This window comes from Streptomyces sp. NPDC002138 (assembly GCF_040296485.1).
Lineage (GTDB): Bacteria > Actinomycetota > Actinomycetes > Streptomycetales > Streptomycetaceae > Streptomyces.
In genome coordinates this window covers 55,888-111,311 of record NZ_JBEOXE010000023.1, presented here as the reverse complement: position 1 = coordinate 111,311, position 55,424 = coordinate 55,888, and the positions used below count along the sequence as shown (strand labels likewise).

54 protein-coding genes, 1 tRNA gene and 1 pseudogene (2 of these 56 only partly in view) are annotated in these 55,424 nt (G+C 72.1%); 28 read left to right on the top strand and 28 right to left on the bottom strand.

Annotated features, from left to right (window positions below; all coding sequences use genetic code 11):
• A protein-coding gene (locus ABT084_RS17530) for a bifunctional glycosyltransferase 87/phosphatase PAP2 family protein (RefSeq protein WP_502968957.1) crosses the window boundary here: on the bottom strand, positions 1-969 show its beginning. It extends 1,137 nt beyond the left edge of the window; the window shows 969 of its 2,106 coding nt (coding positions 1-969); it begins with the start codon at positions 967-969; its stop codon lies beyond the left edge, outside the window.
• Between the two features lie 109 nt (positions 970-1,078).
• On the opposite strand from ABT084_RS17530, the gene ABT084_RS17525 reads away from it, so the two are divergent.
• Positions 1,079-1,420, top strand: coding sequence for an antibiotic biosynthesis monooxygenase family protein (locus tag ABT084_RS17525; RefSeq protein ID WP_351044211.1), 342 nt, complete (start codon positions 1,079-1,081; stop codon positions 1,418-1,420).
• Positions 1,421-1,573: 153 nt separating this feature from the next.
• Here the strand turns inward: ABT084_RS17525 and ABT084_RS17520 are convergent, their stop codons facing one another.
• Entirely contained in the window at positions 1,574-1,969 is a 396-nt protein-coding gene (locus ABT084_RS17520) for a nuclear transport factor 2 family protein (RefSeq protein ID WP_351044208.1), read from the bottom strand.
• A 116-nt stretch (positions 1,970-2,085) separates the two neighbouring features.
• Between ABT084_RS17520 and ABT084_RS17515 the strand changes: the two genes are divergently transcribed.
• Entirely contained in the window at positions 2,086-2,664 is a 579-nt protein-coding gene (locus tag ABT084_RS17515) for a GNAT family N-acetyltransferase (protein ID WP_351044205.1), read from the top strand.
• A gap of 78 nt (positions 2,665-2,742) precedes the next feature.
• Here ABT084_RS17515 and ABT084_RS17510 read toward each other — a convergent pair whose 3' ends face one another.
• Positions 2,743-4,794 carry an MDR family MFS transporter gene (locus tag ABT084_RS17510; RefSeq protein WP_502968962.1) on the bottom strand — a complete coding sequence of 684 codons (2,052 nt, stop codon included), beginning with the start codon at positions 4,792-4,794 and terminating at the stop codon, positions 2,743-2,745.
• 216 nt (positions 4,795-5,010) lie between these two features.
• Here ABT084_RS17510 and ABT084_RS17505 point away from each other — a divergent pair, with 216 nt between their 5' ends.
• Positions 5,011-5,730 carry an HAD-IA family hydrolase gene (locus tag ABT084_RS17505; protein WP_351044199.1) on the top strand — a complete coding sequence of 240 codons (720 nt, stop codon included), beginning with the start codon at positions 5,011-5,013 and terminating at the stop codon, positions 5,728-5,730.
• A gap of 21 nt (positions 5,731-5,751) precedes the next feature.
• On the opposite strand, the gene ABT084_RS17500 is transcribed toward ABT084_RS17505, so the two are convergent.
• Positions 5,752-6,210 carry a MarR family winged helix-turn-helix transcriptional regulator gene (locus tag ABT084_RS17500; protein WP_351044196.1) on the bottom strand — a complete coding sequence of 153 codons (459 nt, stop codon included), beginning with the start codon at positions 6,208-6,210 and terminating at the stop codon, positions 5,752-5,754.
• Between the two features lie 573 nt (positions 6,211-6,783).
• A complete protein-coding gene (locus ABT084_RS17495) occupies positions 6,784-7,365 on the bottom strand; it encodes a TMEM165/GDT1 family protein (RefSeq protein WP_351044194.1) in 582 nt (193 codons plus the stop codon).
• Between the two features lie 613 nt (positions 7,366-7,978).
• Between ABT084_RS17495 and ABT084_RS17490 the strand changes: the two genes are divergently transcribed.
• The 5 genes from ABT084_RS17490 (at position 7,979) to ABT084_RS17470 (ending at position 13,163) form a co-directional block, all read left to right on the top strand.
• On the top strand, positions 7,979-8,632 hold the full coding sequence (locus ABT084_RS17490) for an HNH endonuclease family protein (RefSeq protein ID WP_351044191.1): 654 nt from the start codon (positions 7,979-7,981) through the stop codon (positions 8,630-8,632).
• Positions 8,633-8,756: 124 nt separating this feature from the next.
• A complete protein-coding gene (locus tag ABT084_RS17485) occupies positions 8,757-10,427 on the top strand; it encodes an alkaline phosphatase D family protein (RefSeq protein ID WP_351044188.1) in 1,671 nt (556 codons plus the stop codon).
• 254 nt (positions 10,428-10,681) lie between these two features.
• A complete protein-coding gene (locus tag ABT084_RS17480; RefSeq protein ID WP_351044185.1) occupies positions 10,682-11,308 on the top strand; it encodes a DedA family protein in 627 nt (208 codons plus the stop codon).
• A 305-nt stretch (positions 11,309-11,613) separates the two neighbouring features.
• Positions 11,614-12,144, top strand: a complete 531-nt coding sequence (locus tag ABT084_RS17475) for a hypothetical protein (protein ID WP_351044182.1) — start codon at positions 11,614-11,616, stop codon at positions 12,142-12,144.
• 122 nt (positions 12,145-12,266) lie between these two features.
• A complete protein-coding gene (locus ABT084_RS17470) occupies positions 12,267-13,163 on the top strand; it encodes a universal stress protein (protein ID WP_351044179.1) in 897 nt (298 codons plus the stop codon).
• Here the strand turns inward: ABT084_RS17470 and ABT084_RS17465 are convergent.
• The 3 genes from ABT084_RS17465 to ABT084_RS17455 all read right to left on the bottom strand — a co-directional run bounded on the left by ABT084_RS17465 (position 13,153) and on the right by ABT084_RS17455 (position 14,358).
• The gene (locus ABT084_RS17465; protein ID WP_351044176.1) at positions 13,153-13,407 is read right to left on the bottom strand and encodes a DUF2277 domain-containing protein; all 255 of its coding nucleotides are present in this window, start codon (positions 13,405-13,407) and stop codon (positions 13,153-13,155) included. The genes ABT084_RS17470 and ABT084_RS17465 overlap by 11 nt on opposite strands.
• 20 nt (positions 13,408-13,427) lie before the next feature.
• Entirely contained in the window at positions 13,428-14,126 is a 699-nt protein-coding gene (locus tag ABT084_RS17460; protein WP_351044174.1) for a TRADD-N-associated membrane domain-containing protein, read from the bottom strand.
• Between the two features lie 157 nt (positions 14,127-14,283).
• Positions 14,284-14,358, bottom strand: a tRNA-Val gene (locus ABT084_RS17455).
• A 112-nt stretch (positions 14,359-14,470) separates the two neighbouring features.
• Here ABT084_RS17455 and ABT084_RS17450 point away from each other — a divergent pair.
• From ABT084_RS17450 to ABT084_RS17440, 3 genes are all read left to right on the top strand, one after another.
• On the top strand, positions 14,471-15,715 hold the full coding sequence (locus tag ABT084_RS17450) for a coiled-coil domain-containing protein (RefSeq protein ID WP_351044171.1): 1,245 nt from the start codon (positions 14,471-14,473) through the stop codon (positions 15,713-15,715).
• Between the two features lie 413 nt (positions 15,716-16,128).
• A complete protein-coding gene (locus ABT084_RS17445) occupies positions 16,129-16,683 on the top strand; it encodes a DUF4383 domain-containing protein (protein WP_351044244.1) in 555 nt (184 codons plus the stop codon).
• Between the two features lie 9 nt (positions 16,684-16,692).
• Entirely contained in the window at positions 16,693-16,917 is a 225-nt protein-coding gene (locus tag ABT084_RS17440) for an FmdB family zinc ribbon protein (protein ID WP_351044169.1), read from the top strand.
• 111 nt (positions 16,918-17,028) lie between these two features.
• On the opposite strand, the gene ABT084_RS17435 is transcribed toward ABT084_RS17440, so the two are convergent.
• The 4 genes from ABT084_RS17435 to ABT084_RS17420 all read right to left on the bottom strand — a co-directional run bounded on the left by ABT084_RS17435 (position 17,029) and on the right by ABT084_RS17420 (position 22,338).
• On the bottom strand, positions 17,029-17,691 hold the full coding sequence (locus ABT084_RS17435) for an O-methyltransferase (RefSeq protein WP_351044167.1): 663 nt from the start codon (positions 17,689-17,691) through the stop codon (positions 17,029-17,031).
• The gene (locus ABT084_RS17430) at positions 17,688-18,509 is read right to left on the bottom strand and encodes an HAD family hydrolase (protein WP_351044164.1); all 822 of its coding nucleotides are present in this window, start codon (positions 18,507-18,509) and stop codon (positions 17,688-17,690) included. Before ABT084_RS17430 ends, ABT084_RS17435 begins: the two co-directional genes overlap by 4 nt.
• Positions 18,506-21,103, bottom strand: coding sequence for a phosphoribosyltransferase (locus tag ABT084_RS17425; protein ID WP_502968961.1), 2,598 nt, complete (start codon positions 21,101-21,103; stop codon positions 18,506-18,508). The genes ABT084_RS17430 and ABT084_RS17425 overlap by 4 nt, the downstream gene beginning before the upstream one ends.
• 71 nt (positions 21,104-21,174) lie before the next feature.
• Positions 21,175-22,338 (bottom strand): HpcH/HpaI aldolase/citrate lyase family protein, encoded by a 1,164-nt coding sequence (locus tag ABT084_RS17420; protein ID WP_351044161.1) that lies wholly within the window; start codon positions 22,336-22,338, stop codon positions 21,175-21,177.
• A 206-nt stretch (positions 22,339-22,544) separates the two neighbouring features.
• Here ABT084_RS17420 and ABT084_RS17415 point away from each other — a divergent pair, with 206 nt between their 5' ends.
• Positions 22,545-23,333 (top strand): TerD family protein, encoded by a 789-nt coding sequence (locus tag ABT084_RS17415; protein ID WP_351044241.1) that lies wholly within the window; start codon positions 22,545-22,547, stop codon positions 23,331-23,333.
• 15 nt (positions 23,334-23,348) lie between these two features.
• On the opposite strand, the gene ABT084_RS17410 is transcribed toward ABT084_RS17415, so the two are convergent.
• The 6 genes from ABT084_RS17410 to ABT084_RS17385 form a co-directional block, all read right to left on the bottom strand.
• Positions 23,349-24,098 (bottom strand): TerD family protein, encoded by a 750-nt coding sequence (locus tag ABT084_RS17410; protein WP_351044159.1) that lies wholly within the window; start codon positions 24,096-24,098, stop codon positions 23,349-23,351.
• A gap of 92 nt (positions 24,099-24,190) precedes the next feature.
• A complete protein-coding gene (locus tag ABT084_RS17405; RefSeq protein ID WP_351044158.1) occupies positions 24,191-25,306 on the bottom strand; it encodes a DUF475 domain-containing protein in 1,116 nt (371 codons plus the stop codon).
• Between the two features lie 25 nt (positions 25,307-25,331).
• Entirely contained in the window at positions 25,332-25,907 is a 576-nt protein-coding gene (locus ABT084_RS17400) for a TerD family protein (RefSeq protein WP_351044155.1), read from the bottom strand.
• A gap of 156 nt (positions 25,908-26,063) precedes the next feature.
• Entirely contained in the window at positions 26,064-26,639 is a 576-nt protein-coding gene (locus ABT084_RS17395) for a TerD family protein (RefSeq protein WP_351044153.1), read from the bottom strand.
• Between the two features lie 123 nt (positions 26,640-26,762).
• Positions 26,763-27,221 carry a peroxiredoxin gene (locus ABT084_RS17390; RefSeq protein ID WP_351044150.1) on the bottom strand — a complete coding sequence of 153 codons (459 nt, stop codon included), beginning with the start codon at positions 27,219-27,221 and terminating at the stop codon, positions 26,763-26,765.
• Between the two features lie 145 nt (positions 27,222-27,366).
• Entirely contained in the window at positions 27,367-27,798 is a 432-nt protein-coding gene (locus ABT084_RS17385) for a DUF3052 domain-containing protein (RefSeq protein ID WP_351044148.1), read from the bottom strand.
• 435 nt (positions 27,799-28,233) lie between these two features.
• On the opposite strand from ABT084_RS17385, the gene aceE reads away from it, so the two are divergent.
• Together aceE and ABT084_RS17375 are read left to right on the top strand one after the other, a co-directional pair.
• On the top strand, positions 28,234-30,966 hold the full coding sequence (gene aceE, locus ABT084_RS17380) for a pyruvate dehydrogenase (acetyl-transferring), homodimeric type (RefSeq protein ID WP_351044146.1): 2,733 nt from the start codon (positions 28,234-28,236) through the stop codon (positions 30,964-30,966).
• 80 nt (positions 30,967-31,046) lie between these two features.
• Complete coding sequence (locus tag ABT084_RS17375) at positions 31,047-31,862, top strand: potassium channel family protein (protein ID WP_351044144.1); 816 nt, start codon at positions 31,047-31,049, stop codon at positions 31,860-31,862.
• Here the strand turns inward: ABT084_RS17375 and ABT084_RS17370 are convergent.
• Together ABT084_RS17370 and ABT084_RS17365 are read right to left on the bottom strand one after the other, a co-directional pair.
• A complete protein-coding gene (locus tag ABT084_RS17370) occupies positions 31,843-32,223 on the bottom strand; it encodes a peptidase inhibitor family I36 protein (RefSeq protein ID WP_351044141.1) in 381 nt (126 codons plus the stop codon). The two genes, ABT084_RS17375 and ABT084_RS17370, sit on opposite strands and share 20 nt — an antisense overlap.
• A 249-nt stretch (positions 32,224-32,472) precedes the next feature.
• Entirely contained in the window at positions 32,473-33,960 is a 1,488-nt protein-coding gene (locus ABT084_RS17365) for an MFS transporter (protein ID WP_351044239.1), read from the bottom strand.
• A 255-nt stretch (positions 33,961-34,215) separates the two neighbouring features.
• Here ABT084_RS17365 and ABT084_RS17360 point away from each other — a divergent pair, with 255 nt between their 5' ends.
• From ABT084_RS17360 to ABT084_RS17350, 3 genes are all read left to right on the top strand, one after another.
• On the top strand, positions 34,216-34,956 hold the full coding sequence (locus ABT084_RS17360; protein WP_351044139.1) for a TetR family transcriptional regulator: 741 nt from the start codon (positions 34,216-34,218) through the stop codon (positions 34,954-34,956).
• A gap of 296 nt (positions 34,957-35,252) precedes the next feature.
• A complete protein-coding gene (locus ABT084_RS17355) occupies positions 35,253-36,401 on the top strand; it encodes an alpha/beta hydrolase (protein ID WP_351044237.1) in 1,149 nt (382 codons plus the stop codon).
• A gap of 65 nt (positions 36,402-36,466) precedes the next feature.
• The gene (locus ABT084_RS17350) at positions 36,467-37,324 is read left to right on the top strand and encodes a DUF4429 domain-containing protein (RefSeq protein WP_502968956.1); all 858 of its coding nucleotides are present in this window, start codon (positions 36,467-36,469) and stop codon (positions 37,322-37,324) included.
• Positions 37,325-37,862: 538 nt separating this feature from the next.
• Here ABT084_RS17350 and ABT084_RS17345 read toward each other — a convergent pair.
• On the bottom strand, positions 37,863-38,918 hold the full coding sequence (locus ABT084_RS17345) for an aldo/keto reductase (RefSeq protein ID WP_351044133.1): 1,056 nt from the start codon (positions 38,916-38,918) through the stop codon (positions 37,863-37,865).
• Positions 38,915-39,322 (bottom strand): MerR family transcriptional regulator, encoded by a 408-nt coding sequence (locus ABT084_RS17340; RefSeq protein WP_351044130.1) that lies wholly within the window; start codon positions 39,320-39,322, stop codon positions 38,915-38,917. The genes ABT084_RS17345 and ABT084_RS17340 overlap by 4 nt, the downstream gene beginning before the upstream one ends.
• Positions 39,323-39,392: 70 nt before the next feature.
• Between ABT084_RS17340 and ABT084_RS17335 the strand changes: the two genes are divergently transcribed.
• Both ABT084_RS17335 and ABT084_RS17330 read left to right on the top strand, forming a co-directional pair.
• A complete protein-coding gene (locus tag ABT084_RS17335) occupies positions 39,393-40,214 on the top strand; it encodes a serine hydrolase domain-containing protein (protein WP_351044234.1) in 822 nt (273 codons plus the stop codon).
• A 149-nt stretch (positions 40,215-40,363) separates the two neighbouring features.
• Positions 40,364-41,494, top strand: a complete 1,131-nt coding sequence (locus ABT084_RS17330) for a peptidoglycan recognition protein family protein (protein WP_351044127.1) — start codon at positions 40,364-40,366, stop codon at positions 41,492-41,494.
• A 33-nt stretch (positions 41,495-41,527) separates the two neighbouring features.
• On the opposite strand, the gene ABT084_RS17325 is transcribed toward ABT084_RS17330, so the two are convergent.
• Entirely contained in the window at positions 41,528-42,232 is a 705-nt protein-coding gene (locus ABT084_RS17325; protein WP_351044126.1) for a pirin family protein, read from the bottom strand.
• Positions 42,233-42,327: 95 nt separating this feature from the next.
• Here ABT084_RS17325 and ABT084_RS17320 point away from each other — a divergent pair, with 95 nt between their 5' ends.
• From ABT084_RS17320 to fabF, 5 genes are all read left to right on the top strand, one after another.
• Positions 42,328-43,554: a PucR family transcriptional regulator gene (locus tag ABT084_RS17320; RefSeq protein WP_467958306.1), complete on the top strand. Its 1,227-nt coding sequence runs from the start codon at positions 42,328-42,330 to the stop codon at positions 43,552-43,554.
• A gap of 89 nt (positions 43,555-43,643) precedes the next feature.
• The gene (locus tag ABT084_RS17315) at positions 43,644-44,561 is read left to right on the top strand and encodes an ACP S-malonyltransferase (protein WP_351044123.1); all 918 of its coding nucleotides are present in this window, start codon (positions 43,644-43,646) and stop codon (positions 44,559-44,561) included.
• A gap of 19 nt (positions 44,562-44,580) precedes the next feature.
• Complete coding sequence (locus ABT084_RS17310) at positions 44,581-45,585, top strand: ketoacyl-ACP synthase III (protein WP_351044120.1); 1,005 nt, start codon at positions 44,581-44,583, stop codon at positions 45,583-45,585.
• A gap of 61 nt (positions 45,586-45,646) precedes the next feature.
• A complete protein-coding gene (locus tag ABT084_RS17305; RefSeq protein ID WP_150519766.1) occupies positions 45,647-45,895 on the top strand; it encodes an acyl carrier protein in 249 nt (82 codons plus the stop codon).
• 79 nt (positions 45,896-45,974) lie between these two features.
• Positions 45,975-47,240 carry a beta-ketoacyl-ACP synthase II gene (gene fabF, locus ABT084_RS17300; RefSeq protein ID WP_351044117.1) on the top strand — a complete coding sequence of 422 codons (1,266 nt, stop codon included), beginning with the start codon at positions 45,975-45,977 and terminating at the stop codon, positions 47,238-47,240.
• Positions 47,241-47,309: 69 nt separating this feature from the next.
• Here fabF and ABT084_RS17295 read toward each other — a convergent pair whose 3' ends face one another.
• Complete coding sequence (locus tag ABT084_RS17295) at positions 47,310-47,804, bottom strand: DUF3145 domain-containing protein (protein ID WP_351044114.1); 495 nt, start codon at positions 47,802-47,804, stop codon at positions 47,310-47,312.
• A gap of 250 nt (positions 47,805-48,054) precedes the next feature.
• Between ABT084_RS17295 and ABT084_RS17290 the strand changes: the two genes are divergently transcribed.
• The gene (locus ABT084_RS17290; protein WP_351044112.1) at positions 48,055-48,954 is read left to right on the top strand and encodes an SGNH/GDSL hydrolase family protein; all 900 of its coding nucleotides are present in this window, start codon (positions 48,055-48,057) and stop codon (positions 48,952-48,954) included.
• A gap of 138 nt (positions 48,955-49,092) precedes the next feature.
• On the opposite strand, the gene ABT084_RS17285 is transcribed toward ABT084_RS17290, so the two are convergent.
• Positions 49,093-51,573: a glycoside hydrolase family 3 protein gene (locus ABT084_RS17285; RefSeq protein ID WP_502968955.1), complete on the bottom strand. Its 2,481-nt coding sequence runs from the start codon at positions 51,571-51,573 to the stop codon at positions 49,093-49,095.
• A 179-nt stretch (positions 51,574-51,752) separates the two neighbouring features.
• On the opposite strand from ABT084_RS17285, the gene ABT084_RS17280 reads away from it, so the two are divergent.
• Both ABT084_RS17280 and ABT084_RS17275 read left to right on the top strand, forming a co-directional pair.
• The gene (locus ABT084_RS17280; protein WP_351044109.1) at positions 51,753-52,325 is read left to right on the top strand and encodes a TetR/AcrR family transcriptional regulator; all 573 of its coding nucleotides are present in this window, start codon (positions 51,753-51,755) and stop codon (positions 52,323-52,325) included.
• Positions 52,326-52,410: 85 nt separating this feature from the next.
• Positions 52,411-52,854, top strand: a pseudogene (locus tag ABT084_RS17275) (imine reductase family protein); the annotation flags it as partial.
• Here the strand turns inward: ABT084_RS17275 and ABT084_RS17270 are convergent.
• The 3 genes from ABT084_RS17270 to ABT084_RS17260 all read right to left on the bottom strand — a co-directional run bounded on the left by ABT084_RS17270 (position 52,841) and on the right by ABT084_RS17260 (position 55,316).
• A complete protein-coding gene (locus ABT084_RS17270) occupies positions 52,841-53,731 on the bottom strand; it encodes an EI24 domain-containing protein (protein WP_351044107.1) in 891 nt (296 codons plus the stop codon). The pseudogene ABT084_RS17275 and the gene ABT084_RS17270 overlap by 14 nt on opposite strands.
• Before the next feature lie 75 nt (positions 53,732-53,806).
• Positions 53,807-54,229, bottom strand: a complete 423-nt coding sequence (locus tag ABT084_RS17265; RefSeq protein ID WP_351044105.1) for an organic hydroperoxide resistance protein — start codon at positions 54,227-54,229, stop codon at positions 53,807-53,809.
• A 64-nt stretch (positions 54,230-54,293) separates the two neighbouring features.
• A complete protein-coding gene (locus tag ABT084_RS17260; RefSeq protein ID WP_351044102.1) occupies positions 54,294-55,316 on the bottom strand; it encodes an NADP-dependent oxidoreductase in 1,023 nt (340 codons plus the stop codon).
• 92 nt (positions 55,317-55,408) lie between these two features.
• On the opposite strand from ABT084_RS17260, the gene ABT084_RS17255 reads away from it, so the two are divergent.
• Positions 55,409-55,424, top strand: the 5' end (the start) of a protein-coding gene (locus tag ABT084_RS17255) for a MarR family winged helix-turn-helix transcriptional regulator (protein ID WP_351044099.1). 407 nt of this gene lie beyond the right edge of the window; 16 of the gene's 423 nt are visible here — the first part of the coding sequence; its start codon is at positions 55,409-55,411; its stop codon lies beyond the right edge, outside the window.

Genomic DNA, 55,424 nt, shown 5'->3' with positions numbered 1-55,424 from the left:
CGCGAGCAGCACCCACAGCAGCTGGTACCGCCAGCCGGTCGGCGACACGGCGACGGCCACGCAGCCGGTGATCGCGACGGCGAGGAGCAGCTGCCCGTCGCGGGCGTAGCGGGCCGCGCGGCGCAGGCCGAGCCAGGCGATACCGGCCGCGAGGGCGACGTACAGCAGGACCTCGGCGGGGCCCGACAGACCGAGCCGCAGCAGCGCGCCGTGCACGGACTGGTTGGCGAGGCCGCTGGGGCTGCCGCCGAGGCCGGTGCCGGCCAGGTGGTGGATCCAGTACGTCCAGGAGTCGTGCGGCAGCGCGGCCCAGGACAGCAGGGTGCACGCGGCGAAGGTGGTCCCGGCGGTGCGCGCGGTGGGGCGGCGGCCCGTGAGCCACAGCAGCGGCGCGAAGAGCAGCAGCGCGGGCTGGAGCGCGGCGGCGAGGCCCATCAGGAAGCCCGCCGGGCGCTCACCGGGCACCCGGAAGAAGGCGAGCAGCACCAGCAGCACCGGCAGCACGGCGGTCTGACCCGGCGAGGCGGCCTCGCGGACGGGCAGCGAGACCATCATCAGGGCGACCAGCACGGGCGCGGCCAGCAGCGCGGTGCGCCGGGGCACCGGATCCGGCAGGCCCCGCGCCGCCACCAGCCCGATGGCGGCGACGAACAGCAGGGTCACGCAGGTCCAGGCGACCTCGAGCGACTGGTCGGCGAGCCCGACCAATGGCTTGAGGACGAGGCCCGCGAAGGGGGTGCCGGTGAACTGGCCGGCGTCGTAGAGCGAGCCCGGCAGTCCGGGCAGGTAGAGGCCCGTGAGCCACTCGCCGGGCGGCACGCGCAGCACGGCGGACGCCTGTCTGAGGGCCAGGAGACCCGCCAGTGCCCACAGCACGAGGCGTGCGGCGCCCAGTCTGCCGCCGCTCCCACCACCGCCTATGACTCCGGCATGTCCGTTGACACCGCTGTGCTCCGCCGCGTTGGCCACGCCCCGCCGGCCTCCCGCCCTTGTTGACTGCAACCGTGACTTCGCCTGGCTGCCGCGATGAATTACCCGGGACGACGATATCCCGCATGCGATACCTAGGATGGCGAGCATGAGCATCGTGAAGATCAACGCACTGTCCGTGCCCGCGGAGCAGCGGGAAGTACTGGAGCGGCGGTTCGCCTCGCGGGCGGGTGCCGTGGAGGGTTCGGACGGGTTCGAGTGGTTCGAGCTGCTGCGTCCCGTCGAGGGCACGGATCAGTACCTCGTGTACACCAGGTGGCGTTCGGAGGCGGACTTCCAGGCGTGGATGGAGGGGCCCATGAAGGCGGCGCACCAGGGGGGCGGCCAGGGTGGCGGGCCGGCCGGCGGGGAGCGGCCGAAGCCGGCGGCGACGGCGTCGCAGGTGTGGTCGTTCGAGGTCGTGCAGCAGACGGCACCGAAGCAGGGCTGACGCTGGGGGGCTGGGCTGGGCTGGGCCGGTCGGGCCGGGCCGGGTCGGGTCGGCAAGCCGAAGTATGCCGAGGCCGCCGCTACCCGGCTCTACTCGGCTCAGCTCAGTGCGACTCAGCTCGGCTCAGTGCGACTCAGCTCGGCTCAGCTCGGCTCAGCTCCAGAAGGCGTCGGATTCGTCGATGTCCGCCACGCACTCGTCAATGTCGGTGATCTTGTTGCCGACGAGGGTGAAGAAGAGCCCTCCGCGCATCTCGATCCCGCGGTCGCCGCGGTCGGCGCGTGAGTGGTGGACGGAGATGACGTGCCCCCGGCCATCGGCGAGCACCGTCTCCAGGTCCACCCGCATGGTGCCCTTCGTCTCGGTGCCGAGGCGCCGGTAGTAGTCGAGGACGGCTTCCCGGCCCTTGTGGTGCCCGGACAGCGGGCTGCTGCCGGGGACGTGGTGGATGACGTCGGCCGTCATGAGAGTGGCCATGGTCTCCATGTCGCCCGCGCCGAAGGCCTCGTAGCCGCGGCGGATCAGGGCGCAGTCGGGGTGCTCCGACATGGCGTTCACACCCTTTGGTGGTGGGGGGACGGGGTGGTTTGCCCTTTTTCCTATCATCAGCCCGGCACTGTGGATATTCCACGCGGAGCAGCCGCCCCACCCTCCAGAATGGCGCAATGGAGAGCACGAAGAGCGGTGTCAGTGGCGGGGTCGGTGTCGGTGTCGGTGTCGGTGTCGGTGTCGGTGTCGGCGGCAGTGGTGGCGGCGGCATCGCGGGGTGGTCGGTCGTTCCGGAGCCGTACTCGGCCCCCGACTCGGTCGTCCTGCGCCGCGCGTACTACGCGGAACTCGCCGGGCGGTACTACCACCGCACGATGACGGAGGCCGAGATAGACGAGGCGCTGATCGTGGACTTCCCGGACGACGACCTCGTCCTGCCCACGGGGGAGTTCCTGGTCGGCCGCCTGGGGGGCGAGCCGCTGGCGTGCGGTGGCATACGGCTGCTGGACCCGGAGACCGCAGAGCTGACCCGGGTGTACGTCGATCCGCGCACCCGCGGCACGGGCGGCGGCGCGGCCGTGCTCGCGGCACTGGAGGCCCTGGCCTGGGCGATGGGCACCCGCCGGGTCGTCCTGGACACGCGCTCCGACCTGGTGGAGGCCCGCGCCCTCTACGCGAAGCACGGCTACGACGAGATCCCCGCGTACAACGACAGCCCGTACGCCCAGCACTGGTTCGGCAAACAACGCCCCTGACGGCGAGGGGATGGAGGGCAGGGGGACGGGGGCGGGGCGGGAGGGGGACGGGGGGCGGGGGATCAGCGGGCCAGGGGCTCAGCGGGCGTCGTGGTCGCGGCGCGGCAGGGCGTCGTAGGGCTCCTCCGCGTCGGAACCGCACAGCTCGGCGTTGAGCTCGGCGACCAGCTTGATCAGGTCGGTGGGGCGGTCGGGGCCCCACCAGTCGCCGAGCAGCTCGGCGAGCGACTCCTGCCGCGCGTCGGCCAGCCGCACGGCCGCCGCGCGCCCCGGCTCGGTCAGGACCAGCGGGATCCCGTTCCGGACGGCGAGCCCGCGCTCTTCGACCTGGCGGGCGGCGTCGGTGATCACCTTGATGGGCACGCTCGTGCGTTCCGCGAGCATGGCGGGCTCGACCGAGCCGTACTTCCTCATCCGCAGCAGCAGCCAGCTGGCGGCCGGCAGCAGGTCGAAGCCCGCCTTCACGGTGATGTTCTCGTAGACGTGCCGGCGGCCCTCCCTGGTGCCGAGGACCGACAGCGCCCGGGCGACCTCGTCGTGCGATGAGCGCTGTACGGGGTTGGAGGCGAGGGTTTCCGTCACGTCGGGGGCGGTCACCGAGCCGCGCAGCTTGTCCTCCTTCAGGAACCAGGCGACGACGAAGGCCAGGAGGACGACGGGGACGGCGTAGAGGAAGACGTCCGTGATGGAGGTCGCGTAGGCGTCGAGGACCCGCGGCCGCAGCGCCGCGGGCAGGGCGGCGATGGCGCGGGGGTCGGCCTTGAGCGCGGCCGCCGTGCCGGGTGGCAGCTGGACGCCGGTGAGGGCGGAGACGAGCTTCTCGTCGAGCCGGTTGGTGAAGATCGTGCCGAAGACGGCGACGCCGAAGGAGGCTCCGATGGAGCGGAAGAAGGTCGCGCCGGAGGTGGCGACGCCGAGGTTGGCGTAGCTGACCGAATTCTGCACCGCCAGGACCAGTACCTGCATGACCAGGCCGAGGCCGACGCCGAAGACGAAGAAGTACCAGCTCATCTGCCAGGTGGAGCTGGTGCGGTGCAGCTGGTGCAGGAGCAGCAGCCCGACGGCGGTGATGGCGGTGCCGACGATGGGGAAGACCTTCCAGCGCCCGGTGCGGCTGACGATCTGGCCCGAGGCGGTGGAGGAGAGCAGCAGGCCGAGCACCATCGGCAGCATGTGGACGCCGGACATGGTGGGCGAGACGCCCTGGACGACCTGGAGGAAGGTCGGCAGGTAGACCATCGCGCCGAACATCGCGAAGCCGACGATGAAGCTGATCAGCGAGCAGAGCGTGAAGGTCCGGATCCGGAAGAGTCCGAGCGGCAGGACGGGTTCGGCGGCGCGGCGCTCGACGAGCAGGAACGCGACGAGCAGCAGCACCCCGAGCAGGGCGAGGCCGATGATCCGCGCCGAGCTCCAGCCCCAGGTTCCGCCGAACGAGGCGACGAGCACCAGGCAGGTGGCGACGGAGGCGACGAGGAAGGTGCCGAGGTAGTCGATCGTGTGCCGGGAGGACCGCTTGGGGATGTGCAGGACCGCGGCGATCACGGCGAGCGCGACGAGGCCGATGGGGAGGTTGATGTAGAAGACCCACCGCCAGGACAGGTTGTCCACGAACAGGCCGCCCAGCAGCGGTCCGAGCACGCTGGTCGCGCCGAAGACGGCCCCGAAGAGCCCCTGGTACTTGCCGCGTTCCCGGGGCGGGACGATGTCGCCGACGATCGCCATCGACAGCACCATCAGCCCGCCGCCGCCGAGGCCTTGCAGGGCCCGGAATCCGATGAGCTGCGGCATGTTCTGGGCGAGACCGCAGAGGGCGGAACCGATCAGGAACAGGACGATGGCCGCCTGGAAGAGCTTCTTGCGCCCGTACTGGTCGCCGAGCTTGCCCCACAGGGGTGTCGCGGCGGTGGAGGCGAGCATGTAGGCGGTGACGACCCAGGACAGGTGCTCCATGCCGCCGAGGTCGCTGACGATCGTCGGCAGGGCGGTGGAGACGATGGTCTGGTCGAGCGAGGCGATCAGCAGGCCGAGCAGCAGCGCGCCGATGGAGACGAGTACGTCGCGGGACGCGCGTTCGGCGCCCGGGCCGGGGACCGGGTCCACGGCCGACGTGGTCACTTCCTGGGCCATCGGCTTCTCCTCGGGGACCGGCCGGTAGGACATCTCCATCCTGAGCGGTGTGGCCCGTTACGGCCTGTCGGGAGACCTTGGTCACTTGACTGGCCCAATGGCCCGCATGTTTTGTATCCTGGCGAAACAAAGTGGCTCCGCCTGCATACCCTGACCGGTAGGCGGAGCCACTTGTTTTGTTTTCCCCCACCGCCGCGCCCTGTCTGGAGACCCCTGATGCCGGCCAGCACCACCACCGCCGCGACCACCCTCGCCGGCGCCCCCACCCCCTCCGCCCCGGTCGTCCTCACGGCCAAGGCGCTGCTCCTGGACATGGACGGCACGATCGTCAACTCCGACGCGGTGGTCGAGCGCTGCTGGCGCGAATGGGCTGTGACGCACGGGCTGGACCCGCACGAGGTCATCAAGGTGGTGCACGGCCGCCAGGGCTACGCCACGATGGCGATCCTGCTCCCGGAGCGCCCGATGGCGGACAACCACGCCGAGAACGCCGTGATGCTCGCCCGCGAAACCGCCGACACCGACGGCGTGGTCCCGGTCGGCGGCGCGGCCGCGTTCATGGCGGCCATCGAAGACCTCCCGCACGCCCTGGTCACCTCCGCGGACCTGGCACTGGCCACGGTCCGGATGACCGCGGCGGGCCTCCCGATGCCGCGGATCCGCGTGACGGCCGAGTCGGTGTCGGCCAGCAAGCCGGACCCGGAGGGCTTCCTCAAGGGCGCCGCCGAACTGGGCGTGGACCCGGCCGACTGCGTCGTCTTCGAAGACTCCGCGGCAGGCATCGCCGCGGGCCTCGCGGCAGGCATGCGCGTCATCGGCGTGGGCCCCCGCGCCGCGTCCCACTCCCCCACGGCCCACGTCCACGACCTGACCGGGATCCACATCACCCCGGCCCCCGAGGGCGCCTTCCACATCACGGCGACCCCGGCCGCATAGCTCCGGCGGCTCGGCACCTCATTACTGGTGCCAGGCCCGGCCGCCCACGTTGTGGATGAACCGCTGCAGCACCTTCAGCGTGGTGCGGTACTCCTCGTCCGAGATGCCCGCGTGGCGCTCCCGCCACAAGTCGTCCTGCAGGGCCGCGGCCCGCTCGTAGAACGTCCGCCCCGCCGCCGTCAGCCCCAGGTACCCCTCGGGGTCCTGCGTGATCCACCCCAGGGCGATGGTCGTGTCGATCTCCTCGGACACGGCCTCCGCGCCCACGGTGAGGTAGCCCCGCAGGGTCTCGATAACCTCGGCGCGGCTCTTCACCTCCCCGGCCCGGGCGACCTGGGCCAGGACCCACCACTGCGGCTGACTGGTCCCGATCTGCACGAGCGCGCCCCGAGTGCGGCTGACGACCGCGTCGTAGGCGGCCCAGCTCCAGTAGCCGATGGGCTGCCGGATCAGTTCGGCATCGTCGTGCGAGTACTCCATGACGGGACTCCGTTCGCGTTCCAAGATCGCTCGATACCGGAACCCTAAAAAGTCAACCGCGGTTGAGGTCCAGCCCCTTCCATCCCCCACCCCCCTCCACCGACCACGCCGACCCTCAGGCCTCGCCACAACCAGCGCAGCGCCGACAACCAAGCCCCGCCAAATCCATCGCCACGCAGAGGCTCAGGCCCAGCCAAATCCCACGCCACGCAGACGCTCAGGCCCAGCCAAATCCCACGCCACGCAGACGCTCAGGCCCCGCCAAATCCCACGCCACGCAGACGCTCAGGCCCCGCCAAATCCCGCGCCACGCAGAGGCTCAGGCCCAGCCAAATCCAGCCTCGCCGGCGTTTGAGGCGCCGCCGGAGGCAAGGGCCACCCCCGCCAGCCGGCACCGGCACCCCGCCCGAGGCCCGGGACCCGCCCAAACCCGGGCTCCGGAACCCAGGGCCCGGGACCCGGGACCCGCCCCGACCCCCCGGAACCCAGGACCGGGCCAGGACCGGGCCAGGACCGGGCCGGGACCGGCCCCCGCGGCAAGCCACCCCCACCAGGCAGCCCCGGGCACCCCCCTCACCCCACAATCGCCTCGTACAGCGAGAACACGGCCAGCGCGGCCATCACGCACGCCGCAACCTTCGTGATCAGCCGCAGCGGGATGTACTTCATCAGCGTGCGCCCGCCCACGATCCCGATCCCCGCGACCGCCCACAGCGCCAGCACGGCACCGATGCCGACCGAAAGGGGGTCGTCGTACCGGGCCGCGAGGTTGGCCGTCATGATCTGCGTCAGGTCACCGAACTCGGCGACGAGGATCAGCATGAAGCCCGCCCCCGAGACCTTCCAGAAGGACTGGTCGGCGGGCTCCTTGACCTCCTCGTCCTCCTCCTTCTTCTTCAGGAGCAGCATCGCCGCGCCCGCGAGGAACAAGACGCCGACGACCGCCTGCACGAGCCGGTGCGGCAACAGGGTCAGGACACTGGCGGCGGCGATGGCCAACGCCACGTGCACCGCGAAGGCCGCGGCCACGCCCACGAAGACGTAGGAAGCGCGGTAGCGCGTACCGAGCATCAGCCCGGCCAGGGCCGTCTTGTCGGGGAGTTCGGCGAGGAAGACGACGCCGAATGCGATCGCCAGAATGCTGAAGCTGATCACGGGGTGAAACCTCAATCGGTCGGGCAGGACGCCATCGGGACCGAGAGACCTGGATGTTTCAGGGGTCGCTTCGGCACGGCGGCGCCCTGTGTGCAAACAGGACACTGCGGCCGAAGGTCTCGCTGGCCGACCGCTGACGCGGCCTGCCTCCGGGCGCCGGCTGGGGTGACCCAGCAGTATGTCGACGGTCCGGCGAAGAGCTACTCCCCTTCTGCACGGACCAGCGTACGCGACCCCCGGCCCCACCCGAAATAGGCCCTTGGTCCCGATCGCTCCCCTCCACGCCACAGGCCACACCACAGGCCGTACCGCTGGTCACCCCACCCGAGGTACCCCACGCGCCGCACCCCACGCCCCGCACCCGCACCCGCACCCCGAACCTCAGCCACCCCCACCCCCACCCCCACCACCGCCCTCACCCCCACTCCCACCCCCACTCCTCCCCCGGAATCACAACTTCCGCTTCATTCACCACAGTTGCACACCTTGATGTGACGTGCTCATGTCGCCAGGCTGTCACCTGGCGCCCATCCCCGCGAAACCCGGCGCCGCGACCATGGCCGGGCCCCGCCGGGGCCGTACGGCCACGCCCCCCACCTCAAGGGAGCTCTTCATGCCCGCCGTCTACGCGCGTCACGTTGGCATGCTCGCCTCAGCCGCGACGCTCGCCGCCCTCGCGTCCATCGCCACCCTCGTGAACGCCCCGGCCGCCCAGGCCGCCCCGCCCGCACCCATCAGCGCCGCCGCGGCCCGCGCGTACCTGGCCACGGTGACCCCCAAGGCGGAAGGTTCCTCCAGCGGTTACAGCCGCGCCCTCTTCCCCCACTGGATCACCCAGTCCGGCGCCTGCAACACCCGCGAGGTCGTCCTCAAGCGCGACGGCGTGAACGTGGTCCAGGACTCCTCCTGCGCCGCCGTCAGCGGAAGTTGGTACTCCGAGTACGACGGCGCCACCTGGACCGCCGCCTCGGACCTGGACATCGACCACATGGTCCCGCTCGCCGAGGCCTGGCGCTCGGGGGCCAGTTCCTGGACCACCGCCAAGCGGCAGCAGTTCGCCAACGATCTGACCCGCCCCCAGCTGATAGCCGTGACCGACAACGTCAACCAGGCCAAGGGCGACAAGGACCCGGCCGCCTGGCTGCCGTCGCGGACCGACTACCGCTGTACGTACGTCCGCATGTGGGTGAACGTGAAGCAGTACTGGGACCTGAGCATCGACTCCGCCGAGAAGACCGCCCTGACGAACGTCCTCAACGGCTGCTGACCTCCCCTCGGCGCCCCCCGCACTCTCCCCCGTCAGGGGATTCGATCTCCCCCGCCAGGGGGAACCGCTCCCCCTCCGCCACGTCGTACCTTGATGCAAGGGGACATGGAGGAGGGGGAGTTGCATGACCGGATTGCGGCTGGGACCACTGCTGCGGTACGTCGACTGGGACACGGGCACCTCGGCGACGATATGGGTCGAGTCCGACCGCCCGTCCACGGCCGAGGTGCGCTGCGCCGACGGCGCGAGCGGTAGCGCGCGCACGTTCCAGATAGCCGGTCATCACTACGCGCTGGTGCCGGTGACCGGCCTGACCCCGGGCGCCACCACGGCGTACGAGGTGCTGCTCGACGGGGTCCTGGTGTGGCCGCTGCCCGACAGCGGCTTCCCCGCGAGCACCATCAGCACCCCGGCGGCGCCGGGCCGCGGGCGCCCGGGTGCGGGCCCGGGGCTGCGGGTCACCTTCGGGTCCTGCCGCCAGGCCGCCCCGCCCGCCGGCCGCCGCGGTCCGCACGGCGCGGACGCCCTCGACACCCTCGCCGCCCGGCTCGCCGCCGATCCCGGCGCGGAGCGGCCCGATGTACTGCTCCTGCTGGGCGACCAGGTCTACGCCGACCAGCTGTCCCAGCAGACCAGACGGTGGCTCGCGGCCCGCCGGGACCTGCGCGAGGCTCCCGGAGCGCAGGTCGCGGACTACGAGGAGTACACCCGGCTCTACTACGAATCCTGGCTGGACCCGGAGATCCGCTGGCTGCTCTCGACCGTGCCCAGCCTGCAGATATTCGACGACCACGACGTGTGTGACGACTGGAACACCAGCGCCGCCTGGCTGGCGGAGATGCGGGCCGCCCCGTGGTGGCGGGAGCGGATCCTCAGCGCGCTCATGTCGTACTGGGTCCACCAGCACCTGGGGAATCTCTCCCCCGCCGAGCTCGACGCCGACCCGCTCTACGCGGCGGTCCGCGAGACCCCGGACGGGACGGAGGCCCTGCGCGCCTTCGCGTCCGCGGCCGATACCGACCCGGCCGGCGTCCGCTGGAGCTACCGCCGGGACTTCGGCCGGACCCGGCTGCTGATGGTGGACACGCGGGCCGCGCGGGTGCTGGCGGAGGACGGGCGGGCGATGCTCGATCCGGCGGAGCACCAGTGGGTCCGGGACAACGCCATGGAGGGGCACGGGAGCTACGACCACCTGCTGATCGGCTCCTCGCTGCCCTGGCTGATGCCGCCGCTGATCCATGACGCCGAGGTGTGGAACGCGGCGCTGTGCCGCGGCGAGCGGGGGCCGCGCTGGGCGCGGATCGCGGAAGACCTGCGACGGCGCAGTGATCTGGAGCACTGGGCGGCCTTCCCGGCCTCCTTCGAGGCTCTGAGTGACCTGATCGAGCAGGTGGGGACGGGCCCGCGGGCTCCGGCGACGGTCTGCGTGCTGTCGGGAGACGTTCATCACGCGTATGTGGCCGAGCCCCGAATACCCAGCACGGCCCGGGTCTTCCAGCTGACCTGCTCCCCGGTGCACAACTCGATCCACACCGCGGTGAAGCTGGGCTTCCGGCTCGGCTGGTCGCGCGCCGGGCGGTGGCTGGGGCGCGGGCTGTCCCGGCACGGGCGTACGGGCCGGCCGCCGCTGAGCTGGCGGCGTACGGGCGGGCCCTGGTTCGGCAATCAGCTGATGACCCTGGCCCTGGTGGGGCGTACGGCGCGGCTGCGGCTGGACCAGGCGCACAAGCGGCGCCTGCGGCGGGGCGAGGCGCGGCTGGTGACCGTGCTGGACCGCGAGCTGACCGGGGACTGAGCGCGCGGCAGGGCAGCCGTGTGGCGGGCCTCACGCGAGAGCCCTGACACGAATCCGACAGGCCATGTGGCATGGGGTGCGCGAGGGGGTGTGCGCGCGGGTGTGACAGTGAACGTGACACAGGAGGTGCCCCGGGGACGCAGGGTGTCTGTGTGCGGCGTACGCTGTATGGCTGTCAGCCGCCCCTGCCGCTCCCCCGCGACGTCGCGGCGCTTCAAACGCTGAAGCACGTCACTTGGACTGGGGAGTCCGTTTTGTTTGAGACTGTGGGGTCGCTGACCACGAGCCCGTGGATCTACGCCGTGGTGGCACTTTCCGTGCTCCTCGACGTCTTCCTGCCCGTACTGCCGAGCGGTGTCCTGGTGATCGCCGCGGCCGCCGCGGCGGCCACCGGAGGCGGGACGCCCGTCGCGGTGCCGGGACAGGTGCCCGACATCCTGCCACTGCTCGCCGTAGCTACCAGCGCTTCGGTGCTGGGCGACCTGGCCGCGTACCGGGCGGGCCGCCGCGGCGGGGACTGGCTCGACCGGGCCATCGGCCGCTCGCGCCGGCTCAGCCGCGCCCAGGAGCGGCTGGGTGTGGCGCTGGCCCGCGGCGGCGGCGCCCTCGTGGTGATCGCCCGCTTCGCTCCGGCCGGCCGCTCGGTGGTCTCGCTGGGCGCGGGCAAGCGCCACCGCGAGGTGCGCGAGTTCCTGCCGTGGTCCCTGCTGGCCGGCATGGCCTGGGCGGGCTACAGCGTGTCGCTCGGCTACTACGGCACCCAGTGGCTCGGCGCGACCTGGCTCGGCACGGCGGTATCGGTGATCGCCCTCTTCGGCGCGGGCGGCCTGGCGGCGTACATGGTGCGCCGCCCGGTCCCGGTTCCGGTCCCGGCCTCCTGAGCCGAGGGCCGCGCCCCACCCCGCACACCTACCACGCCGCGGCCTCCACGCCGCGCGTCCCCACGCCGTGCGCCCCCGCACGCGCGTCCCCGCACCGCGCGCTTCTCGCGGCGCGCCGCGTCGCATCGCGCCGCGCCACCGGGGCGTAAACGCGACACGCCGCTGCTCCGCTCCGGGCCCCCCGGGCGGGCCAGCGGCCTCACCCGTTCACCCGGCCCCGATCGCCGCCCCGGGGCCCGGCTCCTAGCGTCCAGAGCACGGTGCGCGACCGGCTGCGCCGTTCCCGGAGCCGAGGAGTCCCGTCCATGCCCGCCACGCACCGCCGTCTGCCGACCGTCGCCGCCACCGCCGCCGTCTCCGCCACCGCCGCCGCTGCCGCCACCGCCGTCTGCGCGCTCGCCCTGCTCGCCGTCACGCCCACCCTCGCGTACGCCGGCCCCTCCGCCACCGTCTCCCCCACCTCCGCCGCGCCCGGCCAGCGGATCGCCCTCAACATCAGCGGATGCGGCACCAAGACCGGCCGCGCCTCGTCCCGGGCCTTCGGGGAAGTCCGTCTCACCCCGGGCAATCTGGAGGCCAGCAACCTCTTCGGCAGTGCCGACGTATCGCGTACGGCGGCCGTCGGCTCCCACCCGGTCACCTTCGAGTGCGGGGGCGCGGGCGGCACCCGCGTCACCGTCCCGCTCACCGTCATCGCGGGCGGTGCGCGCGGCGGCATGGGCGGCAGCGTCGGTGCGATGAGCCCCGGCCAGATCGCGGTCGGCGGCGCCCTGGTGGCGAGCGCGCTGGGCGCGGGGGTGTGGATGCTGCGGCGCCGCGCCGAAGCAGGCACCTGACCCGGGGAGTCCCCCGTCCGACGGGGTTGGCCAATGGTCCCGTCACCCCGGGACCTTTCCCCCTCCCGCCGCACCGCACCCTCCGCAAGGCTGAGGCCACGCACTTCAGCAAGGAGCCCGCCATGGACCAGCGCCCAGTGATCGCCGCCGTAGACGGTTCGGAGAACGGCAACCGGGCGCTGGAATGGGCCGTTTCACAGGCCCTCATGGCCGGGGCGCCCCTGCGGATCGTGCACGCCCGCCTCTACGCGTCCTCGATCGGCTCGGTCATGTCGAGCGCCTTCGAGGAGCCGGGCCAGGACGACGACCCGGTGCTGATCCGGGTCCGCGCCGCGCTGGCGGGCCGTACCGGACTGCCGGCGATCGAGTACGCGTCCCACCCCGGCACCCCCGACAACGTGCTGCCGGAGCTCGGCGGGGACGCCCGGATGATGGTGCTGGGTTCGCGCGGGCGCGGCGGTTTCGCCAGTCTGCTGCTCGGCTCGAACGGTCTGGCGTGCGCGAGCCGCGCCGCCTGCCCGGTCGTGGTGGTGCCGCGCGCCGCACCTCCGTTGCGCGATCCGTACGGGCAGGTCGTCATCGGACTGAACGGCTGCGCCCCCGACGACAGCACCAGCCACTTCGCCTTCCGCGAGGCGTCCCGGCGCGGGGCCCGCCTCCGGGTGGTGACGGCGTACGCGTGGCCGGGACCGGTGTTCACCCCCGCGGGCACCCTCCCGGTGGCCGCGCATGACGAGACGACCGCCGGGCGCGCGGCCACCGCCCGGGCCGAGGCTCACCTGCGCCCGCACCGGGAGCGGTTCCCCGATGTGGAGGTGGAGGTGGTCGCGGCGCCGGGCGACGCCGCGGGTCATCTGGTCGCGGCCTCCCGGGCGGCCGACCTGATCGTCATCGGCCGCCACCGCAAGCGCCCGCTCTCACCGCACCTGGGTTCGGTCACCAACGCGGTGCTGCTGCACACGGCCTGCCCGGCGGCGGTGGTCCCGCTGGAGGAGAACGCGGTGCCCGTCAGGACGTGACCGGAGCGGCGGCGCCGGCAGACGCCTCCTGCGGCTGTCCCCGTACGTGGACCCCGTCGAGCAGCACCCCGGTCGCCTCGGCGATGGCGGCCACGGCCGCGTCGAAGACCTCACGGTTGTGCGCGGCGGGCGCCCGGAACCCGGACACCTTGCGCACGTACTGCAGCGCGGCGGCCCGGATCTCCTCCTCGGTCGCCTTCTCGGGGATGGCGGGCGGTCGCAACGTCTTGATGCTCCGGCACATACCTCTACTATCCTCCTTCGCTACCCGCGCGGGGGCGGAAGCTCGGCACCGGACAATTTCATGATCAAACCGGCTTGCAGCCGCGCCCGGAGCTCCGGATCCGCCACCTGCGCCAGCAGCCCGATGGCCTGCTGCGTGGTCTCGGCGGCCCGCCGGTCGTCCCGGAGCGAGGCGGTCTGCTCGGACATGTGCCGCAGCGCGAGGTCGGCCCGCCGGTGGAAGAGCTGCCCGATCAGCGTGACCACCACTCCGACGGAACTGGTCACGATCCCGAGGTACAGGTCCCCCGTGCTCTCGGCCTTCCACACCGCGAGCCCCACCCCCAGCAGCAGGATGGTCGCCCCGAACGCGGAGAACCGCTGGCTGGTGGCGAAGCTGCTGCGCGCCTGGGTGAGCCCGTAGGCGTAGTACTCGACGAGCAGCGGAGTGAAGTCATCGCGCCGGTCCCCGAGCCGCGCCACCACGGCCCGCGGCGGCCGTCTCGCCCCGACATCGACGTACTTGGCCTCCTCGTCGGCGTCCGCGGACTCCTCACCCTCCCCCGGCGCCACCGGCCCGCGCCCCTCACCGCCTCCCGGGCCGACCTGCGCGAGCAGCCGCTCCCGCTCCTCGTCCCGCTTACGGTCGAACCGCGCCGCGTCGCGCACCGACAGCAGCACCCCACCGCCGGCCACCGCGACGCCCACCCCGGCCGCAACCCACTCGAAGCTCCCCGCCATCCCCCGACGATCCCACGCCCCGCCCCCACAAGGAATCGCCCCGACGCCAACGCCCCGGTGCGGCACGGCACTCGACCCGCATCCACCCCCGCCCCGCACCCGGGCACGCACCGGGCACGCGAAAGCCCCCGACCGTGACCGGCCGGGGGCTTCCCGCTGGTGGGCGCGGACGGTTTCGAACCGCCGACATCTGCTTTGTAAGAGCAGCGCTCTACCCCTGAGCTACGCACCCTTGGATGAGTGGACAGCGTACATGGAGGGCGTACCCCCCACGCAAACCCGTTCCCGTGAGGGAGAATGGACCGGGGCAGGGGCATTGCGGACGGGGTACGGGAGAAGCGACTGTGACGACGGCACCCCGGCGGTGGTTCGGTGGGCGGGACGAGAGCCGGCGGGCGGAGGCGCAGGCCGCCAAGGACGCGGCCGCCGCGGCGTTCTACGAGCTCGACACCGCGCAGCGGGATCTGCGGATCTCGATAGAGACGATCACCGCGGTGGACGGTTCTCCGGCCGGGCGGCGGGCCGTCGAGGGGTTCGCGGAGCTGGGGCGGCGGATCGACGAGGTCAGCCAGGTCTACATCGAGGCCGTCGACGCGCACGACCTCGACCGGGACGACCTGGACGGCGCGGTGGCCGCGCGGGCCAAGCGGGAGCTGGAGCGGGCCCGGGACGAGCTGGTGCGGGTCAAGGGCGAACTGGAGCGGTTCGACCAGGGGCTGCGGCCGCTGCTGGACAACGCCGAGACGCAGCTGGCCCGGGTCGCGCCGGCGCGGGAGCGAGCCAAGGCCGCGCTGCTCGCCGCGGCCAACGCGCTGGACGCCGTACGGGCCTCCGGTCTGCGCGCCGATCAGCTGGCCGCGCGGCTCGCGGCGCTCGGCCCGGAGCTGACCATGCTCAATCAGGGCGCCGCGCAGCACGGCGTGCCCGCCACCGTGCAGCGCGCCGACCGGATCCTGCGGGACGCGGAGGCGGTGCGGGCGGAGGCGGCGCGACTGCCGGAGCGGGCCGCGGAGATCGACCGGCGGCTCGTGAGCCTGCGGACCCGGGCGCAGGCGCTGCGCAATCGGGCGGACCGGGTGGATCCGGTCCTCAGCGAGCTGAGGCGCCGTTTCAGTGCCGACTGCTGGCAGGACCTGCAGCACGTGCCGGAGCAGGCGCTGGCCTCCGTACAGCAGGCGGAGGAGCGGCTGGGCGAGGCCGCGAAGGCGCGGCAGGAGCAGCGGTGGGAGGACGCCACCGCGTTGATCTCGACCGTCCGCGAGCTGTTCGACACGGTGGACGAGGCCGTGTCCGCGGCTCAGGACCGGCTGACGCGCCTGGAGGCCGTGGCCAAGGATCCGGAGGCCGAGGTCCAGCGGACCCGGTTCGCGATCCGGGACGCGCAGCGCCTGGCGATGGAGGGGCGCAGCGTGCCCGATCCGCGGCACGCCGGGCCGCTGGACGAGTCGGTGGCGCGGCTGGAGCGGGCGCTGGCCGGGCTGGAGGGGCGGCATCCGGACTACTGGCACTTCCTCCAGGAGACGGAGGGCGTACGGGCCGCGGTGGCCCGGGTCGTCAACGACATGCGGGGGCACCGCGGGGCCGGGTGAGGCCACCGCGGCGCCGGGTGCGGCCACCGCGCTGCCGGGGCGCCGTACGGCAGGCATCCCTCGACGCGGCCCCGGGTCGCCGGGTGGCAGCCATCCCCCGACAGGGCCCCGGTCGCAGGGCCGCAGGCATCGCCCCGACGGGGCCTGGGTTGTCGGCACGTGGGCATCGGCGGATGCTGGAGGTTCCAGGAACGGGAAATTCCGGTCACCGGAGCTGAGGAGGCGGCGGCATGGCTGCCCACACTTCCCACGGCCCTCGCACGGGCCGCGCCCCCGAGGCGCCCCCCGCGCGGCGGGAGCCCGAGACGTACGCGTCCCACGCCCTCTACGGGTGCCACGAGGCCCACGAGCACTACGCGCCGTACGTGGCCCACGAGCCCTATCCGTCGCATGAGCCGCCAGCTTCCGAAGGGATGCTGCGGCGCCTCCTGCGGCCGGTGAACGCGGAGCTCGACGAGCACCTGCCCACCGATCACAAGCTCAGCCAGGTCTACCGGGTCGGCGCCGGACTGACCGGGCTGCTGCTGGTCGTCTTCGGGATCCTGGGGATCATCGACCGGATCGGTTTCTTCGACACCGGCGGGGACACGGTGCTCGCCCTGAACACCAACGGCGCGCTGAGCGTGCTGTCGATCTGCATCGGGGTGCTTTTGTTCGTCGGGATGGTGATCGGGGGCAGCTTCGCGTCGACGCTCAACATCGCGCTGGGCCTGCTGTTCATCGCGAGCGGGTTCGTCAATCTCGCGCTGTTGGACACCGGCCTGAACTTCCTGGCCTTCCGGATCCAGAACGTGCTGTTCAGCTTCGTCGTCGGCGTGATGCTGATGTGGTTCGGCATGTACGGGCGGGTGGGAAGTGCGCTGCCGCACGACAATCCGTACTGGCGCGCGCGGCACCCTGAGCAGGCGGCGCGCGAGGAGCGGATGCGGGCCCGCCCGGGGGCTGTGGCCATGGGGCCGAGCGCATAGCCTGTGCGCATGCCCCGTTACGAATACCGCTGCCGGACCTGCGAGGACGTCTTCGAGGTCAGCCGGCCCATGGCCGAGTCTTCCGCGCCCGCGAGCTGCCCCGCCGGGCACGGCGACACCGTCAAGCTGCTGTCCGCCGTCGCCGTCGGCGGCACCAGCTCCGCCCCCGCGCCCGCCCGCTCGGGCGGCGGCGGAGGCGGTGGCGGGTGCTGCGGCGGCGGAGGCTGCGGCTGACCCGGGCCGAGTCAGGCCTAGCCGGGCCAGGCCGAGCCGAGCCGGGCCGAGCCAGGTCAAGCCGAGCCAGGTCAAGCCGAGCCCGGCCCGGCCCACCCCACCCCTCCCCGGTCAACCCCGCTTGCGCGACAGCGTCAGGCCGTCCGAGATCGCCAGCATCACGGACTCCATCCGCTTGTCCTGCGTCACGTGGTCGTTGAAGGCGCGGACCCCGGCCGCCGAGCCGGTCGCCGACTCGTCCAGCACCGTGCCGTGGAAGAGGGTGTTGTCCGTGACGATCAGGCCGCCCGGGCGCAGCCGCGGGACCAGCTCCTCCCAGTAGGCGATCTGGCTCTGCTTGTCGGCGTCGATGTAGGCCATGTCGATGTGTTCGCCGAACGGCATCGCCCGCAGCGTGTCGAGGGCGGGCCCGATCCGGAGCTCGACGCGGTCCGCGACCCCGGCGGCGGCCCAGGCCTCGCGCCCGTACGCCGTCCACTCCTCGGAGACGTCACAGGCGATCAGCCGCCCGTCCGCGGGCAGGGCCTGGGCCATCGACAGCGACGAGAAGCCGGTGAAGGTGCCGACCTCCACGATGTGGCGGGCGCCGGTCAGCCGGACGAGGAAGGCCAGCAGCGGCCCCTGTTCCTCGGCCGACTGCATTCCGGCGTCGTCCGGGAACTTCTCGGCGGTGGTCGTGACCAGCCCTCGCTGGATCTCGTCCAGCGGCGGGTTGTGGGCGAGCATGTACGCGTACAACTCGGCCGTGATCTTGGTGCTGTTGCCTTTGCTCATGCGCTCAGTCTGCCGACCGCGCGGCCGAATTGGCGGACGATTTCCTCTCCCGCCACGACTCCCTTCGTCGTCAGCGCGCGGACGTTCGGCGCGTGCCACGCGGCATCGGCCAGTTCGCCGTGTCCCGGGCGCCACCCCTCGTCCGCCGCCTCCAGCAGGTCGGCGTCCAGGAGGGAGTCACCGGCGGCCAGCGTGTGCGCGGCGCCGGTGCGCCGGGCCACTTCCCGCATGGCCGCGCTCTTGGTCAGCGGGCGCGGCACCGCGTAGATCTTGCGGCCCTGCAGCGAGACGGTCCAGCCGCGCGCCTGCGCCCACTCGGCCAACGCCTTGAGCCATTCGTCGGGCACCAGGTCCCGCTCCACCACCAGGTAGGCGAAGAGGTCCTCGGCGACCCGCGCCTTGCGCAGCCACACCGGATCGGCGGTGTCCAAGAGGTGTCCGTGCACCTCCTCGAGCGGCGCGCACTCCTGCGCGAGCCGCTTGGCCACCTGGCGCCGCCAGTCCCGGTCGGGCGCGCCGTCGACGAGCAACTGCCCGCCGTTGGCGCAGATCGCGTAGGCGGCGGGGCGTCCGGGGAAGCGGATCCGCTGGTACTGCTTGCGCGTGCGCGTGGTGGTCGGGACGAACACCACGCGGGAGTCGGAGGCGAGTTCGGCGAGCAGCGCGGCCGCCGTCTCCGTCATGAAGGAGAGCGGGCGGCTCTCGTGCACCTCGACGCACAGCAGCCGGGGGGCCACCGGGTCCGGCATGGTCAGCCCGAGGGCCGCCGCCGAGTAGATGAGCGTACGGTCGAGATCACTGGCTACCAGAACGGTCACTTGGAGGCCACAGCCTTTCCGTCGGCGCCCGTGGCGCCGCGTGTGAAGCGGGGATGGATGAGTCCTACACACGTGTAGGGCAGCCCGTCGGCCTCCTCGACCGGCACCCCGCGCTGCTCGGCCAGCAGGCGTACGTGGTCCAGGTCGGCCCCGGCGCCGCGCCGGGCCAGAATCTTCCACGGCACGCGGCGCAGCAGCACCCGGGTGGTCTCGCCGACGCCCGGCTTGACGAGGTTCACGTCGTGGATGCCGTACTCCTCGCTGATCCGCTCCACCGCCGCCCAGCCCTCCCAGGTCGGCGAGCGGTCGGCCGCGAGCAGCTCCTTGACCTCGGCGTCGACCGCCTCGGCGACCTCGTCGAAGCGGGCGGCGACGGTGTCGACGAAGTCGACGGAGACGTCGGCGCCGGCCAGCTCGCGGTAGAACTTGGCGCCGTGGAAATCGTCCGGTCCGACCAGGTCGGAGCGCAGCACGGTGCGCGATATGAGCCCGGAGACGGTCGAGTTGAGGCAGGCGGAGGGGATCAGGAAGTCCTCGCGGGTGCCGTACGTCGACACGCAGCCGCCGGGGTCGGCGAGGACCACGATCTCCGGGTCGAAGGCCGGGCCCCCCGCTTCGGCGCGGTGCGCTTCGAGGGCCGCCTTGAGTTCGCGGGTGATGGCGCCCTTGCCGGTCCAGCCGTCCACGAACACCACGTCGGCGGGGTCGTGGTGGGCGGCCAGCCAGCGCAGCGCGTTGGCGTCGATGCCCCGGCCGCGCACGATGGAGACGGCGTAATGCGGCAGGTCCAGGCCGTGGCGCAGCTGCGCCCAGCGGCGCATGAGCACCCCGACGGGGGTGCCCGCGCGGGCCAGCGAGACGAGCACGGGGCGCGGGGACCGCTCGGCGAGGACGGTTTCGGTGACCGTGCCGACGGCGCGCGCGATCCGGGCGGCGGAGGCGGTCAGTGCGCTGCGGTACAGCTCCTGGTAGTGGGCGCTGGGCTGGTATTCGACGGGCAGGGACTCGGCGTAGTGCGCGCCGCCCGCCTGGATGGCCTCCTCGCGCTCCTCGGTGGGCGCCTCCAGCTCCACACCCGAGAGGTCCTGGAGCAGCCAGCCGACGTCCTCGGCCGGGTAGGAGGAGAACGCGGGTCCGCGCAGGGGCTCGGGCATGATCGGCTCCCGCCGGTCGTGGGATGCGGGGGGCGGGCCGGGTACGCGGGCCGGGCCGGGTACGTACGACGGTACGACGGCCAGCGCGACCCGGCCGGTGTGCGGGGCGAGGCGGGCGAGCAGGCCGTCGGGGGCGTGCAGGGCGGGGGTGTCACCGGCGGAGTCCACGACCACGACCACGGTGTCGAAGCCCGCGCCGTCGCGGGGGGCGGCGACGTTGTAGGCGTAGCGCTCGCCGGGGCCGTCGGCCGGGTCGTCGTGGGCGGGGAAGACCAGTCGGGTGCGGATCGCGTAGCCGGGGTCGTCCACGGCCAGCACGGGCGAGCGGGTGGTGGTGGAGAAGCGCACCTCGGCGGCGGCGCCGCTGTCCTCCAGCGCCAGGGCGAGCCGCAGCGGGGCGTACATCAGCTCTTCGTTGCCGAGTACGAGGACCCGCCCGGGCCGGTCCCCGAGGGCGCGGGCGAGCTGCGCCCCGAGCGCGGGCAGGGCTTCCTCCAGCCGGGCGCGGTGGGCGGGCGTGAAACCGTGCCGTCCGCCGTCCGGGACCCCGGCGGGCCAGTCGAGGCGGATCCGGGGGGCGGGCGCGGGGGGCGCGTGAGGCCCGGGGGGCGCGGGGGGCGCGGTCGCCGCGCGGGGCGCCTCGTACTCCTCGACCAGCCGCGTGCCCCGCTCCAGGACCCCTTCCGGCAGCCGCACGGTGCCGCTCGCCAGGGCGATCAGGTCCACGCGGGCGCCGAGGCCGTCCGCGAAGGCGGTGAGCCGGGCCCGGTCGGCCGCGGAGCGCATGTCCACCAGGGCGACCACGACGTAGTGCTCGCGCGGATGGCGTTCGTGCAGGTCACGGATGGTGTTCAGGACGGTGTTGCCGGTGGAGAACTCGTCGTCGACCAGGACCAGCGGACCGGTCCCCGCCAGCAGCGCGGGGTCCTCCGGCAGCAGCAGGTGCGAGGTCGCGTGCGAGTGAGCCTCCTCGAAGCCCCCGGCGGGCGCGACGCCGGGCACCGGGCGGCGGGTGGAGTGCAGGTACGGGGCCGCCCCGAGGCCGTCGGCGACGCTGTGGCCGAGCCCGGTCGCGGTCTCGGCGTACCCGAGCACCACGGCGGAGGCGGCCGCGTCCCCCAGCAGCTCGCGCACGCGCACGCCCAGCCCGAAGCCCGCGCCGTGGACCACCGCCGGGGACTGCGGGACGTGCTTGCCGAGCACCTGGGACACCAGCAGGTGCGCCCGCTTGGGGTTGCGGCGCAGCGCCAGCCCGAGCAGGTCGGCCAGCCGCGGCGCCCCGGGCCCGGCATCCGGCCCGGCGTGCGGGTCGGCGTCATGGGCGGCGTCCGGGGCGGCGTCCGGCCCGGACGCCCCGGCCGGGGCGAGCCCCTCCTCCAGGGCGACGCCCAGCCGGTCCGCGACCCACGTTCCCGACCACACCGCAGTTCCCGGCTCCACCGCTGCTCCCGACCACACCGCTTCGATCTTCTTGCCCTTCCTCGTCGCCGACACCCGGCCCGGACCCCGGTTCAGACCTGGAGTCCGGCCGTGAGGAGGTCGACGAAGCCGACCTCCTCCTTGGCCACACCGAAGACCTCCGCGCGCAGCATCGTGCGCTCGGCCCAGGCCCGGTGGGGCTTCACCTCGTTCATCTTGTTCGTATAAGCCGACCGCATGACTCCGCCACCGCCGCGTTCCGGGCGCAGGATGTCCTGGGCGTCGCTGAACTCCTCGTGGGAGACCACCGACAGGGCGTGCACGGGGGTGACGTGCGCGGGGTGGATGCAGGTCTTGCCGAGCAGGCCGTTGGCCCGGTCGAGTTCGATCTCGCGCAGCAGGCCGTCCAGGTCGTGCTCGATCAGCGCGGTGCGCAGCTCCTCGACCCCCTCTTCCAGGAAGGGGCTGCGGCGCAGCTGGGGCTTGAAGAGGCGCTGCTGGCTGCGGAAGTACTCCCAGACCGGGCCGGTCACGGTGAATCCGGTGCCGTCGGCCCGGCTGAGGACGTTGACGACGTCCGCGATCACGCCCGCGACGATCTGGACGTCGTACGCCGTCATGTCGGGCGTGCGGCGCAGTCCGTAGGCCGAGCAGAAGTCGGTCACGCCCAGGCGCAGCGCCAGGACCTGGTCGCGGTAGGCGTTGACCGTGCGCGAGATGCCGGCGAGGGCCTCCACCCGGGTTTCGAGGTGGAGCAGCTCCGGGGTCTCCAGGACGGGCATGGCGTAGAAATGGCGCCCGCCGTGCTCCGCGGCCTGACCGACGGCGTCCAGGAAGGCCGTTCCGCGACTCTCCGTGAATTTAGGCAGTACGAATCCGGCCAACCGGCGTGTCGAGCCGCCGAGGCGGCGCACGAGGTCGGGTATCTGCTCGGGTTCGCGGACCCGGATGAAGAGCAGCGGGGCCTCCGCCGCGCTCGCGTCGATCTCGGCGAACTGCCGGACGAGGTTCTCCTCGGCCCCCGCGACATCGGCGTCGCTGATGGAATCCTCCAGGCAGAGGACCATGGAGACGACTCCGCGGCCGGCCTGCTTGGCCACGTCGGCCGCGAGCCGGGGCCGGGTGGCGGGGCTGTAGAGGGTGGCGCCGAGCGCCGCGGCGAGCGTACGGGCCGGTGAATCGGCGGTGAACTCCGCGGGCTCCTGGTGGAAGAGGTCCTTACGGACGGTGGGCGATATGTGCCCGAAATGACGCATGTGCTTCCCCCGTACTGCCTCGGCGGCCCTACTGGCATGGCCGGTAATAGTACGTACGAATGAGTTCCTAGAGTTCCTCAAGCACATGAAGTTCGGGTAACCCTCTTGCACCATGCACAGGTCCCGGACGGCCGACAAGCCCCGCGGCCGACACTCCGGGGGGCCCGCATTGTCCCGGCCCGCCCCGGGAGGGCAGGATGACCGGCATGACGCACGCGATGCAGAAGGGCTCCAACATCCCGGTGACCGCCGCCGCGGTCCGGGCGGTGCTGCGCTGGACCGGTGGCCCCGGGGTGCCGGACGTGGACGCTTCGGCGCTGCTCGTGGGAGCGGACGGGCGGGTGCGTTCCGATGAGGACTTCGTCTTCTACAACCAGCCCCGCCACCCCTCGGGGGCGGTCTGGCGCCTGGGCAAGAAGCGGGTCGGCGAGGCGATCACCGACGCGGTCCAGATGGACCTGGTCTCGGTGCCCGGCTGGGTCGACCGGATCCTGGTGGTCGTCTCGGCCGAGGACGTGCCCTTCGAGCGGGTCGGGGACCTGCGGATCCTGCTCTACGACGCCACGGTGAGCGGGGGCTCCGAGCCCCTCGCCTACTTCGACGTACGGCCGGAGACGGGCGCGGAGACGGCCCTGATGTGCGGGGAGGCCTACCGCCGCGGCGAAGGGTGGAAGTTCCGCGCGCTGGGCGAGGGGTACTCCAACGGGCTCGTCGGGCTGGCCACGGACCACGGCATCTCGGTGGACGATGGCGCGGGCGAGCCGGAGCCCGCGGCGACGGGGCACGCCGACCGGACGGCCGCGATGCGGCCGCCGACCCCGGAGCCGGCCCCGGCCCCGGCCCCGGCCCCGGTGCCGGTGCCCGCGGTGGCGCCCACGCAGGCCCCGCCGGCCGCGCAGCCCGCCTACGGATACCCGCAGCACGTGTCGCCCGCGCCGGGCGGGGACCCCTCCTTCCGGCTGCCGGTGCAGGGCCCGCAGTTCCTGCGCCGCTGAGGGCTCCCGGGGGCGTCACGCCTGGGTCGTCTTGTAACCCCGCCCCCACTGGAGCCCCCAGCCGTACAGCCGGTCCAGCTCGGCCTGGAACCCGTAGACGAATTTGACCTCGCGCCGCACCACGAGCTCGCCCTTGACCTTCTCCAGCGAGACGACCGCGCAGGACCGCGCCTGCGGCTGCCGCTCGTCCAGCGGGATCTCGATCCGCGGGCCGGTGACCGGGTAGAGGGTCACCATGGCGTGCGTCCGGTCGAAGGCCGGGGTCTGGTCGTAGATGTAGACGAAGACCAGCAGCCGCTTGATGTCGTCCGCGTGGTCGAGGTTGACGTAGAGGGTCTCCCCCGAGGCCGAGCCGAAGCGGTCGTCACCGCTGAGCTTGACGTACGGCGGGTCGTTGATGTCGCCGAGCAGCTTGCCGAGGGGCTGTACGACTCCCCGCGTGCCGTCGGTCAGCTCGTACAGGCAGCCGAGGTCGAGGTCGACGTTGACCACGCCCTGCGTGTGCGCCTGCACCATGTCCGGTTTGAACAGTTTGAACGGGTGGCGCAGGCGCTGGCCGCCCGTGCCGGTGCGGCCGCCGAAGTCCGAGGTGCGCATCCGCCAGGACAGGTTGACGCGCAGGTTCCCGTGCACCGCCCCCTGTTTGGTGAGCGACACCGTGGAGTGGCGTTTCGTCAGTTCTATCGCGTTCGACGACGCGCTGCCCGACTGGAACTGCGAAGCGCGGGCGCCCCTGAGGCCGTCGAAGAAGTCGGTGAAGCCCATGTCCATCCCCCTGGTTGGCCCGGTACGGGACGGGGCGGCGTGGGAGTACCCCACGCCGCCCCGCAGTTGAGCGTTCCGCATTACCGCCGCGATCATGCCTGTGCGGCGGACTCCTGCAGTGCCAGGCGCTTGTTGCGGCGGACCGAGGACCAGAAGGACCAGGCGATCAGCAGCACGCCGACGAGGCCGGTGATGACCTCGTGGATCTGGTACTGGATGGTGACGAGCAGGATGACGGCGAGCGCGCCGATGGCGTAGTGCGCGCCGTGCTCCAGGTAGACGTAGTCGTCGAGGGTGCCCTGGCGGACCAGGTAGACCGTCAGCGACCGGACGTACATGGCACCGATGCCCAGGCCGAGGGCCATCAGCACGATGTCGTTGGTGATCGCGAAGGCGCCGATGACGCCGTCGAAGGAGAACGACGCGTCCAGGACCTCGAGGTAGAGGAACATGAAGAACGCGGCCTTGCCGGCCATGAAGACGGCGGAGACGGGGCTGCCGCTCTTCTTGGCGGCTTCCTCGGCCTCGTGCTCGGCCTCTTCCTCCTCTTCGAGCCTGTTCTCGAAGTAGCCGGAGAGACCACCGACGATCATGTAGGTGATCAGACCGGCGATGCCGGAGACCAGGACGGTCTGCGCCTTGTCCGCCTCCATGCCGCCGTGCTGGTGGGCGTGGGCGGCGAAGGTGAACGACGTGATCAGCAGGGCGATCAGCGCGATGCAGGCGGACAGCATGTCGATCTTGCCGAGCTTGGCGAGGGGACGCTCGAGCCAGGCGAGCCACTTGATGTCCCGGTCCTCGAAGATGAAGTCGAGGAAGATCATCAGCAGGAACATGCCGCCGAAGGCCGCGATGGACGGGTGGGCGTCCGTCACGAGCTGCTGGTAGCGGTCCTTGTCGGTCATCGCGAGATCGACGGCCTCGAAGGGGCCGATGCTCGCGGTGATCGCGACGATCACGACGGGGAAGACCAGGCGCATGCCGAACACGGCGATGAGGACGCCGACGGTGAGGAAGATCTTCTGCCAGAAGGCATTCATCTTCTTCAGGATCCCGGCGTTGACCACCGCGTTGTCGAAGGACAGCGAGATCTCCAGGATGGACAGGATCGCGACGATCCCGAACGCGGTCCACCCCCCGTAGAGAACCGCCGCGGCCAGGCCGAGCGCGGTAATCGCGAACGACCAGCCGAAGGTTTTCAGAACCACGGGCACCCCATCGTCTTGTACGGCTTTACGAAACGTTGACCCCGAAGTCTAGAGCGATGCCCCGCAGCCCCGACGCGTACCCCTGCCCCACGGCCCGGAACTTCCATTCGGTGCCGTACCGGTAGACCTCGCCGAAGATCATCGCGGTCTCGCTGGAGGCGTCCTCGGAGAGGTCGTAACGCGCCAACTCCTGGCCGTCCGCCTGGTTCACGACGCGAATGAAGGCATTGGTGACCTGGCCGAAGGACTGGCCCCGGGCATCGGCGTCGTGAATGGAGACCGGGAAGACGATCTTGTCGCAGCCGGCCGGGACCTTGGTGAGGTCGATCAGGACCGACTCGTCGTCGCCTTCACCCTCACCGGTGAGGTTGTCCCCCGTGTGTTCGACGGACCCCTCGGGGCTCTTCAGATTGTTGTAGAAGACGAAGTACTCGTCACCGAGCACCCGGCCGCCCGAGCACAGCAGCGCGCTGGCGTCGAGGTCGAAGTCCGCGCCCGTGGTCGAGCGCGCGTCCCAGCCGAGGCCGATCAGCAGCCGGGTCAGGTTCGGTGCGGCCTTGGAGAGGGAGACATTGCCCCCCTTGGCGAGTGTGACGCCCATGTTGTGGTCCTCCCCGGAGATGTGCCGGCGACGGTACGCCGATGAAGAACCGTCCGGCGCCGTACACGACTGTGCACGGCGCCGGACGGTGAACTGCTCGCTCCGCCCGAGCCGGAGCCCGGGCTCGGGTCAGGCGCTCGGGTCAGGCGCTCGGACTCAGACGTTGACGCCGAAGTCCTGCGCGATGCCGCGCAGGCCCGAGGCGTAGCCCTGGCCGATGGCGCGGAACTTCCACTCCGCGCCGTTGCGGTACAGCTCGCCGAAGACCATGGCGGTCTCGGTCGAGGCGTCCTCGGAGAGGTCGTAGCGCGCCAGCTCGGTGTTGTCGGCCTGGTTCACGACGCGGATGTAGGCGTTGCGGACCTGGCCGAAGCTCTGCTGGCGGGTCTCGGCCTCGTAGATCGAGACGGGGAAGACGATCTTGCTGACGTCGGCGGGGACGCCCGCGAGGTTGACCTTGATGGCCTCGTCGTCGCCCTCGCCCTCACCGGTGGTGTTGTCACCGGTGTGCTCGACCGAGCCGTCGGGGCTCTTCAGGTTGTTGAAGAAGACGAAGTTGGCGTCGCTGGCGACCTTGCCCTGGTCGTTGGTCAGGATCGCGCTGGCGTCGAGGTCGAAGTCGACGCCGGTGGTGGTGCGAGCGTCCCAGCCCAGACCGACGATGACCGCCGTCAGGTTCGGCGCGGCCTTGGTCAGCGAGACGTTGCCGCCCTTGCTGAGGCTGACTCCCACGGGTCCTCCATTGGTTTCGTGGGGCGGTGCCCCGTCGTGCGATTACTACCGGATCAACGTTTCGATCCTAGTGACGGGTTCCCGCCCGTACGGGGTTTTCGTGCGGAAACGTGCGATAGCGGCTCAGATGCTGTCGAGCGCCTTGATGTACTCGTTCAGGTCACGCGCGTCGGGCAGCCCGTTGACGACGGTCCAGCGCACGATGCCGTCCTTGTCGATGATGAAGGTGCCGCGGACCGCGCAGCCCTTGTCCTCGTCGAAGACGCCGTAGGCGCGGGAGGTCTCGCCGTGCGGCCAGAAGTCCGACAGCAGCGGGTAGTCGAGGCCCTCCTGCTCGCCGAAGACGCGCAGGGTGGGCACGGAGTCGTTGGAGACCGCCAGCAGCTGTACGTCGTCGTTCTGGAAGCGCGGCAGCTGGTCGCGCAGCTCGCACAGCTCGCCCGTGCAGACGCCGGTGAAGGCGAAGGGGTAGAAGAGCAGGACCACGGCCTTCTCGCCGCGGAAATCGGCGAGCCGCACGGTGGCGCCGTGATTGTCCTTCAGTGCGAAGTCCGGGGCCTTGGTGCCGACCTCGATCGCCATCTCTCGTATCCCTTCGTTGAGCCGTTCGGGTGAGGCCCAGCCTAGGCGAGGCCCCGGCAGGACCGTATGCGCCCGGGGGCACGAACAGCAGAAACCCCGCCGACCGGAGGCCGACGGGGTTCCTGCGCTTGCTCTGGGCGCGTGGCTAGCGCTTGGACTTGGCGGCCTTGGGGGTCACCAGCTTGCTGGCGGCCCACTCCTTGCCGACGCTGACGCTCTTCGTCTGCGCCAGGCCCGCCGTCTGGGCGGCCTCGCTGATGTCGCTGGCCTCGACGTAACCGGGACGACCGGTCTTGGGGGTCAGCAGCAGGATCAGTGCGCCGTCCTCCACCAAGTTGATGGAGTCGACCAGCGTGTCCGTCAGATCGCCGTCTTCGTCCCGGAACCAGAGCAGCACCGCATCGGCGACGTCGTCGTACTCCTCATCGACGAGATCGCCTCCGATGTGATCCTCGATGGCCTCACGGAATTCCTGATCGACGTCATCGTCGTAGCCGATCTCCTGGACCACCTGTTCGGACTCGAAACCCAGCCTGGAAACCAGACTGGTCTCCGCGTGGTCCGCGGTCGCGCTCACGGGGTGCCTCCTGCTCATGTATCGGTGAATGTCTTCGGCGGCGCGCGTACGCGCAGCATTGGGCGTAGTCCACACGGACGCGGCGGATCGCGCAAGTACCCGGAGGCCGAGACCGTCGAAACGGTGACGATTGCGGCCGTCTCGCCGCAACTTTAAGCCTGCCCGCGCGAACCCCTCGTGATTCATCCCACACCATTGCGCCGCATTCGGCACCCGATGAGGACTTTGGCACTTGTTTGAAGGACGAACGGCCATCCGAACCCGCTGATCGTCTTGGGCGTAAGGTTGCGATTTGGCCGGACCGGCTGGCCGACCCTTGAGTGTGGCCTGATATTCCAGCGGTTACCCAGCGGTACAGATGACGATTTCGGCCGAGCGGTAGACGATGGGAGCCGGCGAACCAAGGCACGACTCCCCCGACAGCGAAGGAACAGCGTGGCTTCCGCATCCGATCGCAACCCGATCATCATTGGCGGCCTGCCGAGTCAGGTCCCGGACTTCGATCCGGAGGAGACTCAGGAGTGGCTCGACTCCCTCGACTCAGCCGTCGACGAGCGGGGCCGAGAGCGTGCCCGCTACCTGATGCTGCGGCTGATCGAGCGGGCCCGCGAGAAGCGCGTGGCCGTGCCCGAGATGCGCAGCTCGGACTACGTCAACACGATCGCGACCAAGGACGAGCCCTTCTTCCCCGGCAACGAGGAGATCGAGCGCAAGGTCCTGAACGCCACCCGCTGGAACGCGGCCGTCATGGTCTCGCGCGCCCAGCGCCCGGGCATCGGGGTCGGCGGCCACATCGCGACGTTCGCCTCCTCCGCCTCCCTCTACGACGTGGGCTTCAACCACTTCTTCCGGGGCAAGGACGAGGGTGACGGCGGCGACCAGATCTTCTTCCAGGGGCACGCCTCCCCCGGCATCTACGCCCGCGCCTACCTCCTGGACCGGCTCTCCGAGCAGCAGCTCGACGCGTTCCGCCAGGAGAAGTCGAAGGCGCCGTACGGCCTCTCCAGCTACCCGCACCCGCGGCTGATGCCGGACTTCTGGGAGTTCCCGACCGTCTCGATGGGCCTCGGTCCGCTCGGCGCGATCTACCAGGCCCGGATGAACCGGTACATGGAGGCGCGCGGGATCGCGGACACCTCCAAGTCCCACGTATGGGCGTATCTGGGCGACGGCGAGATGGACGAGCCGGAGTCGCTCGGCCAGCTGTCGATCGCCGCCCGCGAGGGCCTCGACAACCTGACCTTCGTCGTCAACTGCAACCTGCAGCGCCTCGACGGGCCGGTGCGCGGCAACGGCAAGATCATCCAGGAGCTGGAGTCGCAGTTCCGCGGCGCCGGCTGGAACGTCATCAAGCTGATCTGGGACCGCTCCTGGGACCCGCTGCTGGCCCAGGACCGGGACGGCATCCTGGTCAACAAGATGAACTCGACCCCGGACGGGCAGTTCCAGACGTACGCCACCGAGTCCGGCGCGTACGTCCGCGACCACTTCTTCGGCGGCGACCAGCGGCTGCGCGCGATGGTCGAGAACATGTCCGACCAGCAGATCCAGCACCTGGGCCGCGGCGGTCACGACCACAAGAAGGTCTACGCGGCCTACGCGGCGGCCAAGGCCCACAAGGGCCAGCCGACGGTGATCCTGGCGCAGACGGTCAAGGGCTGGACCCTGGGCCCGAACTTCGAGGGCCGCAACGCGACCCACCAGATGAAGAAGCTGACGGTCGACGACCTCAAGCGCTTCCGCGACCGGCTGCACATCCCGATCACGGACCAGCAGCTGGAGGGTGGCGCCCCGCCGTACTACCACCCGGGCCGCAATTCCCCCGAGATCCAGTACATGCACGACCGCCGCAGCGCGCTGGGCGGCTACGTGCCGACCCGCGTGGTGCGTTCCAAGCCGCTCCAGCTGCCGGGCGACGCGACGTACGCGGCCGCCAAGAAGGGCTCGGGACAGCAGTCGATCGCCACCACCATGGCCTTCGTCCGCATCCTGAAGGACCTGATGCGGGACAAGGAGATCGGCAAGCGCTTCGTGCTGATCGCGCCCGACGAATACCGCACCTTCGGCATGGACGCGTTCTTCCCGAGCGCCAAGATCTACAACCCGCTGGGCCAGCAGTACGAGGCGGTCGACCGCGACCTGCTGCTCGCGTACAAGGAGTCCCCGACCGGTCAGATGCTGCACGACGGCATCTCGGAGGCGGGCTGCACGGCCTCGCTGATCGCCGCGGGTTCGGCGTACGCGACGCACGGCGAGCCGCTGATCCCGGTCTACGTCTTCTACTCGATGTTCGGTTTCCAGCGCACCGGTGACCAGTTCTGGCAGATGGCCGACCAGCTCGCGCGCGGTTTCGTGCTCGGCGCGACGGCGGGCCGGACCACCCTCACGGGTGAGGGCCTCCAGCACGCCGACGGTCACTCCCAGTTGCTGGCCTCGACCAACCCGGGCTGTGTCGCCTACGACCCGGCCTACGGGTACGAGATCGCGCACATCGTCAAGGACGGCTTGCGCCGGATGTACGGCCCGGAGGCCGAGGACGTCTTCTACTACCTGACCGTCTACAACGAGCCGATCCAGCACCCGGCCGAGCCGGCGGACGTCGACGTGGAAGGCATCCTGGGCGGCATCCACCGGGTCTCGCAGGGCACTGAGGGCGCCATTCCGGCACAGCTCATGGCCTCGGGCGTGGCGGTGCCGTGGGCGCTGGAGGCGCAGCGGATCCTGGCCGCCGAGTGGAACGTCCGGGCGGACGTCTGGTCGGCGACCTCCTGGAACGAGCTGCGCCGCGACGCCGTCGAGGTGGAGACGCACAACCTGCTCCACCCCGAGGAGGACCAGCGCGTCCCGTACGTGACGCGCAAGCTGTCCGGCGCCGAGGGGCCGTTCGTGGCGGTCTCGGACTGGATGCGGGCGGTTCCGGACCAGATCGCGCGCTGGGTGCCCGGCGCCTACACCTCGCTGGGCGCGGACGGCTTCGGCTTCGCGGACACGCGCGGCGCGGCCCGGCGCTTCTTCCACATCGACGCCCAGTCGGTGGTGCTGGCGACGCTGACCGAGCTGGCCAAGGCCGGGAAGATCGACCGTTCGGTGCTCAAGCAGGCCATCGACCGGTACCAGCTGCTGGACGTCACGGCGGCCGCACCGGGCGCCGCGGGCGGCGACGCGTAGGCGTCACGCCTCCGTTTTCCGCGGGGGCGCCGGGAACCTGGGTTCCCGGCGCCCCCGCGTCGTTCCCTACGATGCCCCGCATGAAAGATCAGTCCGCGCAGCTCCGCTGGGAGCGGCACACCCAGCTCCCCCTGCTCCTGTGCGCGGTGGCCTTCGGCGTCGCGTACGCCGTCCCGATCATCGCCCCGGACGCGGACCGCTCGGTGCACGAGGCGTGCCTGCTGACGGAGTGGGTGGTGTGGAGCGTGTTCGCGGGGGACTACGCGGTGCGGCTGGGGCTGGCGGCGGACCGGCGGGTGTTCGTGCGGACGCACTGGCTGGACCTGGCGGCGGTGCTGCTGCCGATGATCCAGCCGCTGCGGCTGCTGCGGCTGGTGTCCACCCTGCTGCTGGTGGGGCGGCGGGCCCGGATGGCTCCGCAGGTCCGGCTGACCACGTACGTCGCGGGGGCGGTCGTGGGGCTGCTGATGTTCGGTTCGCTGGCCGTGCTGAGCGTGGAGCGCGACGCTCCGAAGGGGAACATCAAGAACCTCGGGGACGCGGTGTGGTGGTCGTTCACCACGATGACCACCGTCGGGTACGGCGACCACTCCCCCACCACCGGCCTGGGGCGCCTGGTCGCGGTGGGACTGATGCTGTCCGGGATCGCGCTGCTGGGTGTGGTGACCGCGAACATCGCGGCCTGGTTCATCTCCCGGTTCGAGCGCGACGACCACGCGGACCGGATGCAGGCCGCCGCGCTGACCGAACTGGCCGAGGAGGTACGGGCCCTGCGCGCCGAGGTCGCCCGGCTGGGCCGGGCGGCCCCGGGCGCGGGGGCCGACGTACCGGCTCCGCATCCGGAGGCCGGGGCGACGGCCGCGGCTCCGGCTCCGGCTATCGCTCCCACACCTTGAACGCCCTCACCTGGTAGGGGGACTGGGGCAGCCAGGTCCCGTCACCGGGGTAGGTCTGGAATTCGCCCGTCTCGGCGCATTCGGCCGACTGGTAGGTGGTCACCGGTCGTCCGGTGCGGTTGGCGAGGGCCTGGGCGCTCTTGCCCGGGGGCAGCGAGACGCAGTCGTTGGTCGTCAGGTCGGTCAGTTCGTGGATCTGCTTCGTGCCCTTGAAGTCCGGCTTCGCCCAGAAGCAGAGCTGTCCGGTGGCGCAGGCCCCGAGCGGCGGCGGCCCCGCGGCGTGGGCGGCGGAGGCCGCGCCGGGGAGCAGGGTGGTGGCGGCCAGGAACACGGCGGCGAGGGCGGTGGAACTCGTACGCATGACGGGTCAACTCCTTGTGGTCACAACGCACTCGTACGGGTGGCCCGGTGGGCCGGCGGTCCGCTGCGAGTGCCGGTGACACCACGCTGACCTGCGACGACGGTCGGGCGGAAGACCCTGTCGACCGGTCCACCCGGATAGGCGACAGCCCCGCCGGACGGGTCCGGCGGGGCTGTGGGCGCTGCGGAGTTGACGGCTCCGGGGCGACCGGACCGGGCGGGTCCGGCGGGACCGGGCCGACCGGGCGCGTCAGATGTGGGCCGCTCCCGCGCCCGCGGCCGCGTTCTCGCCGCGCCGGGTGAAGCCGGCGACCACGGCGGCGAGCACCGCGACCGCGCCGGCGACGACGAAGGCGGTGTTCATGCCTGACACGAAGGTGTCATGGGCGACCGAGGTGATGGCCTGCGCGAGGTCCTCCCGCGCGCCCTCGGGGACGGGGGCGACGCCCACCGTGACGGCGCTCGTGGCCTGCTCGGCCTGCGCGGGGGTGAGGGGCGGCAGGTGCGCCGCGTTCCAGTTCCCGACGAAGGACGAGGACACCTTGTCGGCCATGACGGCGCCGAGCACGGCGGTGCCGAGGCTGCCGCCGACCTGCATGGCGGCCTGCTGGAGGCCGCCGGCCACGCCGGAGAGCTCGAGCGGCGCGTTGCCCACGATGACCTCGGTGGCGCCGACCATGACGGGCGCCAGGCCCAGGCCCATGAGGGCGAACCAGACGGACATGGTGACGGTGCCGGTGTGCGGGGTGAGCTGGGACATCCCGAAGCAGGCGGCGGCGGTGGCGACCATGCCCGCGACCAGCGGGACGCGCGGGCCGATCCGGGTGATGGCCAGGCCCGCGAGCGGCGAGCCGATGATCATCATGCCGGTGAGCGGCAGCAGGTGCAGACCGCTGTCGACGGGGCTCATGTCGTGCACGTTCTGCAGGTAGAAGGTGACGAAGAAGAGCCCGCCCATGAAGGCGAAGGCCATCAGGACCATGAGGACGGTGCCCGCGGACAGCGGCACCGAGCGGAACATGCCGAGCGGGATCAGCGGCTCGGCGACCCGGGTCTCCCAGAAGGCGAAGAGCGCGAAGCAGAGGACGGATCCGGCGAGGAACAGCAGGGTCTTCTCGTCGCCCCAGCCCCACTCGGACGCCTTGATCAGGGACCAGATCAGCGAGAACATCGCGCCGGACAGCAGCAGGATGCCCAGGACGTCGAAGGACCGGGGGGCGTTCTCGGCGCGGTGGTCGAGCAGGATGAACAGGCCGAAGCCGAGCGCGATCACGCCGACGGGCACGTTGATGAAGAAGACGGACTGCCAGTTGACGTGCTCGACGAGCAGGCCGCCGACGATGGGCCCGGCGGCGGTCGAGGCGCCGATGACCATGCCCCAGATGCCGATGGCCATGTTGAGCTTCTCGGCGGGGAAGGTGGCGCGCAGCAGGCCGAGCGCGGCGGGCATCAGCAGGGCGCCGAAGACGCCCTGCGCGACGCGGAAGCCGATGACCAGCTCGACGCTGGAGGAGAGGCCGATCGCGGCGGACGACGCGGCGAATCCGGCGATGCCTATGAGGAAGGTCTGGCGGTGGCCGAAGCGGTCACCGAGCTTGCCCGCGGTGATCAGGGAGACCGCGAGAGCGAGGAGGTAGCCGTTGGTGATCCACTGCACCTCGGCGAGGGTGGCGCCGAGGTCGGCGGTGATGGCGGGGTTGGCGACCGCGACGATCGTGCCGTCGAGGGTGACCATCATGACGCCGATCGCGACGGCGAAGAGGGTCAGCCATGGATGTCCCCGGAGCCCGGAGGGCCGGCCCGGCGCGGTGTCCGCCTCCGTGTCCCGCACGGGCTCCTGCTTGTCGAGGCTGATCTGACGAGTCATGCCAACAGGCTAGTGACAGCGACTGACACTTCACAAACGGCTTAGCGGGACAGCAACTGTCAGGTCCGTCACAGGTACCCTGACCGCCCACCCCGCCCCCGCTGCCCGAAAGAGGACCCCGCGGTGATGACCGACCAGCGGCCCGGCGCACCGACGGCGCCCCCGCCCACCGCGCCGACGCGACCGGCACCGACACCCGCGGAACCGACACCCGCGGAACCGACGCCCACCGCCGCGCCGGCCGCGCCCGCCGGGCTGCGCGAGCGCAAGAAGCGCCGCACCCGCGACGCGCTGCTGCGCTGCTCCCTCGTGCTCTTCACCACGCAGGGGTACGAGCAGACGACCGTCGACGAGATCACCGAGGCCGTCGAGGTCTCCCAGCGCACCTTCTTCCGGTACTTCGCCAACAAGGAAGAGGTCGCCTTCGCCGTCCAGGACCTGGTGGAGTCCCACTTCGTGGCCGCCCTCGGGGCCCGCCCGGCCGCCGAGGGACCGCTGGTGGCCATGCGGAACGCGGTGCTCAGCGCCTGGGACACCATCGAGGAGGCCATCGGCGAGGTGGTCCCGGTCGAGCTGCACATGCGGGCCTACCAGCTGATCGAGTCCACGCCCGCGCTGCTCGCCGTCCACCTGCGCCGCTCCACGGAGCTGGAGGAGCAGATCGCCCGGCTGATCGCGGCGCGCGAGGGGCTCGACGTGGACACCGACCCGCGGCCGCGGGTGGCGGTGGCCGCGTTCTCCGGGGTGATGCGGGTGACCGGGCGGTTGTGGGGGCGGGGCGAGGACACCAGCGTGGCCGCGATCCGCCGGATGACCGAGGACTACCTCGACCAGATCGGACCGGCGCTGGCCGCCGACTGGCGCTGAGGGCGGCCGAGGGGCGGGGCCGGGCGCACGGGGAGCTAGGGGCGCGAGGGGCGCGAGGGGCGTCGTCGCCCCGGTGGGGCGTCCGTTCCGTACCTATGCGAGACGGTCTGGAAGCCCTCGGTGACGGCCGCGGACGAGGGTCCGTGACCCCCGTCACCCGGCGTGCCGCAGCCGGAAAAGGTCTCCTAGGCTGTCCCTCAGTGAACCTGCCCGGCCTGCATGGCCCTGCCTCCCCCGCCACCTCTCCCAGCCCCGGCGCGCTGCACGCCGTGCTCGCGCTCCTGGTGGTCTTCGTCATGCTCGCGACGACCGGCTGGACGGCCGTGCACCGGCCCGAGGAGAACGTCTCGGCCCGCAGAACGGCCCTCGCCGCCTGGGCCGGAGCCCGGACCGGCGGCCGTCCCGTACCGGCCGCCGACGCCCCCATACGGACCGTCGCGCGCTTCTTCGCCGACCTGGACGGGTCCGAGCGCGACCGGCTCGCCGACAGCTACCCCCTCGTCGTCGGCAACCTCGACGGGGTACCCGCACAGACCCGCTACCGGGCCAACCGGCGCGCCCTCGACCAGGCGGGCCGCACCGAGCGGGCCCGCGCCCAGGACGTGGCGCTGACGCCGGCCGACCGCGACGAGGCGAACCGGCGGCTGCACCGGCTGGAATCCCTGGCCGACCCCGCGCGGCAGATCCTCGTCTTCGACCCCAGCGGCGACGGCCTGGCCGCCGAGGTCTTCGGCGATCTGGACCGGGCGCAGCGCGTCTCGGTGATCGTGCCCGGCGTCGACACCGACCTGCTCACCTTCGAACGCTCCCAGCGCCGCTACAGCGCCCCGGTCGGCATGGCCGAGTCGCTCTACGAGGCCGAGCGGGCGGCGGCTCCCGACAGCCGGACGGCCGTCATCGCCTGGGCCGGGTACGTCACCCCCACCGGGCTCGGTGTGGACGCGGCCACCGGCCGGCTGGCCGCGCAGGGCGCCGTACGACTGGAATCGCTCGCGGCCGCCCTGCCCGGTGACGCCTCGGTGGCGCTGTTCTGCCACAGCTACGGATCGGTCGTGTGCGGGGTCGCCGCCCACGGCCTGCCGCGCCGGGTGACCGACGTGGTGGTCTCGGGCAGCCCCGGCATGCGCGTGCAGAACGCCGCCGCGCTGGGCACCTCGGCCCGGGTCTGGGCGATGCGGGACGAGGGTGACTGGATCGCGGACGTGCCGCACCTGGAACTCGGCGGCGTCGGGCACGGGGCGGATCCGGTGTCCCCGGGCTTCGGCGCACGGCGGCTGTCGGCTGCCGGGGCGAAGAGCCACACCGGCTATTTCGAGCCAGGGACCGGCTCGTTGGCGAACTTCGCGCGAATCGGAACCGGTTCGTACGCTTCCGCGGTATGTGCGAGCGGGGACGACTCCTGCCGACGCGGAATTTACGGTACAGAAGTGGACCGACGCGCGTAGAGGGCCGGAAAACGACCCTCGCAGTCAGGGGACGCACAGGCCCGCCGCCCTTTACGATGAGCCGCATGGGTGACGTACTGGCCGGAAACCATGCCGTCTGGGAGTTCGACTCGGACTCGGTGCTCATCCGCTTCGAACGGGGGATGTCCGCACTGCGCATGCCGCGGCTCTGGCATGCGCTGGGGCAGCGCCGCATTCCCTACGAGGCGGTCTCCGAGGTGAGTGTGACCGTGACCGCGGGGAAGCGGGACGCGGTGGTGCTGCGCGCCGTGCCGCGGCCCGGGGCGGATCCGCTGATGGAAGCCGCCGCGGGGCAGCTGAAGGACATCTGCGACCCGTACCGGCTGGTGCTGCCCGCCGACCGGGCGCCGCTGGCGGCGGCGCTGGCCGACGGGCTGCGCGCCCGGCTCGGGCCGGATCCGGCCGAACCGGCGCCGCGCTTCCTGGTCGAGACGCCGAAGCCGCCGCTGCACCTCAAGGCGTACGACGCCCGGGCGACCCTCGACGAGAGCGGAGTGAGCCTGCGCTGGTCTCGCACCGGCGCCTCCAGCACCAAGTGGAAGGCCGGCGACCGGCATTACCCGCTGGCCTCGCTGACCGGGGTCGAGTGGCATTCCCCCGAGCGGCCCGGCGGCCACCTGCGGCTGCGCTCGCGCGACGACGGCGAGGGGGTCCCGGCTCCGGAGCACGACCCGGCGGCGGTGGTGTTCGCCACGGGGTACGGCGGGGTCCACGAGTCCCTGCCTTTCGCCGCCGCGGTGCTGGCGGCGGTCCGGGGGCGGACCCCGGTGGCGGCGGCCGCCGCGGGGGCGGTGCCGCGGGAGCCGGACCGGATGCGGCACCTCGGGGAGCTGCACGGGGCCGGGCTGCTGACCGATGCCGAGTACGCGGCTCTGCGGGATCGTTTCGCCTCGGATGCGTGAGCCCTGGCGGGGGCGGCGGGGTGGAGCGGGCCTCGGCCGCGCCGAAGGCCCCGCGCGGCTGCTGCGCGGGGCCTTCGCGCCTGCGGCACGGGCTGTCCTCAAACGCCGGACGGGCTGGAAGTGACCCCGGGTCGGGGCGGCCTCGAACGCCGGACCGGCTGGAAGCGACCCCGGGCCGGGGCGGCCTCAAACGCCGGACCGGCTGGAAGCGACCCCGGGTCGGGGGCTGTCCTCAAACGCCGGACGGGCTGGATTTGACCCCGGGTCGGGGGCTGTCCTCAAACGCCGGACGGGCTGGAAGTGACCCCGGGTCGGGGCGGCCTCGAACGCCGGACCGGCTGGAAGTGACCCCAGGTCGCGGCGGCCTCGAACGCCGGACCGGCTGGAAGTGACCCCAGGTCGCGGCGGCCTCGAACGCCGGACCGGCTGGAAGTGACCCCGGGCCGGGGCGGCCTCGAACGCCGGACCGGCTGGAAGTGACCCCGGGTCGGGGCGGCCTCGAACGCCGGACGGGCTGCTTTACGGCGCCCTGGAGGGGTCAGGACTCGCGGGACTTCGAGGTCGAGCTCATGTCCGGGTAGCGGTCGCCCGCTACGTGGGAGGCGATCGGCTCCAGGAGGGCGAGCTCCGCGGGGGTCAGGGTGATCCGGGTCGCCGCCGTGTTCTCCGTCAGGCGGGTGCGCTTGCGGGTGCCCGGGATCGGGACGACCGTCAGGCCGTGGACCGCCGACCGCTGCTGGACCCAGGCCAGCGCGATCTGCGCCGGGGTGGCCCCGTGCGCCGCCGCGATCTCGCGGACCGGTGCCAGCAGTGCGGCGTTGGCCTTCGCGTTGTCCCCGGTGAAGCGCGGCTGGTAGCGGCGGAAGTCGCCCTCCGAGAGCTCCGCGCCCGCGTCCGCGAACGCTCCGGTCAGGAAGCCGCGCCCGAGCGGGGAGTACGGCACGAAGGCCACGCCCAGCTCCGCCGCCGCGCCCACCGCGCTCTGCTCCACGTCCCGGCTGAACAGCGACCACTCCGACTGGAGCGCGGCGATCGGGTGCACCGCGTGCGCCTCGCGCAGCTCGGCGCCCGTGACCTCGCTCAGCCCCAGGTGACGGACCTTGCCCTCGGCCACCAGCTCCGCCATCGCGCCCACCGACTCCGCGAACGGCACCTGCGGGTCACGCCGGTGCATGTAGTACAGGTCGATGACGTCCACGCCGAGCCGCCGCAGGCTGCCCTCGACGGACTGGCGGACGTACGCCGCGTCGTTGCGCACGGCCCGGAACTGCGGGTCGTCCGTCCGCTCGATGCCGAACTTCGTGGCCAGGGTGATCTCGTCCCGGTGCGCGGCGACGAACGGCGCGAGGAACTCCTCGTTGCGCCCGCGCCCGTACACGTCGGCCGTGTCGAAGAGGGTGACCCCGGCCTCCAGGGCCGCGTCCAGGGTGTCGTGGGCCGCCGCCTCGTCCGTGTCGCCGTAGAACTCGCTGATGCCCATGCAGCCGAGCCCCTGTATGCCGACCAGCGGGCCTCCCTTGCCCAGTTCGACCTGTGCGATCTTGCCCGTCGCGTCGTTCGTCGCGTCGTTCGTCGCGTTGTCCGTGTGCGTCATGACTGCGCCTTCCCCTGCTCCGTGTCCGCCGCGTGCGACGGTTCCGCGTAAAAGCCGATCTTGAAATCCAGTACCGCGAGCGCGTCCGTCAGCTCGTCGATCCGCGCCCGCACCTCCCGGCGCGTCCGCTCCAGCAGCTCCCGCCGCTGGTCGAAGGTGTGCTGGCCCTCGCGCACCAGTTCCGCGTAGCGGACCATGTCCGCCACCGACATCCCGGTGGCGCGCAGCTTGCCGACGAAGGCGAGCCAGTCGAGGTCCTTGTCGCTGAACCGGCGCTGCCCGGAGTGCGAGCGGTCCACGTGCGGCATCAGCCCGATCCGCTCGTACCAGCGCAAGGTGTGCTGGGTCAGACCGGTCCGGGCCTCGACCTCGCTGATCGTGTACCGCGTCTCCGTCAGGCTCATGACCACCACGCTAAAACCCTTGAGTGCACTCCAAGCAAGTAGGCTCGGCCGCATGGAGAGCACGGAGATCATGGAGAGCCTGCGGATCATCGACACCTGGCCGGTGCCGACCGCCGCGGCGGCCGTCGTACGCGCCGACGGGACCCTCGCGGGCGCCCACGGGCCGGTCGGCCACCGCTTCGCGCTGGCCTCCGTCACCAAGCCGCTCGCCGCGTACGCCGCGCTCGTCGCGTACGAGGAGGGGGCGATCGAGCTGGACGAGCCGGCCGGGCCCGAGGGGTCCACCGTGCGCCACCTGCTCGCGCACACCAGCGGCCTCGCCTTCGACGAGCACCGCGCGATGGCCCCGGCCGGGGAGCGGCGACTGTACTCCAACGCCGGTTTCGAGGTGCTCGGCGACCACATCACCAAGGCCACCGGCATCCCCTTCGCCGAGTACCTGCACCAGGCGGTGCTGGAGCCGCTCGGCATGAACGCGACCACCCTGGACGGCTCCCCCGCCAAGGACGGCGTCTCGACGGTCTCCGACCTGGCCCGTTTCGCCGCGGAGCTGCAGGCCCCGCGGCTGCTGGACGTCCGTACGGTCGCCGAGGCCACCTCCGTGGTGCACCCGGGCCGCAAGGGCGTGCTGCCCGGTTACGGTCACCAGTCCCCCAACGACTGGGGCCTCGGTCTGGAGATCCGCGACGGGAAGTCCCCGCACTGGACGGGCGCGACCTCCTCCCCGCGCACCTTCGGCCACTTCGGGCAGGCCGGCACCTTCCTGTGGGTGGATCCCGACGCCCGCGCGGCCTGCGTGGCGCTCACCGACCGGCCCTTCGGGCCGTGGGCGGTGCAGGCGTGGCCGCCGTTCACCGACGCGGTCCTCGCCGGGCTGGCCGGGCGCGGCTGAAAGCCCGTTCGATCGCGGTGCCGATCGGGTGACACCACCGGGGCTATGCCCCCATCCGACCCGATTGGCCTGGCGCTCTTCCCGGTTCCCACCCGTTCGCGTCGATAGATTCCGGTTCTCATCCACCGTTGATCATCGGGGAGAACCGGGTGCGCACCCGCAGCATCGTGGTGACGGCCGCCACCGCCGCCCTCACCACCGGCATCGTCGGCCTGCTCGCGGTCCGGGGGGTGCCGGGCGCCGCGCTGCGCACCGAGCCCCTGCGGGCGAACGGCTCCGGCGCCTCGTTCGAGGACGCGGACACGGCCGGCTTCAGCATGCTGGCCGTCTCCTGGGACGAGCCGGACCGGCGCCTCGACGGGGAGATCCGGGTCCGCACCAAGTCGGCCGAGACCGGAGCCTGGTCACCTTGGACCGTGCTGGGCACGGAGCGCGGCGAGGGCGTGCGCGGGGTTTCCGAGCCGTTGTGGGCGGGGCCCTCCGACGGGGTCGAGGTCCGGGTCGCGGGGCACGGCGGGCCGCTGCCCGCCGGGCTGCGGCTGGATCTGGTCGACCCGGGCGCCGACCCGGTGGAGCCGGGCCCCGGCGCGGGGGACGCCGTACCGGCCGCGTACGCGAAGGGGTCCGCGGCCGGCCCCGACGTGGTCTCCCGCGGCGCGTGGGGCGCGCGGGAACAGCCGGGGAACGAGCCGGTGTACGGCAAGGAGGTCAAGGCCGTCTTCGTGCACCACACCGCGCAGACCAACGCCTACGACTGCGCGGACTCGGCGGCGCTGATGCGCGGTCTGCAGACCCTGCACGTGCGCACGAACGGCTGGAAGGACCTCGGTTACAACTTCGTCGTCGACAAGTGCGGCACCGTCTTCGAGGGCCGCCGGGGCGGCGCCGACCGGCCCGTGACCGGGGCCCACACCCTCGGGTTCAACACCGACACCATGGGCGTCGCGGTCATCGGCGAGTACTCCTCCCAGGAGCCCTCCGACGCCGCGATGAGCGCCGTGGCCCGGCTCGCCGCCTGGAAGCTGGGCCGGTACGGGTACGACCCGCGGGGCAGCGTCACGCTGACCTCCGGCCTCGACAACGGCACCTTCCGCACCGGGCAGCAGGCGCGCTTCGAGCGGATCTCCGGCCACCGCGACGCCTTCGCCACCGAGTGCCCGGGCACCGCCCTCTACCGCAGGCTCCCCACGATCCGCTCCCGGGCCGCCGACCCGGCCGGCGATCCGCCGGGCGGTTCGCTCGACGGGCTGGTCGGCTCCCTCACCGGTCACCACGGCTGAGCGGCGGCGGGCCACCACGCCACGCCGCGCCCCCTACGGCAGCTCCCACAGGAGCAGCTCGGCCGGGGATCCGGCGGCGATCTCCAGGCCGCTCACGCCACTGATCCGCACCGAGTCCCCGGGGCCGAGCTCCACGCCCGGTCCGACACCGTCCGCGCCGTCCGCCCCGTCCGCTCCGGCCGCCCCGTCGAGCCGCAGGTCCCCGCGCACCACGTGCAGGTACACCCGCGGCGCGGCCGGTACGGCGACCCGCTCGCCCGCGCCGGGCCTGCGCACCTGGAGCACGGCCCCGGCCCCGGGGATCTTGTAGGGCGCGCCGTCCTCGACGGCCCGCGCGATGTCGTACGAGGGCTGCTGCCCGGCGCCGTCCAGCGGGGCGAGCCACATCTGGACGAAGCGCAGCGGCACGTCGGCGTCGTTGCGCTCGACGTGGCGCACCCCCTCGCCCGCGCTGAGCCGCTGGACGTCCCCGGCCCGCACGACGGTGGCGTGCCCGGTGCTGTCCCGGTGGGTGAGCTCGCCCTCCGTCACCCAGGTGACGATCTCGGTGTGCCGGTGCGCGTGCTCCTCGAAGCCCGCTCCGGGGGCGAGGGACTCCTCGTTGCAGGCCCGGACCGGGCCGAAGCCGAGGTTGTCCGGATCGTAGGCACTCCCGAAGGAGAAGGCGTGCCGGGTGCTGATCCCGGCCGCCTCGTCCCCGCCCTGGTAACGGTCCGTGGCACGGCGTACTTCCATCATGGAGGCCACCGTAGCCCCACGGCCGACCACAGCCCCCGGGCCGGGCCGCCGACCCGGGACTCCGCGGCGGGGTCCGGATAGGGCAGTCTTGTCACGTGCCCCAACCCGAACGTGAGCAGCCCCCCGCGCATCCCACGCATCCCGCCCACCAGGTTCATCCGGCCCATCCGCATGCCGCGACCCTGCGCAGGCTCGAGAAGTCCTCGGGACGTCTCGCCGCCAACGCGATCGCCCGCATGGACGAGACGCTGTCGTGGTACCGGGCGATGCCACCGGAGAACCGCTCCTGGATCGGCCTGGTCGCCCAGGCGGGCATCGCCGCCTTCACCGAGTGGTTCCGGCACCCGGAGACCCCGCAGGCGATCTCCACCGACGTTTTCGGGACGGCTCCGCGCGAGCTCACCCGCGCGATCACCCTGCGCCAGACCGTCGAGATGGTCCGTACGACGATCGAGGTGATGGAATCGGCCATCGAAGAGGTGGCCGCCCCGGGCGACGAGTCGATCCTGCGCGAGGCGCTGCTGGTCTACGCCCGGGAGATCGCGTTCGCGACCGCCCAGGTGTACGCGCAGGCCGCGGAGGCGCGCGGCGCGTGGGACGCCCGGCTGGAGTCCCTCGTCGTCAACGCGGTGCTGTCCGGCGAGGCGGACGAGGGCGCGCTGTCGCGGGCCGCGGCGCTCGGCTGGAGTTCGCCCGACCATGTGTGCGTGGTGCTGGGAACCGCGCCGGAGGGTGACAGCGAGCTGACGGTGGAGGCGATCCGGCGGGCCGCCCGGCACCACAAGCTGCAGGTGCTCACCGGGGTGCTCGGCGACCGGCTCGTCGTGATCGCGGGGGGCAGCGACAACCCGATGCAGGTCGCGAAGTCCCTGATCGGGCCGTTCGCGGCGGGCGCGGTGGTGGCCGGTCCGGTGGTGTCGGACCTGCTGAACGCGACGAAGTCGGCGCAGGCCGCGGCGGCCGGGCTGAAGGCCTGCACGGCGTGGCAGGACGCCCCCCGGCCGGTCCTCGCGGATGATCTCCTACCGGAGCGTGCGATCGCTTCCGACCCCTCCGCTCGCGAGCAGCTGGTGGAGGAGATCTACAGACCGCTCGAAGAGGCCGGTTCCGCTCTGCTGGAGACGCTGAGCGTCTACCTGGAGCAGGCGAGCAGCCTCGAAGGGGCGGCGCGGATGCTCTTCGTGCACCCGAACACGGTGCGGTACCGGCTCCGACGTGTGACCGACGTCACCGGCTGGTCGCCCTCGGATGTCCGCTCCGCGTTCACCCTGCGGATCGCCCTGATCCTGGGGCGTCTGGCCGACGGCGAACAGCCGTCCTAGACTTTTGTCGGACATCAACAATTACCCCGACAGTTCTTCGTCCCTGTCCCCACGGGCGGCGCAGACCGAACTCAAGAGAGAGTGTGAGGGTGCTCGTACTCGTCGCTCCCGGCCAAGGCGCTCAGACGCCCGGCTTCCTGACTTCCTGGCTCGACCTCCCCGGCGTCGCTGACCGCGTCGCCGCATGGTCGGATGCCATCGAGCTCGACCTTGCCCACTACGGCACGAAGGCCGACGCGGATGAGATCCGCGACACCGCCGTGGCCCAGCCGCTGCTGGTGGCGGCGGGCCTGCTGTCCGCCGGCGCGCTGGGCTCCCCGGCCGCGTTCGGCGCGGTCGCCGGTCACAGCGTCGGTGAGATCACCGCCGCCGCGTACGCCGGTGTGCTGTCCGAGGCGGACGCGCTGTCCTTCGTCCGCACCCGCGGGCTGGGCATGGCGGAGGCCGCCGCGGTCACCGAGACCGGCATGGCCGCCGTTCTCGGCGGTGACCCGGACGTGGTCGTCGCCCACCTGACCGCCATGGGCCTGACCCCGGCGAACATCAACGGCGCCGGCCAGATCGTGGCCGCGGGCACCATGGAGCAGATCGACGCTCTGGTGGCCGACAAGCCCGAAGGCACCATGAAGGTCGTCGCCCTCAAGGTCGCGGGCGCCTTCCACACGCACCACATGGCTCCCGCGGTCGTCGCCCTGGAGAAGGCCGCCCAGGCCCTCTCCCCGGCCGACCCGGTGCTGAAGTACGTGTCCAACAAGGACGGGCAGATCGTCACCTCGGGCGCCGACGTCGTCGCCCGCCTGGTCGGTCAGGTCGCCAACCCGGTCCGCTGGGACCTGTGCATGGAGACGTTCGCCGCACAAGGCGTCACCGGGATCATCGAGCTGTGCCCGGGCGGCACCCTGACGGGGCTGGCCAAGCGCGCCCTCAAGGGCGTACCGACCGTGGCACTGAAGACGCCCGACGATCTCGAGAAGGCCGCAGCGCTCATCGCTGAGCACGCGGCCTGAGAGAAGGAGCCCACACAGCATGTCGAAGATCAAACCTGCCAAGGGTTCCCCGTACGCGCGCATCCTCGGCGTCGGCGGCTACCGCCCGACGCGGGTCGTCCCCAACGAGGTGATCCTGGAGACGATCGACTCGTCCGACGAGTGGATCCGCTCCCGCTCCGGCATCGCGACCCGGCACTGGGCCTCGCCGCAGGAGACGGTCGCCGCGATGTCGGTGGAGGCCTCGGGCAAGGCGCTGGCCGACGCCGGGGTCGCCCCCGAGCGGATCGGCGCCGTGATCGTCTCGACGGTCTCGCACTTCAAGCAGACCCCGGCGGTCGCGACGGAGATCGCGCACCGCATCGGCGCGGGCAAGCCCGCCGCGTTCGACATCTCCGCCGGCTGCGCCGGTTTCGGCTACGGCCTGACCCTGGCCAAGAGCCTGGTCGTCGAGGGCTCGGCGGAGTACGTCCTGGTCATCGGTGTCGAGCGGCTGTCCGACCTGACCGACCTGGAGGACCGCGCGACGGCCTTCCTGTTCGGTGACGGAGCGGGCGCCGTGGTCATCGGCCCGTCGGACGAGCCGGCCATCGGCCCCACCGTGTGGGGTTCGGAGGGCGACAAGTCCGACACCATCAAGCAGACCGTGCCGTGGGACGAGTACCTCGGCAAGGACGGCGGAGAGAAGTTTCCGGCCATCACGCAGGAGGGCCAGGCGGTCTTCCGCTGGGCCGTCTTCGAGATGGCCAAGGTGGCCCAGCAGGCGCTCGACGCGGCCGGGATCACCGCGGACGACCTGGACGTCTTCATCCCGCACCAGGCGAACATGCGGATCATCGACTCGATGGTGAAGACTCTGAAGCTGCCGGAACACGTCACGGTCGCCCGTGACATCGAGACCACCGGCAACACCTCGGCCGCCTCGATCCCGCTCGCGATGGAGCGGCTCCTGGCGACCGGGGCGGCGAAGAGCGGCGACACCGCGCTCGTCATCGGCTTCGGGGCGGGACTCGTCTACGCAGCCACGGTCGTTACCCTCCCCTAGGGCCCGGGATCCTTTTCCCGACCTGTACCACCAGAGTCAGCTATCTAAGAAGGAGCGCCACATGGCCGCCACGCAGGAAGAGATCCTCGAGGGTCTCGCGGAGATCGTCAACGAGATCGCCGGCATCCCGCAGGAGGACGTCCAGCTCGACAAGTCCTTCACCGACGACCTGGACGTCGACTCGCTGTCCATGGTCGAGGTCGTCGTCGCCGCCGAAGAGCGCTTCGAGGTGAAGATCCCGGACGAGGACGTCAAGAACCTCAAGACGGTCGGCGACGCCGCCGACTACATCCTGAAGCACCAGGCCTGAGCCTGACGAGCGTTTGTCGCCACCCGGCGGTGGCGCCGTGACAATTCAGCACCCTCTTACACGTGGAGAAAGAATTCCTGTGAGCCCGACCAATCGCACCGTGGTCGTCACCGGTATCGGCGCAACCACTCCGCTGGGTGGCGACAGCGCTTCGACCTGGGAAGGTCTGCTTGCCGGTCGTTCCGGGGTCAAGCCCCTCGAAGGCGAGCGCTTCGCCGAACTCCCGGTCCGCATCGCCGCCACGGCCGCCGTGGACCCGAGTGAGGTCCTGCCCCGTCCGCTCGCCCGCAAGCTGGACCGCTCGGCGCAGTTCGCGCTGATCGCGGGCCGTGAGGCCTGGGCCGACGCGGGGTACACCGGTCCCGCCGGTGAGGACCCCTCGGTCGACCCCGAGCGCCTCGGCACGGTGATCGCCTCCGGTATCGGCGGTGTCACCACCCTGCTCGACCAGTACGACGTACTGAAGGAAAAGGGCGTGCGCCGGGTCTCCCCGCACACCGTCCCCATGCTCATGCCGAACGGCCCGGCGGCCAACGTCGGCCTCGAGGTGAACTCGCAGGCCGGTGTGCACACCCCGGTCAGCGCGTGCGCCTCCGGCGCCGAGGCCATCGGTTACGCCGTCGAGATGATCCGCACCGGCCGCGCCGACGTGGTCATCGCGGGCGGCACGGAGGCGGCGATCCACCCGCTGCCGATCGCCGCTTTCGCCAACATGATGGCGATGTCCAAGAACAACGAGAACCCCACCACCGCCTCCCGCCCGTACGACAAGGCCCGCGACGGCTTCGTCCTCGGCGAGGGCGCGGGCGTGGTGGTCCTCGAGTCCGCCGAGCACGCCGCCAAGCGCGGTGCCCGGGTCTACTGCGAGGTGCTGGGCCAGGGTCTGTCCGCGGACAGCCACCACATCGCGCAGCCCGAGCCCACCGGCCGCGGTGTCGCGGCCGCGCTGCGCAACCTGCTGGACAACACCGGGCTGAACCCGGCCGAGCTGGTCCACCTGAACGCGCACGCCACGTCCACCCCGCAGGGTGACACGGCCGAGCTGAAGGCCCTGCGCAAGGTGCTGGGCGACGACCTCGACCACATCGCGATCTCGGCGACCAAGTCGATGACCGGTCACCTGCTGGGCGGCGCGGGCGGTATCGAGACCGTCGCGACCGTGCTGGCGCTGTACCACCGCATCGCCCCGCCGACGATCAACGTCGACGAGCTGGACGACGACATCACGGCGGACATCGTCCGCGACGAGCCGCGCAAGCTGCCCGTCGACGGCCCGATCTCCGCGATCAACAACTCGTTCGGCTTCGGCGGCCACAACGTGTCGCTGGCCTTCCGCACTGTCTGATCCGCGTACGTACGCAGGAGGGCCCGCCCCGGATGTCCGGGGCGGGCCCTCCTGCGTACGCGGGGGGGGTCAGACCACCTGGTGGAGCCAGCGCACCGGCGCGCCCTCGCCCGCGTAGCGGAAAGGTTCCAGTTCGTCGTCCCAGGGCTTCCCGAGCAGCTTGGCGATCTCCGCCTCCAGGTCGGTCTCACCGAGGACGGACCGGGCGAGGGCGGCGCGCAGCCGGTCCTCCGGGATGAGGATGTCACCGTGCATGCCGGTGACGGCGTGGAAGATGCCGAGTTCGGGAGTCGAGCTGTAGCGCTCTCCCTCGGCGGTGGGACAGGGTTCGGCCGTCACCTCGAAGCGCAGCAGGTGCCAGCCGCGCAGGGCGGACGCGAGCTTCGAGGCGGTGCCCGGTTCGGCCTGCCAGGAGAACTCGGCTCTCCAGGTGCCGGGCGAGGCGGGCTGCCTGATCCAGTCGAGGTTCACCCGCACCCCGAGTACGCCCGCGACCGCCCATTCCACGTGCGGGCAGAGCGCGCGCGGTGCGGAATGCACGTACAGAACTCCACGTGTCGTCACCGGGACCTCCAGTGTGGGACGAGGTCGGGAATAAACTCCTGAAAACGGACAGTATGTGACGTGATGTAATTTACCGGAAATGATCTGACATTGCGCCAAAGGACGTGCGGCCGAAACGCCACGGGAAAAAGCTACCGTGCGCCGGGGGTCATGGTGTGACGTACGGTCGCTCCAAGGCCGCCAAACGCACAGCTTTCACTCAGCAGGACGCCCTTCGGGGACGCCGGACGACGAAGGAGGGACCTCACCCATGCGGACCACCACCTCCGCGCGCCACCGCGGGCGGAAGTCCGCTCTGCGCGCGGGCGCGGCGGCGGCCGTGCTGGCCCTGGCCGCCGCGGGCTGTCAGGACGGCGGCGGCGCGTCCGGCGGCGTGCGCGGGGCGCAGGCGGCGCCGCGCTGGAACACCGCCCCCGCCTCCATCGCCGCCGTCGGCGACTCCATCACGCGGGGTTTCGACGCCTGTTCGGTGCTGGCGGACTGCCCCGAGGCCTCCTGGGCCACCGGGAACGATCCCGAGGTGCACTCGCTCGCGACCCGGCTGCTCGGCGAGGCGCTGACCCCCGAGCGCAGCTGGAACTACGCGGTGACGGGCGCCCGGATGGCGGACCTGGGCGGACAGCTGGCGGCGGCGGCCGCGCAGCGTCCCGACCTGATCACGGTGATGGTGGGGTCGAACGACGCCTGCCGCCCCACGGCTTCGTCGATGACCTCGGTGGACGCCTTCCGGGAGGGCTTCGAGAAGGCCCTGGCGGGGCTGCGGGAGGTCGCGCCCAAGACCCAGGTGTACGTGTCGAGCGTGCCGGACCTGCAGCGCCTGTGGGAGCAGGGCAAGGGCAGCGCGATGGGCCGGCAGATCTGGAAGCTCGGGATCTGCCAGTCGATGCTCGCGGACTCCGAGTCGGTCACGGCGGGGGCGACGGCGCGGCGCGAGAAGGTGCGGGCGCGCGTGGTGGAGTACAACGAGGTGCTGCGGCAGGTCTGCGCGAAGGACGAGCTGTGCCGCTACGACGGCGGCGCCGTCTTCCAGTACCCGTTCACGACCCAGCAGTTGAGTCACTGGGACTGGTTCCATCCGGGCAAGGACGGCCAGGCCCGGCTGGCGGAGCTGGCGCACCGCCAGGTGACCTCGGCCAAGCCGCCCGTCTGACCCTGCCCGGTCGATCCCGCCCGGTCGACCCTGCCCGTCCGGCCCTGACCGGTCGTACGAAAGGACCGGGGGCAGGTGTCAGGGTCCGCCCCCGGTCCGGTTCATGGGTGATTTCCGGCCAGCCGCCGTCCGGGGCGTCTAGCGGAACTCAAGGGTGGCGGTCAGCCGGGTGTCGGCGTGCGAGTGGCTCGCGCGGACCTCGTACGCGCCGCCCACGCGCTGCCAGGCACCGGCGCCCTCGTCCCAGATCTCGAAGGCCCGCGCGGGCAGCGCGATCTCGGCCTCCACGCTCTCGCCGGGGCCCGCCTCCAGGCTCGCGAAGCCCGCCAGCCAGCTCGCCGGGCGTTCCACGGGGTCCTGCTCGGGGGCCAGGTAGACCTGGACGACCTCGCGGCCGGGGCGGCTGCCGGTGTTGCGGATCCGGACCCGGGCCACGTCGGCGGTGACCTCCAGGGACTCGTACTCCCAGTCGGTGTAGCCGAGACCGTGCCCGAAGCAGAACGCGGGGGCCACGCCGGCCTTCTCGTACGCCCGGTAGCCGATGTGGAGCCCCTCGCGGTACTCGAGGCGCCCCTGGTCCGGGACCACCTCGGTGACGGGCGCGTCGGCGAACGCGGCGGGCCAGGTGGTGGGCAGCCGCCCGCCCGGCTCCCGCTCGCCGAGGAGTACGTCGGCCAGCGCGGCCCCGCCCTCCTGCCCGGGGAACCAGGTCAGCAGGATCGCCGCCACGTCGTCCCGCCAGGGCATCTCCACCGGGGAACCGGCGTTGACGACGACCACGGTGTTCGGGTTGACGGCGGCGACGGCCCGGACGAGGTCGTTCTGCCGCCCGGGCAGCTCCAGGTCCTTGCGGTCGAAGCCCTCGGACTCGACGCGCTCGGTGGTGGCGACGACCACGACGGCGGTGTCCGCGCCGCGCGCGGCGGCCACGGCCTCGGCGATCAGCGTGTCGGCATCGCGCCGCGGCCCGAGGTGGAGCAGCGAGAACATGACCGCCTTGAGCGGGAGCGCCGCCATGTCGGCGGGCACCTGGTAGGTCAGGGAGACCTCGACCGGCTCGCCCTCCGTGAGGACGGTGCGGGCCCGCTCGCTGGGGGCGCCGAAGAACGCCTCGAACGGGTCGGCCTCGGAGCCCAGGTGCTGGACGCCCTCCCAGAGCCGCTCGCCGTCCACCACGAGGGTGAAGGCGCCCAGGCCCCGGGTGCCGAAGGCGTGTTCGCCGCTCTCGCGGGGGACGAGGGTGCCGGTGACCTCGATGGAGGCCATCGTCTCGTACGTCACCCCGGCGGGCAGGTCGTCGCCGATCCACTGGACCTGGCCGGACGGCAGGCTGCCCTCGCCGAGGACGGCCCCCGACTCGTCCCGGCACACCGCGCGCAGCTCGAAGCCGGTGTCGGCGGGGGTGAGTTCCTCGCTGGGGTCCGCGCCGACGGAGAAGCTCAGGGCGCCCTGCGGGAGGGCGGCGGTGAGGCCGTCGAGCGGGGAGACGACCCGCTCGGGGAAGACGGTGGCGCTGCCGCCGCCGAGGACCCGGGCGTCGCGGGCGGCGGCGCCGGAGAGGGCGACCGTACGGCCCTCGGTGCTCAGCGGAAGCGCGGCGTTCTCGTTGCGGACGAGGACGGAGCCGCGGGCGGCCAGCTCGCGGGCCAGCGCCGGGCCGTCGATGGCGGCCGGGGCGTCGGTGACGACCGGCGGGGCGCCCTCGAGCAGGCCGACGCGGGCGGCGAGCCGCAGGACGTTGCGCACAGCGTCGTCGACGGCGGACTCGGGGACCTCCCCGGCCCGGACGGCCGCGGCGAGCGGGGGGCCGTAGACGGTCTGCGGGCCCGGCATGGCCACGTCGAGGCCGCCGAGGATGTCGCCGGTGGTGGAGCGGGCGGCCATCCAGTCGGAGACGTTGTAGCCGTCGAAGCCCCATTCGCCGCGCAGGACCTCGTTGACGAGGTAGCGGTGTTCGGTCAGCGTCGTGCCGTTGACCTGGTTGTACGACGTCATGATGCCCCACGGGTGGGCGTTGGTGACGATGGCCTCGAAGGGCGCCAGGTAGAGCTCGCGCAGCGGGCGCGGGGCGATGACGCAGTCGACGGTGAAGCGTTCCGTCTCGGCGTCGTTGCCGACGAAGTGCTTGACGGTGGTGCCGACTCCACCGTCCTGGACGCCCTGGACGTAGCCGGTGCCGATGGCGCCGGTGAGGTACGGGTCCTCGGAGTAGCACTCGAAGTGGCGGCCGCCCAGCGGGGAGCGGTGCAGGTTGACGGTGGGCGCGAGCAGGACGTGCACGCCCTTGCGGCGGGCCTCCTGGGCCAGCAGCCGACCGGCCCGGCGGGCCAGGGCGGGGTCCCAGGCGGCGGCGAGCGCGGTCGGTGACGGCAGGGCGACGGACGGGTCGTCGGCGGTCCAGCGGACGCCGCGGACACCGATCGGCCCGTCGGACATGACCAGGGAGCCCAGTCCGATCTCGGGGAGGGCGGGCAGCGTCCACATGTCCTGCCCGGCGAGCAGCCGGGCCTTGGTGTCGAGGTCGAGCTTGCCGAGCGCGGCTTCCACCACGTCGTCGCGGGTCCGGTCAGCGTCCTGGTCCTGGGTGTTCCGGGGGTGCTTGAGGGCGTCGCCTGCCACGGCCTGCCTCCTCGTCGAGTACTGCGGTGCGGTTGCCCCCATCGTGAACCCGATACCTGTAAACCGGTAGGGTTCGTGATCTATTCGTTATTTATGGTGGAATGGCGTACGGTCCTGCTGGCGGGAGCGCCACGCCGGGCAAGGGCGGGCGAGAGCGGGCGAGAGGGAAGGCGGGCCGGATGGTCAGGGCCAGGAGCGAGGAGCGGCGCGGGGACATCCTGCGCGCCGCGGTCGAGGTGATCGCGGAACGCGGGTACCGGGGCGCGTCCCTGGGCTCCGTCGCCGAGCGCGTGGGGCTGACCCAGCAGGGCCTGCTGCACTACTTCCCCACCAAGGAGTCCCTGCTGGTCGCCGTGCTGGAGGAGCGCGACCGCTGGGACACCGGCGGCGGCTCGCGCGCCTCGGCCGAGCACTGGCGCCTGGACCTGCTCGCGTCGCTGGTGGACTACAACGCGATGCGCCCCGGGATCGTGCAGACCTTCTCGGCGCTGCTGGGCGAGAGCGTCACCGACGGACACCCGGCCCGGGAGTTCTTCACCGAGCGCTACGCGCAGGTGCGCTCCGAGATGGCGGCGGCGCTGCGCGCCGAGTTCGGCGAGCGCCTCCCGTCGGGCCTCACCCCCGAGGAGGCGGCCCCCCTGCTCACCGCGGTGATGGACGGCCTCCAGTACCAGTGGCTCCTGGCCCCGGAAACGGTGGACATGCCCGCCGCCTTCCGCTCCTTCGTGACCCTGCTGCGCGGGCCGGCCTGAGCCGTGGCGTCCCCGGCCCCGGGGACGCGGTGTCTGTGGCCGCCGGCCCGCTGGTGGTCCTGTGCCTGCTGGACGGCGCCTCGGCCACCGCGCGGCCCTGGAGGTCCCGGCCGGGGCCCGGTTCGTCGGTACGGACGCCGGGCACGCGGCCCTGCACGACGTGGCGCCGCTGAGCGCGATGTACGGGCTGTTCGCCGGGGTCTCGCACGCCTACGCGCTGATCCGGGGCGAGGGGATCGCACCCTCGTCGCTGGCGCCGCTGCTGTCGGAGTGGCTGGGCGCGATGGGGCACTTCGCGGGCGGAGCCGCCGGGCGGCTGGAGTCGGGCGACTTCACCTCGGGGGTGGTCTCCAGCCTGGCCATGCAGGTGGCGGGCGCCCCGACGCTGCTGCGGGCGGCCGAGGAGCAGGGGGTCAGCGCGGAGCTGATCGCCCCCTACCTGGAGCTGATGGCGCGCAGGCCGGCCGCGGATCCGGCGTACGGGGCCGAGGACACGGCGGGGGCGATCGGCCTGCTCAGCCTCCGTTGACCCGGCCGGCGGGCGGCCCGGCGGGCGGACCGTACCCCGCGGGCGGCGGGCCGAAGCCCTCGGGCACGCGCGGCCGCGCCCCGTCGGCGTACGGCGCGGCGTCCCGTGAGGCGTCCGGTTCGGCGTCCGGCTCCGTGTCCGGGTCCGCGGTGAGGTCCCGGACCATCAGGGTCGCGCCCGCGACCGCGCCGGGCATCAGGAACACCGCGACCAGCGGCACCAGGAAGGCCAGCACCAGCGGTACGCCGAAGCCGAGCGCCAGCATCCGGCGCGAGCGCAGCAGGGCGAGCTGCCCGGGCAGCTCCACCCGGCGGCGCATGAGGGCCACGCTGGTGAGCTCCTGGGTGAGGAAGTAGCCGGAGACGCAGAACCCGACGGCCGGGACGACCGTCTGCCCGATCACCGGGATGAAGCCGAAAGCGAAGAGCAGGACGCCGTACAGCACCACCCGGCCCAGCAGCCGCAGGCTGTCGCGGGCCGAGACCCACAGCTCCTGCCACAGGGTGAGGCCGGACTCGGGCACGTCGCCGCCCTGGTCGCGGTCGACCTGCTCGGAGAGGGACTCGTAGAACGGCTGGCCGATCAGCAGGGTCACCGCGGTGAAGGTGACCACCGCGAGGAACAGGCCGAAGCCGAAGAGCAGGACCGTCAGGAATCCGCGGAAGACCGCGAGCCAGGGCGAGCCCCAGTCGTCGGCGAAGGGGGTCAGCCAGGCGACCAGGTCGTCGGCGCCGAAGCCGAGGCCGATCAGCGCACCGGCGTACAGGACCAGCGACACCAGTCCGGGCAGCAGCCCTATGCCGAGCCAGCGGCCGTGTCCGAACACCCAGCGCTGTCCGGCCAGCAGATAGCGGAAGCCCCCCGCGAGATCACTCATCGGGCCAGCTTACGGCGCAGGCCGCACCCCCTCGGCGGGGGTGCGGCCTGTGCTGTGTGCGGGTGTCCGCGGAGATCAGACCGCCAGCTCGACGGTGATGTTGCCGCGGGTCGCCTTGGAGTACGGGCAGACCTGGTGGGCCTTCTCGATGAGGTCCTTGGCGGTGGCGGCGTCCACGTTCGGGATGGAGGCCGAGATCTTGACGATGATGCCGAAGCCCTCGTCGTTCTTGCCGATGCCGACCTCGGCGGTCACGGTGGAGCCGGAGATGTCGGCCTTCTCGTTGCGGGCGACGACACCGAGCGCACCCTGGAAGCAGGCGCTGTAACCGGCGGCGAAGAGGGCCTCCGGGTTGGTGCCGGCGCCGCTGCCACCCATCTCCTTCGGCGGGTTCACGACGACGTCGAGCTGACCGTCGCTGGTGGCGACGCGGCCGTCACGGCCGTTCTCGGCGGTGGCGACAGCGGTGTAGACGACGTCGGACTGCTGGATCGACATGTAAGGAAATCCTCCTGGTATTCGCCGCGGCTCGCGCCCACGACCGCGACGGTCTGGGGTGAGCCTAACCGGTGAAGGAAACGATCATCTTTCCGGTGTTGTCACCGCGCAGCAGACCGAGGAAGGCGTCGGCCGCGTTCTCCACGCCCTCGATGACGGTTTCGTCGTACGTCAGCTCACCGGAACGCAGCCATCCGGACACGTCCTGGACGAACTGCTGCTGGAGGCCGGCGTGGTCCCCGACGAGGATGCCCTGCAAACGCAGCCGCTTGCCGATGACCAGCGCGAGGTTGCGCGGGCCGGGCGTCGGCTCGGTGGCGTTGTACTGCGCGATCGCGCCGCACAGGGTGGCGCGGCCGTGCACGTTGAGCGAGCTGATGGCCGCTTCCAGGTGGTCGCCGCCGACATTGTCGAAGTAGACGTCGATGCCCTCGGGGGCGGCCTCCTTCAGCTGCTCGCCGACGGGGCCGTTCTTGTAGTTGAAGGCGGCGTCGAAGCCGTACTTCTCGGTGAGGGTGGTGACCTTCTCGTCCGAGCCGGCCGAGCCGATCACCCGGGACGCGCCCTTGATCTTCGCGAACTGGCCGACGAGGCTGCCGACCGCACCCGCGGCGCCGGAGACGAAGACGGCGTCCCCCTCCTTGAAGGAGGCGACCTCGAAGAGGCCCGCGTAGGCGGTCATGCCCGGCATGCCGAGGACGCCCAGGTAGGCGGAGAGCGGGGCGAGCGAGGCGTCCACCTTGACGGCGTGCTTCGCGTCGAGCTCGGCGTACTCGCGCCAGCCCAGCCCGTGCAGGACGTGGTCCCCGACCTCGAAGCCCTCGGCGGCGGAGGCGACGACCTCGCCCACCGCGCCACCGTCCATCGGGGCGTCGAGCCGGAACGGCGGGATGTACGACTTCACATCGTTCATCCGGCCACGCATGTACGGGTCGACCGACATGTGGAGGTTGCGGACGAGGATCCGGCCGGGCCCGGGCTGCGCCGACAGCGGCACCTCACGCAGGGCGAAGTCGGTGGCGACGGGCCAGCCCTGCGGACGGGCGACCAAGTGCCACTCGCGGCTGACGGCAGGAATCTCAGACATGAAGCGCTCCCGGGAGAGAAATTACTTAACGACCTGAAACAACCATGCTCCTGGATATTTCATGTTGTCAAGTAAATGGGTACGCTGGTTCCATGCCCAGTCGTCGTA

Coding starts and splice junctions, on each gene's coding strand:
- ABT084_RS17525 (WP_351044211.1), top strand. CDS start 1,079: ATGAGCATCGTGAAGATCAACGCACTGTCCGTGCCCGCGGAGCAGCGG.
- ABT084_RS17520 (WP_351044208.1), bottom strand. CDS start 1,969: ATGTCGGAGCACCCCGACTGCGCCCTGATCCGCCGCGGCTACGAGGCC.
- ABT084_RS17515 (WP_351044205.1), top strand. CDS start 2,086: ATGGAGAGCACGAAGAGCGGTGTCAGTGGCGGGGTCGGTGTCGGTGTC.
- ABT084_RS17510 (WP_502968962.1), bottom strand. CDS start 4,794: ATGGCCCAGGAAGTGACCACGTCGGCCGTGGACCCGGTCCCCGGCCCG.
- ABT084_RS17505 (WP_351044199.1), top strand. CDS start 5,011: ATGCCGGCCAGCACCACCACCGCCGCGACCACCCTCGCCGGCGCCCCC.
- ABT084_RS17500 (WP_351044196.1), bottom strand. CDS start 6,210: ATGGAGTACTCGCACGACGATGCCGAACTGATCCGGCAGCCCATCGGC.
- ABT084_RS17490 (WP_351044191.1), top strand. CDS start 7,979: ATGCCCGCCGTCTACGCGCGTCACGTTGGCATGCTCGCCTCAGCCGCG.
- ABT084_RS17485 (WP_351044188.1), top strand. CDS start 8,757: ATGACCGGATTGCGGCTGGGACCACTGCTGCGGTACGTCGACTGGGAC.
- ABT084_RS17475 (WP_351044182.1), top strand. CDS start 11,614: ATGCCCGCCACGCACCGCCGTCTGCCGACCGTCGCCGCCACCGCCGCC.
- ABT084_RS17470 (WP_351044179.1), top strand. CDS start 12,267: ATGGACCAGCGCCCAGTGATCGCCGCCGTAGACGGTTCGGAGAACGGC.
- ABT084_RS17465 (WP_351044176.1), bottom strand. CDS start 13,407: ATGTGCCGGAGCATCAAGACGTTGCGACCGCCCGCCATCCCCGAGAAG.
- ABT084_RS17460 (WP_351044174.1), bottom strand. CDS start 14,126: ATGGCGGGGAGCTTCGAGTGGGTTGCGGCCGGGGTGGGCGTCGCGGTG.
- ABT084_RS17445 (WP_351044244.1), top strand. CDS start 16,129: ATGCTGCGGCGCCTCCTGCGGCCGGTGAACGCGGAGCTCGACGAGCAC.
- ABT084_RS17440 (WP_351044169.1), top strand. CDS start 16,693: ATGCCCCGTTACGAATACCGCTGCCGGACCTGCGAGGACGTCTTCGAG.
- ABT084_RS17435 (WP_351044167.1), bottom strand. CDS start 17,691: ATGAGCAAAGGCAACAGCACCAAGATCACGGCCGAGTTGTACGCGTAC.
- ABT084_RS17420 (WP_351044161.1), bottom strand. CDS start 22,338: ATGCGTCATTTCGGGCACATATCGCCCACCGTCCGTAAGGACCTCTTC.
- ABT084_RS17415 (WP_351044241.1), top strand. CDS start 22,545: ATGACGCACGCGATGCAGAAGGGCTCCAACATCCCGGTGACCGCCGCC.
- ABT084_RS17410 (WP_351044159.1), bottom strand. CDS start 24,098: ATGGGCTTCACCGACTTCTTCGACGGCCTCAGGGGCGCCCGCGCTTCG.
- ABT084_RS17400 (WP_351044155.1), bottom strand. CDS start 25,907: ATGGGCGTCACACTCGCCAAGGGGGGCAATGTCTCCCTCTCCAAGGCC.
- ABT084_RS17390 (WP_351044150.1), bottom strand. CDS start 27,221: ATGGCGATCGAGGTCGGCACCAAGGCCCCGGACTTCGCACTGAAGGAC.
- ABT084_RS17375 (WP_351044144.1), top strand. CDS start 31,047: ATGAAAGATCAGTCCGCGCAGCTCCGCTGGGAGCGGCACACCCAGCTC.
- ABT084_RS17370 (WP_351044141.1), bottom strand. CDS start 32,223: ATGCGTACGAGTTCCACCGCCCTCGCCGCCGTGTTCCTGGCCGCCACC.
- ABT084_RS17365 (WP_351044239.1), bottom strand. CDS start 33,960: ATGATGGTCACCCTCGACGGCACGATCGTCGCGGTCGCCAACCCCGCC.
- ABT084_RS17360 (WP_351044139.1), top strand. CDS start 34,216: ATGACCGACCAGCGGCCCGGCGCACCGACGGCGCCCCCGCCCACCGCG.
- ABT084_RS17355 (WP_351044237.1), top strand. CDS start 35,253: ATGCTCGCGACGACCGGCTGGACGGCCGTGCACCGGCCCGAGGAGAAC.
- ABT084_RS17350 (WP_502968956.1), top strand. CDS start 36,467: ATGGGTGACGTACTGGCCGGAAACCATGCCGTCTGGGAGTTCGACTCG.
- ABT084_RS17345 (WP_351044133.1), bottom strand. CDS start 38,918: ATGACGCACACGGACAACGCGACGAACGACGCGACGAACGACGCGACG.
- ABT084_RS17340 (WP_351044130.1), bottom strand. CDS start 39,322: ATGAGCCTGACGGAGACGCGGTACACGATCAGCGAGGTCGAGGCCCGG.
- ABT084_RS17335 (WP_351044234.1), top strand. CDS start 39,393: ATGGAGAGCCTGCGGATCATCGACACCTGGCCGGTGCCGACCGCCGCG.
- ABT084_RS17325 (WP_351044126.1), bottom strand. CDS start 42,232: ATGATGGAAGTACGCCGTGCCACGGACCGTTACCAGGGCGGGGACGAG.
- ABT084_RS17310 (WP_351044120.1), top strand. CDS start 44,581: ATGTCGAAGATCAAACCTGCCAAGGGTTCCCCGTACGCGCGCATCCTC.
- ABT084_RS17305 (WP_150519766.1), top strand. CDS start 45,647: ATGGCCGCCACGCAGGAAGAGATCCTCGAGGGTCTCGCGGAGATCGTC.
- ABT084_RS17290 (WP_351044112.1), top strand. CDS start 48,055: ATGCGGACCACCACCTCCGCGCGCCACCGCGGGCGGAAGTCCGCTCTG.
- ABT084_RS17280 (WP_351044109.1), top strand. CDS start 51,753: ATGGTCAGGGCCAGGAGCGAGGAGCGGCGCGGGGACATCCTGCGCGCC.
- ABT084_RS17270 (WP_351044107.1), bottom strand. CDS start 53,731: ATGAGTGATCTCGCGGGGGGCTTCCGCTATCTGCTGGCCGGACAGCGC.
- ABT084_RS17265 (WP_351044105.1), bottom strand. CDS start 54,229: ATGTCGATCCAGCAGTCCGACGTCGTCTACACCGCTGTCGCCACCGCC.
- ABT084_RS17260 (WP_351044102.1), bottom strand. CDS start 55,316: ATGTCTGAGATTCCTGCCGTCAGCCGCGAGTGGCACTTGGTCGCCCGT.